The sequence below is a fragment of the Anaeromassilibacillus sp. Marseille-P3371 genome, from assembly GCF_900169665.1.
In the GTDB taxonomy this organism is placed as follows: domain Bacteria; phylum Bacillota; class Clostridia; order Oscillospirales; family Acutalibacteraceae; genus Anaeromassilibacillus.
Window position 1 is genome coordinate 2,141,936 of the sequence record NZ_LT835157.1, and the last position, 57,671, is coordinate 2,199,606.

The following is a 57,671-nucleotide window of genomic DNA, read 5'->3' on the forward strand; positions in this document are numbered from 1 at the left end:
CCGAACAGCTTGATTTGACCTTTCGTACCAATGTCTACAGTTATTTCTACATGATTAAGGCTGCACTGCCCTACTTAAAGCCGGGAAGCTCCATCATCAATACAACGTCCGTCACCGCTTACAGAGGAAATCCGGAACTCTTGGACTACAGTGCTACAAAAGGTGCCATTGTGTCCCTAACCCGTTCTCTTTCCCTCAATCTAGTAGAACGTGGCATTCGAGTCAATGGCGTTGCCCCCGGGCCAATTTGGACCCCGCTGATTCCCGCTTCCTACTCTGCAAGAGAAGTGGAAACTTTTGGGACCTATACCTCACAAGTTCCTATGATGCGAGCTGGTCAACCGTTCGAAGTCGCAACCAGTTATGTCTTCCTTGCAAGCGACGATGCCAGCTATATGTCAGGACAGATCCTTCACCCGGACGGGGGAACCATTGTCAACAGTTAATCCAGCACAATCGAAACTCCTTTATAGGATAACCCTACATAAACACAAAAATAGACTACACTCTCCGGTCCATAAATTTGTAGAATTCTTAGAGATAGAAAAAGGGTTTCATCCATTAGGATGAAACCCTTCATGAGCAAGTAAAAATTACTCGTTGATCTTGATAACAACACCGGAACCAACCGTACGGCCGCCCTCACGGATAGCGAAACGGAGGCCTTCCTCGATTGCGATCGGGGTAATCAATTCAACGTCCATCTCGACGTTATCGCCAGGCATGCACATCTCGGTGCCTTCCGGCAGATTGATAACACCGGTAACGTCGGTCGTTCTGAAATAGAACTGCGGACGATAGTTGTTAAAGAACGGAGTATGACGGCCACCTTCATCCTTTGTCAGGACGTAAACCTGGCCGCGGAACTTCGTGTGCGGATGAATGGTACCCGGCTTTGCGAGAACCTGTCCACGCTCGATTTCCGTTCTCTGAATACCACGAAGCAAAGCGCCAACGTTGTCGCCAGCCTCAGCAAAGTCGAGAACCTTGCGGAACATTTCCAGACCTGTGATAACGGTCTTCTTGCGCTCCTCGGTCAAGCCGATGATCTCAACTTCTTCGCCAACCTTTGCCATACCGCGCTCCACTCTACCAGTCGCAACAGTACCACGGCCGGTGATGGTGAAGACGTCCTCAACAGGCATCAAGAACGGCAGGTCGGACTTACGCTCCGGAGTCGGAATGTAGCTATCAACAGCAGCCATCAGCTCATGGATGCACTTGTACTCCGGTGCACTCGGGTCCTTAGACTCGGACTCCAGAGCCTGGAGAGCAGAACCGCGGACAATCGGGGTGTCATCGCCCGGGAACTCATACTCGTTCAACAGGTCGCGGATTTCCATCTCGACCAGATCGAGCAGCTCCGGATCGTCAACCTGATCCGCTTTGTTCATGAACACAACGATATACGGCACGCCAACCTGACGGGAGAGCAGGATGTGCTCTCTGGTCTGCGGCATCGGGCCGTCAGCAGCGGAAACAACCAGGATAGCGCCGTCCATCTGAGCAGCACCGGTGATCATGTTCTTAACATAGTCAGCATGGCCGGGGCAGTCAACGTGTGCATAGTGACGGGTTGCAGTCTGATATTCCACGTGCGCGGTGTTGATCGTGATACCACGCTCTCTCTCTTCAGGAGCCTTATCGATATTTGCATAATCGACGAACTCTGCGTCGCCCTCCAGGTTGAGGACCTTCGTGATCGCAGCAGTCAGTGTGGTCTTACCATGGTCAACGTGGCCGATGGTGCCAATGTTAATATGCGGTTTGGATCTTTCGAATTTTGCTTTTGCCATTGGGATTCTCCTCCTTTTTATAATACAGATCAGAGATTTTTTAAGTTCAGAACTATGCTTATCATTTTACCAAGGAAATGGCGAAAAATCAAGCATATTTTGTAACTTATTCAGCCTTTTTCCCGCGTTCGCTGATGATGGAATCCGAAACAAACTTCGGAACCTCAGCATAGTGATCCGGTTCCATCGTATACTGGCCTCTGCCCTGTGTCTTCGAACGCATGTCGGTTGCATAACCGAACATCTCGGACAGCGGAACCATCGCGGTGATCTGCTGAGCGCCGGAAACAGCGTCCATGCCCTGGATCATGCCGCGGCGGGCGTTCAGGTCGCCGATAACGTCGCCCATGTAATCCTCGGGCACGGTAACAACAACCTTCATGATTGGCTCCAAAATCACCGGGTCAGCCTTCTTCATTGCCTCCTTGAACGCCATAGAACCAGCGATCTTAAAGGCCATCTCAGAGGAGTCAACCTCGTGATAAGAACCATCATACAGTGTAACCTTTACATCTACAACGTTGTAGCCTGCCAAGACACCGGAGAGCATTGCACCCTGGATACCTTGGTCAACCGCCGGAATATATTCCTTCGGAATCGAGCCACCAACCGTCGCATTGACGAACTCATAACCCTTCTCCGGGTTTGGCTCGATTTTAATCTTAACATGACCGTACTGGCCTTTACCACCGGACTGTCTTGCGTACTTGGTGTCAACATCCGCCAACTTGCGAATGGTCTCCTTGTAAGCAACCTGCGGCTTACCGACATTTGCTTCCACCTTGAATTCACGCAGAAGTCTGTCCACAATGATCTCCAAGTGGAGCTCGCCCATGCCGGCGATGATGGTCTGGCCGGTCTCCTCATCGGTATATGCCTTAAAGGTCGGGTCCTCTTCCGCCAGCTTTGCCAGCGCAATACCCATCTTTTCCTGGCCAGCCTTTGTCTTCGGCTCGATAGCCACGCGAATAACCGGCTCCGGGAATTCCATGGATTCCAGAATGACCGGATGCTTTTCATCGCACAGGGTGTCGCCGGTGGTGGTGTTCTTTACACCGATTGCCGCGGCAATATCACCCGCATAGACAATGTCGATATCCTGGCGGTGATTTGCGTGCATCTGCAAAATACGGCCGATTCTCTCATTGCTGTCCTTTACAGAGTTGTAAACTGTAGCGCCCGCACTCAATGTACCGGAGTACACACGGAAATAGCACAGCTTTCCAACAAATGGGTCAGCCGCAATCTTAAATGCAAGTGCAGAGAAGGGCTCATCGTCGGATGCATGACGATCCTCTTCCTCGCCTGTCTCCGGGTTTACACCACGGATTGCAGGGATGTCGGTCGGAGCCGGCATATAGTCGATGATCGCATCCAGGAGCTTCTGCACGCCCTTGTTCTTATAGGAAGTACCACAAGTCACTGGAACCATCGTATTGGCAATGGTGGACTTACGGATTGTACGAACAATCTCTTCCCTAGTGAGCTCTTCACCGGAGAGATATTTCTCCATGAGCTCGTCGTCCTGCTCAGCAACATGCTCAAGCAGTGCATTGTGATATTCCTCGGCAATGTCAACCATATCCTCCGGAATATCCTCGACGCGCATATCCTTGCCCATGTCGTCATAGTAGACGTCCGCCTTCATATCGATCAGGTCGATGATCCCACGGAAGGTATCTTCGCTGCCGATCGGAAGCTGAATCGGAACGGCATTACACTTCAAGCGCTCCTTCATCATCTTGACGACATTATAGAAGTCAGCGCCCATGATGTCCATCTTATTGACATACGCCATACGCGGAACATGATATTCCTCAGCCTGGCGCCAAACCGTTTCGGACTGGGGCTCAACGCCACCCTTTGCGCAGAAAACGGTTACAGAACCGTCCAGTACGCGCAGGGAACGTTCCACCTCAACGGTGAAGTCCACGTGGCCGGGAGTGTCAATGATGTTGATGCGGTGGCCTTTCCAGAAGCAGGTCGTAGCAGCAGAGGTAATCGTGATACCTCTCTCCTGCTCCTGCGCCATCCAGTCCATCGTTGCAGCACCGTCGTGCGTCTCGCCGATCTTGTGGTTAACACCCGTATAATACAGAATACGTTCTGTCGTCGTTGTTTTACCGGCATCGATGTGCGCCATGATACCGATATTGCGGGTCATTTCGAGTGATACCTGCCTTGGCATAGTTTCCTCCTTAAAGTTCTGAAAATAGTATACAGCCTGCGCCGATTACCATCTGTAATGTGCGAAAGCTCTGTTAGCCTCTGCCATCTTGTGCGTATCGTCACGCTTCTTGGCAGCACCGCCAGCACCATTAACAGCATCAAGGATCTCGCCGGCAAGTCTTTCCTTCATGGTCTTTTCAGATCTGAGTCTGGAATAGTTGGTCATCCAGCGCAGGCCCAAGGTCTGTCTTCTCTCTGGACGAACCTCCATCGGCACCTGGTAGGTAGCGCCGCCGACACGGCGGGCCTTAACTTCGAGCTGCGGCATGACGTTTTCCATCGCCTGCTCAAAGACCTCCAGCGGCTCTTTGCCGGTCTTTTCACGAATAATATCAAATGCACCATAGACAATTTTCTGAGCAACGCCCTTCTTGCCGTCGTACATGATATTGTTGATAAGACGAGTTACAAGCTTCGAATTGTAAAGCGGATCGGGCAAAACATCACGTTTTGCAATATTTCCTCTTCTTGGCACTTTACTTCCCTCCTTCACAGAATGATATCATAGGTACTCGAAAGCGACAAACTCCCGTTGGCCAACACAGAGGCGTCCGCTATAGAAAATCTATATAAAACGCCGCTGCATTGTGTTTTGTGTCAAACATGCAGCCGTTCGGATCTTGTCAAATTTAGAGTGTAGCTTTGGCTCTTACTTTGTAGCCTTACCAGCCTTCGGACGCTTCGCACCATACTTGGAACGAGCCTGCATACGCTTTGCAACGCCCTGGGCATCCAGCGTACCACGGATAATATGGTAACGGACACCAGGAAGGTCCTTAACACGGCCGCCGCGGATCATCACGACGCTGTGTTCCTGCAGGTTGTGGCCCACACCGGGGATATAAGCGCTGACTTCGATTCCATTAGAGAGCCTTACTCTGGCGATCTTACGAAGAGCAGAGTTCGGCTTCTTCGGGGTAGCCGTCTTAACAGACGTGCAAACACCACGCTTTTGCGGGGAATCCTGATCAATCGCAATGCGCTTCTTGGAGTTCCAGCCCTTCAAAAGTGCAGGAGCCTTTGCCTTCTTTTCGCTTACCTCACGGCCAGTATGAACTAACTGGTTAAATGTTGGCATACGACACCTCCTCACATAAAAGAAAATATATGTCAAGCGGAAAACCGCTGAACACCTAGAGAAAAAGGGATTAAACACAATTTTATCCTGTTCCAGAAAAGAAATTCCTGGAACAGGATAAATTTTTATAAGTTTCGTAAGGCACAGGGAATATTCCCCGAATTTCACGGGCTTCTCCCGCGGATTTTATTCATCTTTCCCACATATTGCAGAATTTGGAAGAATTTGATCCGCCCCGCCGTTACAATTGAATATTATAGCGCTAAATGGCTTGATTTGTCAAGTCCTCACCTTCATGTTCGATCTCAACGCCGCTATAGCATTTCATGCCTGTGCCGGCCGGGACCAACTTACCGATGATGACATTTTCCTTCAAACCGAGCAGCGGGTCCACCTTGCCTTTGATAGCAGCATCGGTCAACACGCGGGTCGTCTCCTGGAAAGAGGCAGCCGAGAGGAACGAATCGGTCGCCAAGGAGGCCTTGGTAATACCCAACAGGGTCGGCGAACAGGTTGCCTCGCGCAGATCGGGTTCTCCCGCAGCAATGCGCTCCCGAACGATTTGATTTTCTGCCTCAAACTCGGTCTTTTCAACCAAAGAACTGGGCAGAAGCTTCGTATCGCCCGGATCTTCGACCTTGACCTTCTTCATCATCTGGCGCACAATGACCTCGATATGCTTGTCGTTGATGTCAACGCCCTGCATCCGGTAAACGCGCTGTACTTCTTCAATCAGATAATCCTCCACCGCATGTGTACCGCTGATCGCAAGTACATCGTGCGGATTTACCGAACCTTCTGTAATGCGCGTCCCTTTATCGATTACGTCGCCCTCATTGACGATGATACGGGAACCAAAGGGAATCAAATAGGACTTGCTTTCGCCGCTCTCCTGGTCGGTTACAACCACATGACGATTTTTCTTAATATCTTCAAACGTTACCCGGCCGCCAATCTCACTGATAATGGCCAGATGCTTTGGCTTACGGCCCTCAAACAGCTCTTCGACGCGGGGAAGACCCTGCGTAATATCCTCTGCGCTGGCGACGCCGCCGGTATGGAAGGTTCTCATGGTCAACTGCGTACCAGGCTCACCGATGGACTGCGCCGCGATGATCCCCACCGCCTCGCCGACGGTAACCGGCTGGCCGTTCGCCAGGTTGGCGCCATAACATTTCTGGCACACACCATGGCGCGCACGGCAGTTCAGAATTGAGCGAACCTTGATGCGCTGTACGCCATGCCCAACAATGATATCTGCATCGTTGTCATCCATCATCTTGTCCTTGGAGACAAGCACCGCCCCCGTCTCCGGGTCGACAAAGTCTTCTACCAGATAACGTCCAATCAAACGCTCGTGCAGAGACTCAATGGACTCCTTGCCTTCCTTAATATCAAAGACCTCCAGGCCGTCCGTTGCACCGCAGTCCTCCTCGCGGATGATCACATCCTGCGAAACATCGACCAGGCGGCGGGTCAGATAACCGGAGTCCGCGGTACGCAGAGCCGTATCCGCCAAGCCCTTTCGGGCGCCACGGGAAGAAATGAAGTATTCCAAAATGTTCAAACCTTCACGGTAATTTGCACGAATCGGAATCTCGATCGTCTTACCGGAGGTATTTGCAATCAGACCGCGCATGCCGGCCAACTGACGGATCTGGCTCATGGAACCACGAGCGCCGGAATCTGCCATCATAAAGATCGGGTTGTAGCGGTCCAGCCCCTTCTGCAGAGCGTCCGTTACATCGTTGGTGGCCTTTTCCCAAGTTTTCAAAACGGCGTTGTAACGTTCTCCATCGGAGAGCAAACCGTTTTTGAACTGATCGGTAACCAGATCAATCTTCTTTTCTGCCTCAGAGATGATCTCCTTCTTTTGTGGCGGAATGGTCGCATCACAGACAGCGACCGTGATGGCGCTCTTAGTGGAATACTTATATCCCTGTGCTTTCACAGCGTCCAATACTTCCGAAGTCTTTGGAACACCGTGAACTTTAATACATTTATCGATGATTTTTCCAAGTTGTTTTTTGCCAACCAGGAATTCAATCTCAAACTTGAAGCGGTTTTCTGGGTCCGAACGGTCCACAAAGCCGAGATCCTGCGGAATTGGACGGTTGAAAATCATACGGCCCACGGTGGTATCCACCAAACGGGAAACCTTCTGGCCATCGATCTCCATAGTTCTGCGTACCTTAATCTTCGCATGCAGTCCAACAATATGCGAATCGTACGCCATAATCGCTTCGTCGAAATCACGGAAAACTTTTCCTTCACCCAGCTCTCCGTCTTTTTCCAATGTGAGATAATAGGACCCCAGAACCATGTCCTGCGTTGGAACCGTAACCGGGCGCCCGTCGGAAGGCTTAAGCAGGTTGCCGGCCGCCAGCATCAGGAAGCGGGCTTCCGCCTGCGCTTCGGAGGACAACGGGACGTGTACAGCCATCTGGTCGCCGTCAAAGTCAGCATTGTACGCTGTACATGCCAACGGATGCAACTTCAACGCGCGCCCCTCAACCAACACCGGTTCAAATGCCTGAATGCCCAAACGATGCAACGTAGGCGCACGGTTGAGCAACACCGGATGATTCTTGATAACGATTTCCAAAGCATCCCAGACCTCTGGCTTCGCGCGCTCGACCGCTTTTCTGGCCGCCTTGATGTTTCCGGCGGCGCCGGTCTCTACCAAACGTTTCATTACAAATGGCTTAAACAATTCCAACGCCATTTCTTTTGGCAGGCCGCACTGATACATTTTCAGTTCCGGCCCAACCACAATAACGGAACGGCCGGAATAGTCAACACGCTTGCCCAACAGGTTCTGGCGGAAACGCCCCTGTTTGCCTTTCAACATATCGGAAAGGGACTTCAACGGACGGTTGTTCGGGCCAGTGACCGGACGGCCACGGCGGCCATTGTCAATCAATGCATCAACCGCCTCCTGCAACATGCGCTTTTCGTTGCGGACGATGATGTCTGGCGCGCCGAGCTCCAACAGCCGCTTCAAGCGGTTGTTTCGGTTGATGACACGGCGATAGAGGTCGTTCAGGTCAGAGGTCGCAAAACGTCCGCCATCGAGCTGAACCATCGGGCGAATGTCCGGCGGGATGACCGGCACCACGTCGAGAATCATCCACTCCGGACGGTTACCCGAGAGCCGGAATGCCTCAACAACCTCTAGGCGCTTCAAAATACGGACACGCTTCTGACCGGAGGCCGTCGCCAGCTCATCTTTGAGCTCGACGGACTCCTTTTCCAGATCAATTTCCTCCAACAGGGTCTTGATGGCTTCCGCGCCCATACTGGCCTGGAAATCGTCCTCGTATTTTTCGCGCAGATCACGGTATTCCTTTTCGGTCAAGAGCTGCTTTTTCTGCAGCTCACGCACATTTCCGGGGTCCGTGACAATATACAGGGCAAAATAGAGCACTTTTTCCAGCATGCGGGGGGATATATCCAGAATCAACCCCATCCGGGAAGGGATTCCTTTGAAGTACCAAATATGGGAAACGGGCGCAGCCAACTCAATATGGCCCATGCGCTCGCGGCGAACCTTCGCCCGTGTAACTTCAACGCCGCAGCGGTCGCAGATCTTTCCCTTATAACGGATACGCTTATATTTGCCGCAATGGCATTCCCAGTCCTTCTGCGGTCCAAAGATACGCTCGCAAAAGAGGCCGTCGCGCTCCGGCTTTAGGGTACGGTAGTTGATCGTCTCCGGCTTCTTGACTTCGCCATAGGACCATTCGCGGATCTTGTCCGGCGAAGCCAGCCCGATTTTTATTGATTCAAATTCGTTGAATTCCATTATGTGACCCCCTTCTATTTATTCCTGTTCGCCGTCTCCATCAGAAGAAATGTCAAAGGGTTCCTCCTTCTCAAAAAGATCGTCATCTCCATCGGACGGGAAGTCGTCCCCGTCAAAGAGGTCGTCGTCCTCATGCTCTTCCGTCGAATAGCCATCCAGCTCTCCGTCCTCCACAGTCGGTTCGTCAAACAAATCGTCGGATGGGGTGAAGCCCATATCGTCGTCATCGTCAAAGTTCTGCTTGAGGTCAATTTCTTCGTTGTTCCTATCCAACACCTTGACATCCAAGCCCAAAGACTGCAATTCCTTGATTAGAACCTTGAAGGACTCCGGAACACCCGGTTTCGGAATATTCTGGCCCTTTACAATGGCCTCATAGGTCTTAACACGGCCGACCACATCGTCGGACTTGACGGTCAAAATCTCTTGCAAAGTGTAAGCAGCGCCGTATGCCTCCAGCGCCCAGACCTCCATCTCACCGAAACGCTGGCCGCCAAACTGCGCCTTGCCGCCCAACGGCTGCTGTGTAACCAGCGAATACGGACCGGTTGAGCGAGCATGAATCTTATCGTCGACCAGGTGATGCAGCTTGAGGTAGTACATATAACCAACTGTAACCGGGTTGTCGAAATATTCGCCCGTACGGCCGTCTTTCAAAAGAATCTTACCATCTTCGCGCATACCTGCTTGCTTGAAGCACTCGCGGATGTCGTCTTCATGTGCACCATCGAAAACCGGGGTCATGATCTTCCAACCGAGCGCTTTGGCAGCCATGCCGAGGTGTACTTCCAAAACCTGGCCGATGTTCATACGGGACGGAACGCCCAGGGGGTTCAACACAATGTCCAGTGGAGTGCCATCCGGCAGGAACGGCATATCCTCCACCGGCAGGATACGGGATACAACACCTTTGTTTCCGTGGCGGCCCGCCATCTTGTCGCCGACCGAAATCTTTCTCTTCTGCGCAATATAACAGCGCACAACCTTGTTGACTCCGGGGCTCAACTCATCGTGGCTGTTCTCACGGGTAAAGACTTTGACATCCACCACAATGCCATATTCGCCATGGGGTACGCGAAGGGAGGTGTCGCGTACTTCACGGGCCTTTTCACCAAAGATCGCACGCAGCAAGCGTTCTTCTGCGGTCAACTCGGTTTCACCCTTCGGTGTAACCTTTCCGACCAGAATGTCGCCCGCACGCACCTCTGCGCCGACGCGGATAATGCCGCTTTCATCGAGGTCACGCAGGAGGTCTTCGTTGACGTTCGGAATATCCCGGGTGATCTCCTCCGGCCCAAGCTTTGTATCGCGGGCCTCGGTCTCATATTCTTCAATGTGAATGGACGTATAAACATCATCGCGGACGATCTTTTCACTGATCAAAACCGCGTCCTCGTAGTTGTAACCTTCCCAGGTCATAAAACCGATCAGGGCATTCTTACCCAGGCTGATCTCGCCGTCCTTGGTTGCCGGTCCGTCGGCAATGACATCGCCCACCTGAACACGATCTCCCACGCTCACAACCGGAACTTGGTTGACACATGTTCCCTGGTTCGAGCGCATAAATTTGATGATGTGATAGGTGTCGATCTCGCCGTCGTCGCGGGTCACACGGACTTCATCCGCACTGACACTGCGCACCACGCCCGCACGCTTTGCCAGCACACAGACGCCGGAGTCAACACCCGCCTTATATTCCATGCCGGTTCCGACAATCGGAGACTCTGTCCTGAGCAACGGCACTGCCTGCCGCTGCATGTTGGAACCCATCAGTGCACGGTTGGCGTCGTCGTTTTCCAAAAAAGGAATCATCGCCGTTGCAACGGACACAACCATTCGCGGAGAAACATCCATGAAGTCCGCACGTTCGCGCTCCACTTCCACGAATTCATCCCGGGAACGGGCGTTGACCTTTAGATGCTTAAAGCGACCGTCCTCGTCCAACGGTTCGTTTGCCTGTGCAACGATGTATTCATCCTCCATGTCCGCCGTCATATAGACGACTTCGTCGGTGACAATTCCAGTCTCCTTGTCCACCCGGCGATAGGGCGCTTCAATGAACCCGTACTGGTTGATTCGAGCAAACGTTGCCAAATAGGAAATCAGGCCGATGTTCGGGCCTTCCGGTGTCTCAATTGGGCACATGCGGCCGTAGTGGCTATAGTGTACGTCACGGACCTCAAACCCTGCACGGTCTCTGGAGAGTCCGCCCGGACCCAGAGCCGAAAGGCGGCGCTTATGCGTCAGCTCTGCCAACGGATTGGTCTGATCCATAAACTGGGACAACGGCGAAGAACCAAAGAATTCTTTAATCGCCGCTACAACAGGACGGATATTGATGAGCGAATGGGGAGTCAAAACTTCCAAGTCCTGCGCCTGCAGGGTCATACGCTCGCGAATAACGCGCTCCAAACGGGAAAAACCAATACGGAACTGGTTCTGCAACAATTCGCCCACCGAGCGGATACGGCGATTTCCCAAATGGTCGATATCGTCCACACTGCCCAAACCAACCGCCAGGCAGTTCATATAGTTGATCGAGGAAAAAATATCATCGATGATAATGTGTTTGGGAATCAACTCATCCCGGCGGGAGCGGATCATATCCTTGAGCGCCTCGTCATCGTCGCCGCACTCGCCCAAGATCTCCGCCAGTACACTGAAGCGAACCCGTTCATTGATGTCGCATTCTGTCACAGCATCAAAATTCACGAACTTCTGAATGTCCACCATGCCATTGGAAATCACTTTGACTTCGCGTTCGTTCACTGTGACATAGACCACGCTTACACCCGCGTCGTCGATCTCTTTTGCCAACTCGCGGGAGACAACCTGTCCTTCTTCTGCCATCAACTCGCCGGTGAGCGGGTTGACAATCGGTCTGGCCAGCTGCTGGCCGGTGATGCGGCCTGCCAAATTCAGCTTTTTATTGTACTTGTAGCGGCCTACGCGGGAAAGATCGTAACGGCGCGCATCAAAGAAGAGGCCGTTGATGTGGGACTGGGCGCTCTCAATGGTAGGCGGCTCGCTGGGGCGCAATTTCCGATAAACTTCGAAAAGCGCCTCCTCCATGTTTTTACAAGGGTCTTTCTCAATGGTTGCGTTGATGCGGTCATCATCGCCAAAATACTCGCGGATCTCTTCATCGCTGCCCAGGCCAAGGGCGCGGATAAAGACCGTCACAGGGATTTTGCGGTTCTTGTCGATGCGAACATAAAACACATCGTTGGCGTCATTTTCGTATTCCAACCACGCGCCGCGGTTCGGAATAACTGTGGAGCTGAACAATTCCTTGCCGGTCTTGTCATACTCCATCTTATAATAGACGCCGGGAGAACGAACCAACTGGGATACGATCACACGTTCTGCGCCGTTGATTACAAAGGTGCCGCTTTCAGTCATCAGCGGGAAATCGCCCATAAAGACCTCAGATTCCTTGATCTCTCCGCTCTCCTTGTTCAGAAGACGGGCGGTCACCCGGAGTGCAGCCGCATAGGTGGCGTCGCGCTCCTTGCACTCTTCCACGCTATAGTTCGGCTTGTCGACATCCAGTTTGTAGTCCACAAAATCGAGGACCAGATTGCCCGTATAATCTGTGATCCCTGAGACATCCTTAAAAACTTCCTTCAAGCCTTCATCCAGGAACCACTTGTAGGAATTTTTCTGGACCTCGATCAGATTGGGCATATCCAGCACTTCGTCAATGCGTGAGAAGCTCATGCGGACATTTTTGCCGACCTGTACCGGTTTGACATTCACCATTGGCTCAATCACTCCATTCAAAAATTTACCATCCTGATTGTGGCATCTATCTGGGAAACACAACTCTCTTCACAAGAAGGGCTTGCCTTTTTAGAGGAGTTGTGATATGATAATCAAACATGGACATGCGTATATCTTTCCATGATGATGCAGTTTAATATTTTATAACAATATATAGTGTTTGTCAAGGTAATTTGTGGTTTTACCTTGACTTTTTTGTTTTTTTATGCTGATACACACTTTCCACTCGGTTTTCTGTACAAAAACGCCAAATTCTCCAGAAATTCTTATCCTTTTGTTTCCAAACGAAAGCGCCTGCGAAGCATCCCAAACGATGTTTTGCAGGCGCTTTTTAAGCATCTCTAAAATGGAATAAACTCCTGTGCCGAACAAAAAACAATCCCCAGACCGGCTGAAAACAAGATCAATAAAATGGGATGTGGCTTTTTCCAGAGCATCAGGAGAAACGCCAGAGCAAAAATGACAATCCCAGTCCAATTGACAGAAGAGAACGTTCCTTCCGGGAAGAAATTGGTCGAGCTGATTGAAAACGCTGCCGCTGCAATCAACCCCACCACCGCTGGCCGCAGGCCGTATAGCGCGCCCTGTACAAAGCGATTTTCCTGCATGGACAAAAACCATTTGGCCACCAAAAGGATGATCAGGAAGGACGGCAATACTACACCGGCTGTCGCACAAATTGCCCCCGCAATTCCTTCGGTTTCAGCTCCGATATAAGTTGCAATATTCACGGCAAATGGTCCGGGAGTCGATTCGCTGACAGCGATAAAATCGATCAAATCCGTCGGTTGCAACCAATGGTTCCGCTGTACTTCTTCTTGAATCAACGGAATCATTGCGTACCCACCGCCGATGGTAAAAAGCCCGATCTTAAAGAAGGTAAAAAACAGATGAAGCAATGTCACTGTGCTGCACCGCCCTTTCCATGCAGCCAAAGTTGAACCACTACTCCCGCTATGGCGGCGAACACAATCACCAGTATCACATTGGCACTGAAAAAAGCGACTAGGACAAAGGCCACTGCCGCAACAAGCAGCGTAAAGATGTTTTTGGGACATTGCTTCGATAACTTGAGCACAGCATTCAAAATCAATACTGCTACGCCTGCACGGACTCCTACAAAAGCATAATTGACATATTGCAACTCCTTAAACTGTTGAATCACCCCAGCCAACAACAGGATGATGAAAAACGATGGGAGTATCACCCCTATGGTAGCAAAAAGTGCTCCCCAGAACCCCGCCACACGGTACCCGACGAATGTCGCTGAATTGACAGCGATTACCCCCGGAGTTGATTCTGCAATCGCCAACATATCCAAAAGATCCTGGTCGTCAATCCAATGGTGCCTTTCAATGGTTTCCCTCTGGATCAACGGAATCATCGCATACCCGCCTCCAAAGGTAAACGCACCGATCTTTAAAAAAGTGATAAACAGTTTTACGTATCGCTGTTTGAACGATTCCTGTTTCATTTTGTTTCCTCCCCTTTCCAGTCTTCTTTCTATTGTATCTTGGGAGGAATTTACATACAACGGTATTTGTGTTAAATTGTATCTTTTTGTACTAGGAAATGCTCTAGATTCTGTTCATAGAATGGACGGTTATCGTCCTGGATATCCCCCCAATAACGGTAGATTTCCTCACGCAAATCGGGGTCATCCGTCTGTTGGTAAAGCGCCTTCACATAGGGGAACGAAGCTTCTGGGGTCGTATACAAGGCGCTCAAATCCACGGCATTTAATGTCCCATCCATATAACGATCGATGTTATACCGCGCAATCAAGCCATCTACATTGCTATAACACAAGATCAAAAAGCACGCGGAAAAGGCGATCACCAGGGCCTTTGCCAGATTGATTGTCCGGAATTGTGCAACGATCACAATAGAAAACACGACAAACAGCAACACCATAAACCAACTGGTATACACACGGAGAAGGGTCAACCCATATTGCTGAATATAAAGAACCATCTTACTCAAAGCCGTTGCAATAAGAAGAAGCGTCTCGGCAGAGATCAGCACCGAAAATACGATCATAGGACGCACAGGCCGCCCTTCCATCCTTTTCGTGAATAAGCGTACACCTCCCAAAACAAACAAGTTGATGGTTGCCACCTCACAAAGCTCAAAAAACCCTTGGCGGGCATATTCCGCATAAGTAAGCCCCTCAGGACGCACGCCGGTAAAGGCAGAAAACAGGGTCGCCGCCTGCGCAGCGAAGAAAAGCACATATACACCGCTCAACAACACTAAAATAGTGACCGTCATGGCCGCCGGCAATCTTCTGCGCCTCTCTCTCCCTGTATCCACCTGCTCTTTGCTGCGGGTAGCTACTCCACGCTTTTGCAGATTTCCATACAGCATCCCAAAGAAGTAACACCCGATCAGCCACGCCGGGAGTAGACGCAGCAGAATAATCAAAAGATGTTCGCCAAATTCCGCGGTCATTTTCTGAACCATTCGCGCAAATGTCACATCGGCTTTTGTCAAAAGTGCCCCCACTAGTAGGACCAGTGGAACAGCCACCAAAATCCCCACGCCTACTGCCAGCATATTTTTACTTTTTCGGTTTTTTCCCGCGGTGCTTCGTAGAATTTTGGGAGCACAGGAAATATTAAAAAACGGAATTTGGAGCAATTGATCTACCAAATCTGGCACAACAAAGCGACCGAGGGAAGGTTCCAGACGGGAATTACAGGCCGCTGCCATCCAATAGGCTGTCACCACCACACAAAAAATAAGATTGAAAAACTTCAGAATCCCATTCGAAAACAGTGCGAAGTACAGTGCGGACACCATGGCCAGTATCAACCAAGCATAACTACTCTTTGGCGGCGAAACAGCCCGCTTTCGCATATAAAGCAATGCCGTTGTATCGAAACAGATCGCAAAGATGGTTACTCCTACGCCAAGCGAACTCGGAGATAAAATTGCCAATGGATTTACCAGCCAAACAAAGAGATAACCGCATACGAGCGCCAAAATGGCAAAGTACGCATCCACGCTTGTGAAGGGAATGGGCGAACCCTTTTGCTCACATTTCGAGCCGGACTGAATCGCCGGATTTTGATAGACACGGCTGTCCGGCAAATTGGGCACACCAGTGGTTTTGGGGGTGCAAGTAGCACTCCCATCATTTGTATACGGATTCATTTTGCAATGCTCCTTTCCGCCATTTTTTGTATGTCAGAATTCTCGATATTCTAAGATGTCCGCAGGTTGACAGTCCAACGCACGGCAGATTGCTTCTAGGGTTGAAAACCGGATCGCCTTGGCCTTGTTATTTTTTAAAATAGAGAGATTCGCAGGGGTAATTCCCACTTTTTCCGCCAATTCGCCTGCCGAGATTTTTCTCTTGGCCATCATGACGTCCAGATTGACAACAATCGGCATGTCGTTCTTCCTTTCATCGCTCAAACGTATCAGATCGTATAATCGTTTTCTGTCTTGATTGCAATGGCCTGTTCAAATACATTTTTGACCACCCGGACAATGAGGCCACAGAAAGCTGCTGCGGCTGCCACCAGAAAAAACGATGTATAATACAAACCGGAGACCAAAGTCACCACACCAACAGCAATACACAACCAGGAGATCACTCGCAATAACGTGACATTCTCCTTTTCAAATACACGCTCCCGGCGAATGTTGCGCAATAACCGGTGCAGACACAGCAGGAGAAAAAAGCCGGGAACTGCACAGCAGTAAATGGTTATTCGGAAGGCCAAATGGATCGATTGCGCTGCCGGTGAATTGCCGAAGTACCAAACGACAATCTGTGGTGCAAAGATCACTCCAGCTACCAAAAGTACAAAAAACAGCCTCGTACAAAAAATGGAAAGCATCAGAGATTTCGATTTCGTCCACATCGTGAATCCTCCTTTGATTTTCTGCTTCTATTGTAACACGCTAACAACTGTTTTGCAATATATTTTTATCGTTTATCAATAAATTCATACTGTTATTCATGGATATTCCAAAAGATGGAACGACATCGGATGTTCTTCGAAAATCGTTTGAATGATTCTTTCGTGACAAACGGTACTTTCATAGAATTCAGACAAAACCCAACAAATAAATATCCCCCGGCAAAAGCCGGGGGTATTTTATATGCGGGCGAAACCCTATATTGCTAGCAGCACGTGTCATGCCACGTTGGTACGCTCTGGCAGCTGCAAAAGGTTTGTTACTTGCTACTCGTAAACGAGTTTTTTCAAAGTTTCCCATCGTCAGCTGTTCTCCTGTCTTACCTTCTTTCAACTGCTTTTGGATGTGCTCTTTGAATCCTTTTTGCATCCTTTCCTGCTATATCTACAGAATATTCTCTACACTAGAATTCCCGATTCCGGTCTGGATATTTTCGTGGATTATCAGACTACTGTTTCCTTTCAAATATTCCATGAAGCTTGACATCAACCCTTTGGACGGTATTTCTCCCAACAGATGCACACGATTCGGACATCCTTCTGCTTCCACAATTTTTGTCTTTTTCCATTCGCAAAGAGTCCTCAGAATTTCTCCGATCTCCCGCCTCGTTTCTTTACAAAACATCTTCCTTCTATACCTTGGAGCAAATACGATCGCGATCTAAATCACACACTTTCCCATAAGGTAGGTTCCTATGAAATAGGATTTTTCCGTTTTGATCAACCTCCATAGGTCTGGTTGGTTTAGGTTATCATCGACAATGCGATATGATATTTGCAATTTCATCCTATGTGATAAACGGTTTCTGTCATTCATTGAAATATCCTCCTTTTGTTGTTCTTGGCAGTTGCCAGACCGTAAAAACATTCTTCAACAAAAGGAGGTCTTTTTTCTACATCATCGCCATAAGCCTTCTTTTGTACCACTCGCAAGGCGAGCGGTTTTATTCATACAAAAAGCCCGCGGAAAAATCCGCGGGCAAAACTGTAATCATTTGTAATAAATATACTGTCATTTTAATAAATGGCATCTGTAATAGCCAAAGCATTCCCACTCGATTGTAGGGGAAAGCTTTGGTTTATTCATACAGAACCGCTCTTCAATATGTCAATTCCCCGAAAGCCCTTTTCTTGGCGGCCAATGCTCTTTGCCACTCCTTTAAAGGGAGGAATTCTCAATACCGGTCAAACAGGCCTGTAAAATCAAACGTTGCAAAATAATCCTTCGGCGTTTCTGCACGGCGAATCAATTGCGCTGTTCCATCCTCTTTCAAAAGGATTTCTGCCGAACGCAACTTTCCGTTGTAATTATATCCCATAGAAAAGCCGTGTGCACCAGTATCGTGCAGGACTAAAAGATCTCCCATATCAATCTTCGGAAGCATCCGGTCGATGGCAAATTTGTCATTGTTTTCACAGAGGCCGCCGGTGACATCATATTTGTGGTCACAGGGCTGATCTTCTTTTCCCATCACAGTGATGTGGTGGTATGCACCATACATCGCCGGGCGCATCAGGTTGGCGGCACAGGCATCCACTCCGATATATTCTTTGTACGTGTGCTTTTCATGAATCGCCTTTGTGACCAAGCAGCCGTTCGGTCCCAACATGTAACGGCCCAGCTCCGTAAAGATTGCCACATCGCCCATGCCAGCGGGGACCAAAACCTCCTCATAAGCTTTGCGTACCCCTTCCCCCACTGCCAGAATGTCCACTTCTTGTTGATCGGGACGATACGGGATACCAACGCCACCGGAGAGATTGATGAAGGCGATATGCGCTCCGGTTTTCTCGTTCAATTCCACTGCAAGCTCAAACAAAATGCGCGCCAAAGTTGGATAATACTCGTTCGTTGTGGTATTGCTGGCGAGGAACGCATGGATTCCAAAGTGCTTTGCACCCAGCTTCTGCAATTTTTTATACCCCTCGATCATCTGCTCTTTCGTAAATCCATATTTTGCATCGCCGGGGTTGTCCATAATTGTATTGCTGATTGCAAACGTCCCACCCGGATTATACCGGCAGCTGATCGTCTCCGGAATTCCAACCAAGCTGTTTAAAAAGTCAATGTGGGTGAAATCATCCAGATTGATCGTTGCATGCAATTTGGCCGCATATTCAAAATCTTGAGCGGGTGTGTCGTTGGAAGAAAACATAATCGCCTTTCCCGAAAAACCGCACGTCTCTGCCATCATCAACTCGGTTAAAGAAGAGCAGTCAACTCCACAGCTCTCTTCCTGTAAAATCTTTAAAATAAACGGGTTCGGTGTGGCTTTGACAGCGAAATATTCCTTAAAGCCCTTATTCCATGCGAACGCCTTTTGCAGGTTGCGCGCACGTGTGCGAATTCCTTTTTCATCATAGAGATGGAATGGCGTTGGATATTCTTCGACAATCGCTTGTAACTGTTCTTTGGTGACAAATGGTTTTTTCATCTGGCTCCCACTTTCCTAATTCATTTCTATGCCGCAAGTTAGCACAGATTAACTTTCAAAATTGACGCTTACAGTATAAAAAAGATTTGTTTTTTTGTCAAGTTAAGCTTTTATAAAGTTCACTAAATTCCCTACGTATAGCGGTAATCAAAACCACATTCCTTATCTTGGGGAACTTGGTTTTCCCCCTCCATGTGTAGGGGAAAGCCAGGCAAGATCTTTTGACTTCACTATCATGTTCTTTCAATTTCTCCCCTCCACGCGGAGGGGACTCATAGATCATTTTATGCGTTCTCTCTTAGGCTATTTCACCCCCCTCCTTTGTATGGAGGGGCGCTCCAAGGGATAGCTACCCTTCGGGATGATTCCGTTTTCAATCCACGGCCTTCACATAGAGGACGCCCCAGTCGCCTGTCCGAAGCCGTTTTGTTAAATCGTATTGCAATCCATCCCCTCCATATGGAGGGTGACTGTGGGTGGATGGCCCCGGATTGGCACGGAATAAATTTCAATCCACCCCCTCTTTGTAGAAGGGTGGTCTTCCGGAATAGAAACCATGGGGTAAGGTAAAAAGTATTTCAATCCACCATTTGCAAGAATTCTTCTTCCGTGAGGATCTGGACACCAAGTTTCTGTGCTTTTGTCAGCTTACTTCCCGCTTCGTCCCCTGCAAGGACATAGCTGGTCTTTTTGGAAACGCTTCCGCTTACCTTTCCTCCAAGCTTTTCAATGATGGCCGATGCCTCCGCGCGCGTCATCGTCGGAAGCGTTCCGGTCAGGACAAAGGTCTTTCCTGCAAACCTCGTATCGCTCACCACTGTTTTACTCACCATATTTACGCCTGCATCACGCAGGCGGCCGATCAAGTGCGCAGTACTGGAAAGATCAAAAAACTGGCGGACACTCTCCGCCATAATACCGCCAAACCCATCAATCGCGGAAATTTCCTCTGCACTGGCCTGGAAAATCGCATCTATATTGCCAAAATAGGAGGTCAGTAATTTCGCCGCTTTCAAACCGATGTGCGGAATTCCCAGCGCATACACCAAACGGTACAGATCGTTTCCTTTGCTGTGTGCAATCGCATCCATCAGATTCTGGGAGGACTTTTCCCCCATGCGCTCTAACTCTTGTATCTGCGATTGCTCCAGAACATATAGATCCGCCGGAGAGTTCACCAATCCGCGTTCCACCAACTGCTCAATCACCGCCGGGCCAAGCCCATCAATGTCCATCGCATCACGGCTGCTAAAATGGATCATGTGACGCATCAACTGTGCCGGGCATTCCGGATTCGTACAGCGTATGGCCGCTTCTCCCTCTTCGCGGGTGACCGGTCCGCCGCAGGAAGGACAGATCTCCGGAATATGGTAAGGTTCTGCCTTCGGGGAATGGGCGGTTACTGCAACCACTTCTGGGATGATCTCCCCCGCTTTGCGCAGAATGACCGTATCCCCAACACGGATGTCCTTTTCTGTAATAAAGTCCTGATTGTGCAAAGTCGCGCGGCTGACGGTAGTACCTGCCAGCGTGACCGGCTCAAAGAGACCGGTTGGAGTCAGGACCCCTGTACGGCCCACATTGATCTCAATTTCCAGCAGCTTTGTCTCTTTCTCCTCCGGCGGGTACTTAAAAGCTTCCGCCCATTTGGGAAATTTCGCCGTACTCCCCAACGATACGCGCTGAGAAAAATCGTCCACCTTGATGACCGCCCCATCAATGGAATATCCCAATGAGCCGCGCAATTCCCCAATTCTTTGCACCTCTTCGATCACTTCCTGCATGGTCGTGCATGCCTTATAGAAGGGGGGGACTGGGAACCCGAGTTCCTTCAAAAAGTCCAACGATTGTTTATGGGAATGGAGTTCTTCGCCGTTGACCTGTTGTACATTGAACACAAAGATGTCGAGCGTCCGTGTCGCAGTAATTCTCGGATTCTTTTGCCGTAGAGAGCCAGCAGCGGCATTGCGCGGGTTTTTAAAAGGCTTTTCATCATTGAGTTCTTGACGGGCTGCTAGTTTAAAAAAGCTCTCGTGGGACATATAAACCTCGCCACGCACTTCTAGATAAGGAATCGAACGGGTGAGCTTCAAAGGAACGGTCCGGACCGTACGCAAATTCTCCGTGACATCTTCCCCTACAAGGCCATCCCCGCGCGTAGAGCCCCGTACAAAACGACCATCGCGGTATTCCAACGACACAGATAGGCCATCAAATTTCGGCTCTACAATGTAAACCGGGGAATCGACGGCTTCGCGTACCCGGCGATCAAAGTCCATCAGCTCTTCCTCTGAAAAGGAATCGTGGAGGCTCTCCATGGGGACTTCATGTTCTACCTTTTCAAACGTATTTAAAGGTGCAGCACCCACGCGCTGGGTAGGAGAATCCGGCTGAATCCACTCTGGATGTTCGTTTTCCAACTGTTGCAACTGCCGGTAGAGCATGTCATACTCGTAGTCGTCAATCTCCGGTGCATCTTCCACGTAGTATTTTTGATTATGATAATTGATTTGGCCGATCAATTCCTGCATCTGCTGTTTTACCGATTGTTCATCCATAGCCATTCTCCTTCCCTCGCGCAAACATCCTCTTGCGCCCGCCGTCAAATAGGCCGCCGGCGTCTCTCAACCGGCGGCCTATTTTTTCATTAGTTTGATTATACTCCATCCAACCTATGCGCGTAAAGAGATGCTGGGAAAAATTATGTTTTAAAGTTCGCCATCAATTGCGGAACTTCACCAATAATCACGGTTTCTGCCACAGGTATGTCGGTTTCAATCTCGGTTGTGCCATTGTAAGCAGGCGGCAAAAACGAATAAATACTAGTATGAATATGTAGACAAATTCGATGCTTGGTCTGATTGATTCCTGCGGATTCAAACGTGCTTTCAAAATCTGCTGTTACATTGCCGGAAAGCGTCAACCGCACGGGGATATTCGGTCCACGGCCATGTAATAATTCGCTTCCCAACAAGGTTCCCAATGGCACGCCGGTGTCTAAATGCTCTCCCAATTGTTCCTGAACACGCTGTAGGATCGACGATTTGAGCTGGTTCATCTGTGTCATATCTGTCGTAACGGCCAAAATCTGTCCGGATTCCGCACGTTCAATATTGACCAAATCGGTATAGGAGACAGAATCCGCCGCCAATTCCTCCATAACGGCTTCATTGATCGCCTCAACAGACGCAATCCGCGCCTGATTGGATACCATGGACTCGATGATAGGATGTAATTTCCAGTCTAAGAATAGAAAGATTACGCCGGTCAAAATGAAAACTGCCAAGATTTTTCCCAGCCATCCTCTTTGTCTACGGCGGCGCGGCCGGCTTCTTCTCCATCGTCTCACGGCGTATCCCTCCTTTTGCTTCTTTTCCATCATACGCAAAAGGAAAAAAGCTGTGCATACTTTTCCATTCTTAATCGTTAAATCTATCGGCTAAACCGAGGCATAAAAAGGCCCTATAAATGCCTATTACCGATAAGCTTCTCAAAACGCATGGACCTTTATTCCGATTCCATCGCTTGTGCCCAGACCGTAAACGGGTAATTGCCGTTTTAACAGCAACCTTTTTATCATCGAAAGATCGTTGTCGACCGTTTGTTTCGATCGATGCTTGAAGCAATAGCTTTTTATGGGGCGCGCCACCGTCTTTTCGAAGGGTCCTAATCAAAAAAGGCACAGAGGAACAATTCCTCTGTGCCCAAATTTAGTAAGAGCTTATTATTCTGCATCCGCAGCCGGTGCTTCCTCCTGTGCAGGAGCAGCTGCATCCTCCTCCGCCGCAACCGGCTCAAGCAGTGCACGGATGGAAAGGCTGACACGTTTCTTCTCAAAATCGATGTCCGTAATCTTCGCTTTGACAACGTCACCAATCTTCAAAACATCCTGTGGCTTCTCAATGCGATGATCCGCAATCTGCGAAATGTGAATCAAACCATCGATCCCCGGAATAATTCTGGCAAATGCGCCAAAGGTGGTCATACCTACGACCGTGACGTCTGCCACTGTGCCAACAGGATAATCACGCTTGAGGATTTCCCACGGATTGTCCTCTGCACGCTTGTAACCAAGAGAAATCTTGCCCTTTTCGCGGTCCAAGCCCTTGATATATACTTTCACAGTATCGCCCACATTGACGACTTCGCTCGGATGCTTAATTCTGCTCCAAGAGAGCTCAGAAATGTGAATCATACCGTCAATACCGCCCAAATCGACAAACGCGCCATAAGCGGTCAGAGACTTCACAACACCAGTATACTCTTTGTCCACCTCTGCGGTCTCCCAGAACTTATCGGCCAAAGCCTTGCGCTCGTCCTTCAGGACGGAACGGATGGAACCAACCGCACGACGGCGGTTGCGATTGACCTCAATGATGCGGAAGCGAACTTCCTTCTTCAACAGATCCTCCAACGGATCATTGCGGGAAGCTGTCGCCTGAGAAGCCGGAATGAATACGCGAACTCCATTGGTCACCGCGATGACGCCGCCCTTGATGACCTCTGTTACAACGCCCGTCAAAATCTCCTGGCTTTCTTCTGCTGCAGCAACCGTTTCCCAACCCTTCGCTGCATCCAAACGCTTCTTGGAAAGCATGATCGTTCCTTCCTGATCGTTGGTGCGCATGATCAGGAGGTCCATTTCGTCGCCGATTTTTACCAGATCTTCCGGTTTTGCGTTCGGGTCAGCAGACAGTTCGGCTACCGGAATAAATCCAGCCTGCTTTCTTCCAACATCTACATAGACCTCGTTGGGGGCAATGCCGACAACCACACCGTGTACCTTCTCATCTGTATTTAAACTTTTGAGGGATTCTTCAAGCATCTCCTCAAAGCTCGTATCGGCATTCTCCGTTGAATTCGCACCTGCGTTTTCAATAATTTCTGACATGGTAACTAGTACCTCCTTTATAATGCTTGCCGGTGTAGAGGCACCGGCAGTAATGCCAACGGAAGCGGCTCCCTTCAGAGCCGACAGCGGAAGCTCACCCGCTGTTTCGATGAGATATGTAGTGCAGTTCTGCCTACAAACATCGCGGAGTTTCGCAGTGTTTGAACTTTGCCTGCCGCCGATGACGATCATCGCATCGCAATGCTCGGACAATTCGACCGCTTCAGATTGACGCTTTGCAGTAGCATTACATATTGTATCAAAAATTGTGGCATTTGTATATACCTTTTTTATGATTTCCAAACAATTTTCCCATTCCGCCACGCTAAAAGTCGTCTGTGCGACAAAACATGACGGCCTATTTTTCAATTCTGGGAAATCATTTGTAAGATTTTCCAATTCTTTTGCATCTTTAAAGACATAGCAAGCTTGGCAATGTCCTCGAATTCCCTCCACCTCTGGATGGGTGGCATTTCCGGCAATCAACACCGTTTGTCCTTTAGCAGAGGCGTCGGAAACAATCCTGTGAATTTTTGCCACGAACGGACAAGTCGCATCCACATAAGCGAGCTTCAAACGGCGGATTTCATCCAACACCGCTTCTGACACTCCATGGGAGCGGATGACCAAAGTTGCATCCTTGGGAGCATCTTTTGGCGCCTCTACGATCTGAACGCCGCGTGCAGCCAAAACTTGTAACGTTTGCGGATTGTGGATAATCGGTCCCAGCGTACATACACGTTTTCCCTCATCCAAAAGCTCGAACACCATCTGCACCGCCCGGTTCACGCCAAAACAAAAACCGGCCGATTTCGCTACGGTAATTTTCAAATTTACCGTCCTCCTTGTTTGCCGGCCTTACAAAAAGTTTCCCCGGCCTTGTCCCATTTATGAGCCCTTTTATGAAAAAGCCCTTGCTGATTGGCACAAAAGAACCCTGCCAAAAAACAGCGCATCGATCGTCTACAAAACGCTCATCACACAAAATACAACACAAAAGCTCATTTTCTTTCAAGCAATCCATTTATTTTTTCCGCCAAGAGCCCCGCCGCCTCCCGTACGTTTTGAAGCGAGTCATCCGAAAGAGAAAGAGCCGGAAGGGGAAGAATTTCACCAAAACGCACCACAACGCGCTTCAACGGGCATATTCTCCCTTGGAAAGAGATACAAGCAGGCAAAATAGGCGCCTTTGCCTTGGCGGCCACCAAGACGGCGCCCGCCTTGGGCTTAAATGGCGACCGATCAAACACACAGCGCCCCTGGGGAAAAATTCCAACTGCTCCGCCCTCCCGCAGGATGTGAACCGCCGTCCGCACAGACTCTGCATCCCCTTTGTCCCTACGGACTGGAAATGCGCCAAACGCGTAAAGAAGCCATCGAACAAATTGTCCATGCTCTTCAAACAGCTCCGACTTTGCCATAAAGCGAATCTCTCTGGGCACCGGCAGAGCCAAAAAAAACGGGTCCAGTACGGAACGATGGTTGCTGCAAATGACAACAGGGCCTTCCCGTGGAATATTTTCTGTTCCCTCAAAGCGCAGGCGAAACAGAAGTTTGCCAATCGGCATCAGCGCTCTCCTCCAGAACCGATATGCGGACATGTCCGGCCCTCCTCTGCATGGTATGTAGCCCGGCTAAATGTGGTTTGAGGCATCCTTCTCTTCCAGTTCCCGTAAATCGCGTTCCCGCAGCGCCCGAATCTTGTCCATCACCAAACGGCTGGCATTTCGAAATTCCACACCAGAGCCCTCATGTATTCCCAGCTCTTCAAACGGAATCAGTTCACCAAACGAAACCACCGCACGGTGAAACAGGCGTGGCCTTTTGCTCCCGATCGGCGTGATGCAGACCGGCAAAATTGGAGCATGGTTGTTGTATGCGAGCATCACCGCGCCCGCCTTCGGTTTGCCAAATTCACCGTTTTTGGATCGAGTCCCCTCGATAAATACTCCAACCGCACAGTCGTCACGCAACAATTCTGCCGCCGTGTCAATGGCTTCCACATCCCCCTTGCCGCGCTGTACAGGAAATGCACCCAATTTCTTCAAAATAAAGCCAAAGGGTTTAAACTGAAAAAGTTCCGCCTTTGCCATGTAATAAATCTGTCTGCGCTGGGAACAAGATAAGCGCACGGGGTCCGAATTGGCCATATGGTTACAACAGACGACCACACGGCCCTCCTCAGGGAATAAGTCCCTTCCCTTTACCGTGTAAGGCGCAAATGGATAAGTCACCCATGCCGCCAATGCTCTTGCAAATACATAAAGAGGCGTACTCCTCATTTTTCAACCACCGATCTCCGGGAGTCCCGGCATTGTTTTAACGACCTCTGTCCAATCGACAGACTCGTTTCTAAGAAAGCTTTTCTTGGACGGTCTTTAGCAGGCGTTGAAGCGCTTCTTCGCGTGTCAAGCCAGTGCTATCTACCAAAATAGAATCGTCTGCCGGAACCAACGGCGCTACCGCACGATGCGAGTCGTCATAGTCGCGCTGTTTCAGTTCTGCAAGAACCTGCTCATAGTCAGCCTCCATCCCTTTCTCCAAAAGCTCTTCATAACGCCGTCGCGCCCGCTCTTCCGGAGAGGCTGTCAAAAAAATTTTAACTTGTGCGTGGGGAAGGACCACCGTTCCAATGTCCCTGCCATCCATCACAACATGGTTGGTTTTAGCGAGATCCCGCTGCAGGTCAAACAGAAACGCCCGTACCTGCGGAACCGCAGAGACATTGGAGGCCGCGATCGAAATATCCTGCGTGCGTATCGCATCGGATACATCCTCTTCCCCCAAAAATACCCGCTGCTCCCCATTGCGGAACGCTAAGCGAACCTTCACCCCTATCAGGTTTCCTGCAACCGCGTCAAAATCAGTGGTAGGAATCCCCAACCGGCGCATATACAGCCCGATGGCCCGATATAAAGCCCCCGTGTCCACATATACATATCCCAACTGCTTGGCCAAAGCGCGGGCCATGGTACTTTTCCCGGCCCCTCCCGGTCCATCAATGGCAATTGCATTCATTCTGTTTCCTCCCTACTGCATGGAATTCGCGGCAAGCCGGCCGGTACAAAACGCGATCTGTAGATTGAAGCCGCCGGTATAGGCGTCCACATCGAGCACTTCTCCGGCAAAATATAAGCCCTTGATTCGTTTCGATTCCATAGTCTTTGGATTGACTTCCTTTACGGAAACGCCGCCGGATGTGACAATGGCCTCCTCAATCGGACGAAAACCGGAAATCTCCACCGGATACGCTTTTAAAAGCGTCACAAATGCACGGCGCTGTTCGCGTGTGATCTGATTACATTTTGTCTCCGGCAAAATCCCGGAACGCCGCACCAGCACCGGAATCATTTTTCGCGGAAGCAATGCGGAAAGCGCATTGATAAAATCCCGATTTTTGTTCATTTCAAAATCCCTCTGCAAACGAGCATCCAGCTGTTCTGGGCGTAGCGCTGGTTTCAGATCGATCACAATCCGATACCGTCCCGGCGCCATATCCCGCATATGGGCACTGGCGCTCAAAATCATCGGGCCAGAAACCCCAAAATGAGTAAAAAGCATCTCTCCAAAGTCGCTGTAGACCTCTTTCTTCTTTTGGGTGTCCAAAACACGAATTGCCGTATTCTTTAGCGACAATCCCATCATCTCGGAACAGTCCGTCCCTTTTGCCACCAACGGGACCAATGATGGGCGCAGGGGAACCACGGTATGACCTGCTTGCCGTGCAAGCACATATCCGTCTCCGGTGGAGCCGGTGCCGGGGTACGACGCTCCTCCACACGCAATGAGCACATTGCGTGCAAGGACGCAGGCGCCGTCTTGAAGCTCAATCCCCTGAACATGGCCTTGTTCCAACAGCAACTTGGCTGCTTGCCCTATTAGCATTTCCACGCCACCGCGTTTCATATACCGAACCAACGTATCCACCACATCTACCGCACGGTCGGACGTAGGAAACACCCGGTTTCCCCTCTCCACTTTGAGCGGTAGCCCCTGGTTCTCAAAAAAAGCCATCACGTCCCGCGGTGGAAACGCCGAAGCCGCGCTGAATAAAAACCGCCCGTTGGACGGAACCGACGCAATGAACTCCTGTACATCGCAGTCGTTTGTCAGGTTACAGCGCCCCTTACCGGTAATCATCAGTTTTCGCCCGGGCCGCGCCTGTTTCTCCACCAAGCAAACCTGCATACCGCGGGCCGCTGCCGTACCAGCCGCAAGCATTCCAGCCGCCCCGCCGCCGATCACTACAACATCAAATGGTTGGCTCACTCTTGTGTTCATCCACCTTTTCATAAACTCCATATTCGTCCCAGATGTCCTCCAGATTCTGGAATACCTTTTTGACTTCATTGGATTTTTTCAGGGCTATGGTGACAATCAGGGCATTAATTAAACTGAGCGGTGCACAGAGGGAATCGACAATCGAAGCAATATCACTGCGTGCCAAAAGCAAATAGTCTGCTGGCTCTGCCAACGGTGATAAATTGCTGTCTGTGATAGCCACAACCTTTGCGCCGCGTTTCCGGGCAAAATTCATCGCTTTTACCGCCTTGCGGGAATAACGCGGAAAACTAATGCCGATCACCACGTCGTTCTCGTCAATGCGGATCATCTGCTCAAAGATCTCTCCTTCGCTGGTGGACTGCACCAGAAGTACATTTTCAAACAGCAGATGCATGTAGTAGGACAAAAAAGTCGCCAACGCCAAGGAACTGCGCGCCCCTAAAATATAGATCTTTCGAGCCGAGGCGATTGCATCGGCCGCTTTATAAAAGTTTTCATGGGATGTCTCTTCCATGGTCCGCCGAATGATGTCGATGTCCTGGTTGAACACCGAGTCGAGAATATCATTCTCTCCAATGCGATTGGCGGTGACTTCCATCCGCTGAACCGACGTGAGCTTATTCCGGATCATCTCCTGCATGGCCTGCTGCAACTCCGGATACCCAGTATAACCGATCTCTGTGGCAAAACGCACCACAGTAGATTCGCTCACCCCCACTGTAGCGCCCAGGCGTGCGGCCGTCATAAACGCCACCTTGTCATAGTGCTCCAATATATATTTTGCAATCAGCCTTTGGCCCTTTGAAAAACTGGTCATCTTGTCTTGAATTCTGACGGTCAACAAGTTATTCATTTCAAATCCCATCCCCGCGCGGTAGATTTCATGAGGTTTGCCGCCACGTTCCGCGCGGAAAACGACGGCACTTTTCCAAATTAATGCAAAAAATAGTGGAGCTGTTTTCTCCAAATAAATGGCAAAAACGGTTCCACTCTATATTAAAACCAAAGTTTTGAAAAATCAAGCTTTTATTTCAGGTGAAGCCACCGCTGTACATTCTTATGCATGCGTTGGCAATAGACAACCACTAAACAAGAAAGGCAATAATCATACAGCAAAAACGCAACATTTCCAATCAACAAAAACACCCAAGGAAGGTACACGCCAAAGACCGTGAAACTTTCTTCTGGGACTCCTAATAGATGAATGGAAAGAATAAACTCCACGATCATAGCCACATTGAACAACAGATATTTCGCCAACCAAGTGAGAAATCTCCTCGAAAACTGTTCAAAATAGGCCTTCAGGATGGGATAATACCCAAAGAAGAGAACAAACATCGCTACGGCTTCTTTATCCGCCACTACCAAAAACGACAGCAAAGATGAAGCCACAAACGACGGCCACGCCCATCCCTTCCCCAACTCAATCACAGATAATATCCATAATGCCCCTGCTATAGCCGGCAGTGTATAAGAAGCAACCGGGAACAAATTGGTCAGAAACATCAGCGCTGTGCTCAACGCCACCAGCATTCCACTGAACGCCAGCTTCATCGTATGGTTTTTCAACAGCAACCGCCTCCGCCAAACGGGTTGCAACAGGCATCACAGCAAATCGCAGTCGCGCAAATATCGCAGAAACTACACCCACCCACAGGCTGGGCATTGGGATTGTATCCGCCATAAACGCCATTTCGACGGTTGATCGCTTGGTTCATCGCCGCCCGATATTCCATATTATTGGGGTCCATCTGACAGGCGCTGGAAAAATGGTTATATGCTTCTTCCATCCAACCACGTTTATACAGGACGGTTCCTTTCAAAAAATGCCATTCTGCATCGCGCCCCTCCACAGGAACACCATTCAGAATTTGTTCTGCATCCGCTATGCGACCCGCCATAATCAAATTCCGTACATCGCTAAAGCTGGAACGGGAATTGGCATAGGAATACCCTGTATAACCTCCGCCCGGTTGTTGCGCGCTTCCAGCAGTATGCCCTCTACGCTGGGCCATAATCGTGTCATAGGCTTGGTTGATCTCTTTCATTTTCTCGTCCGCGAGATCTGCGACCGGGCTTCCGGCATAATTGTCTGGATGATATTTTTTCGCCAAGGTGCGATAAGCACTTTTGACTTCATCATCCGTCGCAGTGGGAGAGATTCCCAAAATCTTATACGGGTCCGACATGCTTTTCTTTCTCCTTCTCAAACAGGATTGCTCGCTGCATTTCCGGCAGGCCGAGAAATATCACATTGGTAACAATCGAACCAAACGATTGCAGGTCCATCAAATTAACCACCGCGATCAACTGAGAGAGCGTCGCATTTAGAATCTGATTTGCCTCTGCTTTCACTTCTTCCAGCCGCTCCGGGGAACAATTGGACTGTAATTGTTTTGTCACAATAAAAGGGTTAAAAGCCCCTTCGCGTAAATCTTTTTCCAAGTCGTCCGCTGCATCTATAATATAGACCCAGCGGCCCAAAAAATACCCCGCCTGCCGCACAAGACGGTCTTCGGGGCTCAATTCCGGAGCTTCTGCGCCAAAAGCAAACACCTGCTCCATCATCTTGGCAGAAGGCTCCGCATAAAAGTCAATACTTTTCCCAGGATTCTGTTCTGCGGCTGCCTGTTCCATGGTTGCCAAAGCGACAATTTTATCCAATTCAGGATAGTCTCTTTCCGCCTTCCGGCGCATTCGAGAGACAAAAGGAAGCATAAAATACGACCGTAAACGCTTTAAAAAGCGGTCATCGGCTATGTTGTCCCGCACCTTTTGATAGACCATAATCACCGAAAGTGCGGAGGCCAAACGCAGTTCACGCTCCCCACCTGTACAAAATCCGCACTTTTTCATCGGATTGACCACACAGCGTCCCTCTTGAAAACTTGGACACCTTTTGTGTAAAGCCATCATCCACAACGCATAGAACGTGCAGTCATAACTGAGCGTCATCCTGGCAAAGATACCATAACGGTCGCCCAATTGCCGACATAAAGAACAATAAACCGCTCTATACTGTTCATATTCGCGCACACGCAACTCAAACTTTTGAGGTCTGATATATCCAAACACGAGGTCATCCTCCTTATGGTGCTCTGCGGGCAACGCCCGCCATGCACGTGCAAATTCCAAAGGGAACCTCGCCGCGCCTGCTCAATTTTCATGCGAATTTCTGCAAAATGGACTATTTAGTATTCTACTATATCCGCTACAGATATTTAATTAACAATATGTAAATTTTTCTCCATCTTCCGACGAATCTCCGTTATACCTCCACTGGATATTCCGATTTGCCATCAAACAGGGGTCTTTCCCATATGAAACCTGGGGAAGCTCTCCACTTTCCACCGAATGCCACTTGCTCCCCCGTGACTTTTAGCGATACATATGTTAAAATAAAAATTGCAAATATACGAAAAAGTATGGAGAAATCATCCATAAAGCTTTACAAAAAGGGGAAAATAGCATTATGCAGTTTATCCGGCACACAACCACAGACAGTGAAGGGTTTCAAAAGGCCCTTGCACTCTATCAAACTAGCTTTCCAGTCCGTGAGCAAAGGGGGCTCGACGAACATATCCGAGCTCTGACGAATCCGCAGTTTTACTGTGAAAGCATCTGGGATGGGAAAGAATTTTTGGGTCTGATGTTTTATTGGGAATTCAGCGGATACAGCTACATTGAACATTTCGCTATCCAAACCGATCTTCGCGGAGATGGGATTGGTTCTCAATGTCTCAAAGAATTTTGTAATCAAAGNAGCCGGCAGTGTATAAGAAGCAACCGGGAACAAATTGGTCAGAAACATCAGCGCTGTGCTCAACGCCACCAGCATTCCACTGAACGCCAGCTTCATCGTATGGTTTTTCAACAGCAACCGCCTCCGCCAAACGGGTTGCAACAGGCATCACAGCAAATCGCAGTCGCGCAAATATCGCAGAAACTACACCCACCCACAGGCTGGGCATTGGGATTGTATCCGCCATAAACGCCATTTCGACGGTTGATCGCTTGGTTCATCGCCGCCCGATATTCCATATTATTGGGGTCCATCTGACAGGCGCTGGAAAAATGGTTATATGCTTCTTCCATCCAACCACGTTTATACAGGACGGTTCCTTTCAAAAAATGCCATTCTGCATCGCGCCCCTCCACAGGAACACCATTCAGAATTTGTTCTGCATCCGCTATGCGACCCGCCATAATCAAATTCCGTACATCGCTAAAGCTGGAACGGGAATTGGCATAGGAATACCCTGTATAACCTCCGCCCGGTTGTTGCGCGCTTCCAGCAGTATGCCCTCTACGCTGGGCCATAATCGTGTCATAGGCTTGGTTGATCTCTTTCATTTTCTCGTCCGCGAGATCTGCGACCGGGCTTCCGGCATAATTGTCTGGATGATATTTTTTCGCCAAGGTGCGATAAGCACTTTTGACTTCATCATCCGTCGCAGTGGGAGAGATTCCCAAAATCTTATACGGGTCCGACATGCTTTTCTTTCTCCTTCTCAAACAGGATTGCTCGCTGCATTTCCGGCAGGCCGAGAAATATCACATTGGTAACAATCGAACCAAACGATTGCAGGTCCATCAAATTAACCACCGCGATCAACTGAGAGAGCGTCGCATTTAGAATCTGATTTGCCTCTGCTTTCACTTCTTCCAGCCGCTCCGGGGAACAATTGGACTGTAATTGTTTTGTCACAATAAAAGGGTTAAAAGCCCCTTCGCGTAAATCTTTTTCCAAGTCGTCCGCTGCATCTATAATATAGACCCAGCGGCCCAAAAAATACCCCGCCTGCCGCACAAGACGGTCTTCGGGGCTCAATTCCGGAGCTTCTGCGCCAAAAGCAAACACCTGCTCCATCATCTTGGCAGAAGGCTCCGCATAAAAGTCAATACTTTTCCCAGGATTCTGTTCTGCGGCTGCCTGTTCCATGGTTGCCAAAGCGACAATTTTATCCAATTCAGGATAGTCTCTTTCCGCCTTCCGGCGCATTCGAGAGACAAAAGGAAGCATAAAATACGACCGTAAACGCTTTAAAAAGCGGTCATCGGCTATGTTGTCCCGCACCTTTTGATAGACCATAATCACCGAAAGTGCGGAGGCCAAACGCAGTTCACGCTCCCCACCTGTACAAAATCCGCACTTTTTCATCGGATTGACCACACAGCGTCCCTCTTGAAAACTTGGACACCTTTTGTGTAAAGCCATCATCCACAACGCATAGAACGTGCAGTCATAACTGAGCGTCATCCTGGCAAAGATACCATAACGGTCGCCCAATTGCCGACATAAAGAACAATAAACCGCTCTATACTGTTCATATTCGCGCACACGCAACTCAAACTTTTGAGGTCTGATATATCCAAACACGAGGTCATCCTCCTTATGGTGCTCTGCGGGCAACGCCCGCCATGCACGTGCAAATTCCAAAGGGAACCTCGCCGCGCCTGCTCAATTTTCATGCGAATTTCTGCAAAATGGACTATTTAGTATTCTACTATATCCGCTACAGATATTTAATTAACAATATGTAAATTTTTCTCCATCTTCCGACGAATCTCCGTTATACCTCCACTGGATATTCCGATTTGCCATCAAACAGGGGTCTTTCCCATATGAAACCTGGGGAAGCTCTCCACTTTCCACCGAATGCCACTTGCTCCCCCGTGACTTTTAGCGATACATATGTTAAAATAAAAATTGCAAATATACGAAAAAGTATGGAGAAATCATCCATAAAGCTTTACAAAAAGGGGAAAATAGCATTATGCAGTTTATCCGGCACACAACCACAGACAGTGAAGGGTTTCAAAAGGCCCTTGCACTCTATCAAACTAGCTTTCCAGTCCGTGAGCAAAGGGGGCTCGACGAACATATCCGAGCTCTGACGAATCCGCAGTTTTACTGTGAAAGCATCTGGGATGGGAAAGAATTTTTGGGTCTGATGTTTTATTGGGAATTCAGCGGATACAGCTACATTGAACATTTCGCTATCCAAACCGATCTTCGCGGAGATGGGATTGGTTCTCAATGTCTCAAAGAATTTTGTAATCAAAGAGACCGCGTGATCTTAGAAATCGATCCGCCTGTCGATGACATATCCATTCGTAGAAAGGGATTTTACGAGCGTTTGGGATTTCATTACGATGGATATTTCTACATGCATCCTTCCTATCAAAAGGGATGCACTCCTCATCAGCTTCTGATTATGAGCTGGCCCAAATCCATCACGGAGGAAGAATACCGTGCCTTTTCCGGTGATTTATGGGGAACGGTCATGCAATACAGCCAAAATCCCAATCCTGTCTCATAACAAATCCATTAAGAGGAAGGACAAAATCCCCGTCCGCACGCTTGCAAGTTGTGGGACGGGGATTTTTATGTCCAGACGTTTACGGACGAATCCGCAAACGTTGCCCTGGATAGATCAGATCCGGCACTGCGATGTCATTGAGCCACATCAGGCGTTGTACGGTCGTTCCATATTTCTCTGCGATTCTAGATAGCGTATCGCCGGGACGTACTACATACCATTTTGGTACGCTTGTGTTCGTATTGGTATCCGGTACGAAGATCCTTAGTTTTTGACCTGGGTAAAGCACATCCGTGTCAACAAGGCCATTATATCGGGCAATATCATTGACCGTCGTGCCAAAGTTTTTGGCAATATTCCAAAGAGTATCGCCCTCTCTCACTGTATAAACAACGATGGCTGGCATTGAAGCTCTCTCCTTTACTAAAAGTTAATAAAATACGCCAATCCATCTTATGTACCATACGGACAAGAAGTGCATCCTTCCCTCCTTTTCCTTTTCATTTTCCTACAGCAAATACACAAAAAAGTGGCACGTTTGAACGCTTACGCATATTTTATGCAAATGGATCGAAAGAGCTCTTTTGTGAGCATATCTCTTCATACTACACAATTCCTTTACCAATTTTTTACAGGATTTTAAATATTGCACAAAGAATTAGGCTTGCAATTATGCAACATGTATGATATAATCCTTTATGTAAACTACAAGGAGGGAAACATGAAACTATACGACATTAGCGTGGGTGAATTTGTGAACCTGCTTGAACATGCAAAAGGGAACATTTATTTGGTTACGGAAGAGGGTGTTTCCTTTGGGTTGAACAGCAAGCTGGCACAGCTTTATGGTATTAAGATGCTGCTCGAAGACTCAAATGACAACAAGGTTTCTCCAGAGATTATCGTAGAAGACAAGGAGGACCAGGAGATGTTTCTTCGCTATTGGATGTCCCGGTGCGCCAGAGTAAGCGGCTGGACATCGAAATAATAGCAGAGGAGTCCTAAGGATTCTTGTCTATCATTTACATTGTATTTCAGTAGTTTACATGGTATAATATACCTAAATCCTAAAAAATTAATTGGAGGGAATAATTATGAAATTATATGACATCGATATTCAGAAACTTCTTGATCTTCTTGATAAAGCACAGGGAAATGTCTATCTGGTAACAGAGGATGGCAATACCCTCAATCTTAAGAGTAAGCTGTGCCAGCTATACGGTGTACGCGCTCTTCTGGATGGCGCAAAAAGCTCTAAGGTTTCGGCTGAGTTGAAAGTGGAAAACCCGGAAGACGAATCCATGTTCCTGAACTATATGATTGGCAACTAACAAGCTTTCACCCAAAAATGATTCGTGCCGCTGCAACTTTTAAAGTTGCAGCGGCACTTTTTTGACCCTCTAGAGACAACCAAGGACCGTCCGGGGAAGGACGGTCCCATCGTTGGTTGTATTGGTAAAAAACTCATGTAGGCAAATGATACGGAATTGCTTCCGTCGAAAAGTAAAACCCGCTTTCCGGCCGCCAATTCTTACCGAACAGCGGCCAGAAAGACAAAATCCATCCATCAATTGCGCGGAAATTGTAATTGGATGATTGGGTCCAAACTGTAGCGACAAAAGAACGCGTTATTAAACCGTCTCTGTCTCGCTATAAGTAGTCACCGTCTCAGATCCGTTGAAGACTGCAGTTACCTTCACGCGATAGGTTCCCGAAGAAACCGATTTTTCCTCCGAGATATAGATATAATCGCTGGATTCGGTGTCGGTCCAAGTCTTTACAGTGGACCAGCTGCTGCCGCTCTTCTTCTGAAGAGTAACTGTCAGCTTAATCTTGGACACATTGGATTTTCCCTGTGCTTCTGCATCTACATAGGCGGTTTTGCCGCTGATGGACAAAAATGCCTCTACACGGTCCGCATAAGTATAGCGCGGCTGAATCTCAATCGCACTAACCTGATTTGCCGGAACTTCTGTTGCGGCCATTGCGTTGGCGCCTACGCCAAACATCATACAAAATGCACAAAGGACAGCTGCGAATTTCTTAAACATGGGGAATTCCTCCTTTAATATTGATACATCTATTAACAACGACAGGAAAACCCCAAAGTGGACAATAACTTTCACTTTTTTTCAAATTTTATTGAAATTTTTATAATACAGATGTACTGTTTTCAAAAAGACTATACAGAGTGGCTTGCCGATGCAGCTCTCAGACCGTCAGTTTCTCCATGAAATTCAAAACAAAATATTTCGTATGTCTATAAAACAAAACTGCATCCCTTTTTGTCTACAACAAATATGGGACCGATCTGTTGACAATCTACAACTACAAAAGCTTCAGATTTCCGAAATGTTTCCGAAATTCACTTTGGTCATTGTCAAACAAGGTGTTTCGTAGTATGCTAATCTAGACAACTGAATCGAAAATGTCTTCGGGGCAGGGTGAAATTCCCGATTGGCGGTAAAGTCCGCGAGCGTAAAACGCATGATTTGGTGTGATTCCAAAACCAACAGTATAGTCTGGATGAAAGAAGATTCCATCAGCTGTAGCAACACGTTGTGACGTTTTGCGGTTTGCTGCGCTTATTAGCACCTGAAAGGCATCTCTTTTCGGTGCTAATTTTTTTGCGGAGGGAACAACAGATGGAAAGCAAAACAAAAAGAATTACAACAATTGCAATGCTATGCGCGATTTCCTACGTGGTCATGGCCGTTGGGCGTGTACCAGTCGTATTGTTTCTCAAGTATGATCCTAAAGACGCCATCATCGCACTGGGAGGCTTAATTTGGGGACCATTGACCTCTTGTATCGTTACCATAATTGTTTCTCTTATGGAGATGATTACAGTCAGCGACACAGGCCTCCTGGGGTGTGTCATGAATGTTTTATCTTCATGCGCTTTTGCTTGTACTGCCGCGGCAATCTATAAGAAAAAGCATACGTTGTCCGGTGCGGTCCTTGGGTTAGCAGCGGGATGTGTAACCATGGTTACAGTGATGATGGTTTGGAATTATCTGGTCACTCCTCTTTATATGGGGTACCCTAGGGAAGCCGTCGTCGAATTATTAATTCCGGCGTTTCTCCCTTTCAATTTGTTAAAATCCGGACTCAATGCTGGAATTACATTTTTACTGTATAAGCCGGTCATCACTGCCTTGCGAAAAGGTGGGTATATCTCCATGTCGGAAAAGCAAAGTCAGGGCAAACCTACCGGCCTAATCCTGTTGGCTGTTGTGGTCATCATCACTTGTATTCTGTTTATCCTATCCATGAACGGGGTGATATAAGGATGGAAGAACAACGAAAAAGGGAGCCTAAACCTATTTGTACCATATCAGGCACGGTCATTCACGGACGAGGAATTGGGAAATGGATAGGAGCCCCTACTGCAAATTTAAAACTGGAAAATAGATGTAACTTGCCAGAATCCGGGGTATATATAGCACAAATTCTATGGAACGCCAAACGATACTACGGGATTACTCATATTGGGAAACGCCCCACGGTGGACAACCAAACGGATATTTCCATCGAAACACACATCTTAAATTTCGATGGGGATCTATACGGCCAAAAGATAGATGTGCAATTATACCAGCGTCTTCGCGGCATACAAAAGTTCGATGATTTTTCAAGGTTATCTGAACAAATCAAACAGGATTGTCTTTTCGCACAGAGTTTCTGGGAAATTCAGCAAGATGCTATTTCGTTTACTATGGATGCCAAAACTCATGATGTAATCATCGACAACCAGAGCATTTATTTATCTGTAAAGGAATTCGATGTCTTATATCTCCTGTATTCCCATCCGAAAGCCGCATTTACAAAAGCCCAGATTTATGAATCTGTTTGGCATGAACCGGGCAATTATCGCTGCCATGCTGTAGAAAACACGGTGTTTCAAATTAGGAAACGTCTCGAACCATATGCAAAAGGGCACGACTTTATAAAAACAATTGTCGGATATGGATACCGTTACCACGAATTCTAAAAAGATTATCCCACACCATGTATTTCATATGAGCAAACATGTTCCTTGTCCTTAAACGCGCCAAGCCTTGCGAATTCTAATTTTATAGGTATTAAAATTTGGGGATCGTATTGGCTTAGGTTTTATGCAACGGTGCTGTGCTTTTCTTTTCATTGCACGGCACCGTTTCTTTTCAACATTGGATCTTTTCTTTATGTGTACGATTCGACATTGGTAGTCAAAAATACCGTTCTTTTACTGTCTTTCTTTGCTTCTGACACTTTTAAAGAATCAAAAAACTAGGAATCTTTTCCCTGCTGCAACCGATAGGGCCCGATTCTCATTCAATCGTTTGACGATTCCCAATGCATAAGAGAACAAAATTTCTACCAGATTTCGGTAGGTCTTTCACAGAATAAAACCGAACCACCAAAAACAATTCTGGTAAAATGGTTATTAACTACTTCCTCTTACCCCGTTATACAAATAGAATCCCCTGCAAAGAGAAAATCTCTCCTTGCAGGGGAATGATGTCCTTTTACATTCAAGCAGTATATGGCTTTTGTTCCACAATCTTACCATCCGCGCCAAATGTATAGGAAACGCCATCAATAATTCGAATGGTATTGATAACATACTGACCGTCTTCGTAATAGTACTTGTCCCCGTCATATGTAGCCCAACCAGTCGTCGGATATGTAATCTGGGGCAATTTAAACCATTTCGTCCACTTGATATTCTTTCGTCCAAATACTTCTTCGTACTTCATATCCTCGCCAGAACTCCGATTGTCAATCGCCATGTTGTTGCCAACATAAACGCCCACATGGCCTGGCTGATAGAGAATCAAACCATGAATTCGTGGAAGGGACGATGGGTCGTTATAGTCAATGTTTCCAGAAACTTCTGCACTCTGCAACATAGCACCGGAGCTTCCTGCGACTGACATGGAACCTGGATTCGGATTCTTTCCCTCTCCCTGCCACCAAAGATAGGATTTGATCAAACCGGAACAATCACTTGCTCGTTTATTCCCCACAAACTGTCCGTAGCAGCCACTGCGGTACTTCCAACCATTCTTGTACGCCAGCAGCACATGATCTGCCAACCCTACACCGGTCTTTTCCTCCGCAGCTTTTGCTGCAACGCTATGACCAAAAGACACTGTAATGGTCAAAGCTGCAAACAGCAGGGTAAAGAAAAGCAAAAATTTCCGATTCAATGGAAACCCCTCCAATTTTTTACTGTCTCCCGTGGAAACAGCTTGTCCTTTTTATTCAAATATGTAACAATCTTTACATACAAATTACAATCTGTAACAAATTGGTTACAGTATAGCACACATAGCATTACATAGCAACCCTTTTTACGAAAAAAATTACAAATTGTAACCAGTGAAGCTTATAAAATCAAAATAATCGCACAAAAACCGTGCGCAAACAGAGAAAAACCCCAGCTGTTTGCGCACGGTTTTTTTAAATTATAACAAGTTTGTAATTTTTATGTTCCCTCTCGCAAAAGGACTTAACCGATGTACCCGAGAATTTTTTTGACAATTTCATCCGTATGCATGCCGCGGGACCCCTTTACCAACACAATATCCCCCCTGCGGAGAATGCTCTTTAGCACCTCAGCGGCCTCCTCATTGGCATGACACACATGGCAAGGAATCTCCGGCCTGACGGAACGCGCTCCCTCTGCGATCGCCGCTGCACGCTCTCCAACGGTCACAAGGACATCCAAACCGGTTTTGGCAGCGTATGCTCCCACTTCGAAATGCGCACGGTGTTCCAACTCCCCCAGTTCCAGCATATCCGCCAAAACCGCTAAACAGCGTCCATCCTGCTCTCGAAGGGATTCCAACATATCCAAGCTGCTTTTAATTGCATCCGGGCTGGCATTGTAGGAATCATCGACCACAGTAATCCCATTATGGCGGTGCAATTGTTGCCTCATAGCCAAAGGCTGGTATTCCTGGAGTGCTTTTGCAGCTTTCCCAAGATCAACTCCAAGTGAATGGGAAACCGCGAGGCTGGCTAATGCATTTGTTACATTGTGAAGTCCCAGAACAGGGAGTTCTACCTCCTGTTCAATTCCTTTTGCGCGGAAAACGAAATGAATTCCGTTCGGATGAAATGCGATTTTCTCAGCCCGATAATCGCACCACGGCTGCATACCAAAATATTGTGTCCTCACCCGAAGCTTTCCGCGGAGATTTGCCAACAATGGATCATCGCCATTCAAAAATAGGATGGAGTCCTCCCGAAAACGATCGATGATATGCAGCTTTTCTCCCAAAATATTCTGTTGTGTTTTCAGCTGTTGAATATGAGAGATTCCGATGTTGGTGATAACCGCATAATCAGGTGCGGCAATTTCCGCCAAACGGCTCATCTCGCCAAAGTCGCTCATTCCCATTTCCACCACGGCTGCTTCGTGTTCGGGTCCAAGTCGGAAAATCGTCAATGGCAATCCTACTTGACTGTTGTGATTCCCCTCGGTCCGCATGACATTCTTCTCCGCGGAAAGTGCCAACGCGATCATTTCCTTGGTTGTCGTCTTACCGACGCTTCCTGTCACCCCCACCACGGGAATCGAAAATCGCGCGCGATGTGCTGTAGCAATCAACTGCAAAGCGGAAAGGGTGCTCGGCACACGAATCCACGCATTGGAATCCTTCATCTCCGTATGTTCTTCTGTCAACGTTGCCACTGCGCCTGCAGCAAAGGTAGCAGTGATGTACGCATGCGCATCTGTCCGTTCCCCCTTGATGGGAACGAATAGTGCACCCGGCTCGATTTTCCGGCTGTCTGTACTCACAGAAGTGACCACTGCCTCTGGGTCTCCGCACAGGAGCTTTCCTCCACAGGCCCTTCGAATCTCCCCTACTGTCATCTTCATATTTCTCTGCCTCCTTTTCTGTTCCATATTTGAGAGACTGTTGGCTTTTAAGCTAACCCCTCTTCTTTTAAAATATCCGCGACAACCTCGCGTTCGTCTAGATGGTACTTCACGCCCTTGATCTCCTGGTAATCCTCATGCCCTTTGCCAGCCAGGACAATGATATCTCCTTCCTGCGCATGATCCATACAATATTGAATGGCCTGCTTCCGATCTGGGATGACAATATATTTACCGTTTGTTCGATGCAATCCCACCTCGATGTCTGCGATAATATCCATCACATCTTCAAAGCGGGAATTGTCGGCCGTCACAACGGAAAGATCCGCCAACCTTCCACTGACTTCCCCCATCTCATAACGCCGGGAACGCGCCCGGTTACCACCAGCGCCAAACAGGCAAATTAAACGGTTCGGGTGGTATTCTCGCAGCGTCTCCAAAATATTCTCCATGCTGACTGCATTGTGCGCATAGTCGATCAACAGCGTATAGTTCCCCGGCACTTTTACCGGCTCCACACGTCCCTTGACCCTCACTGCATTCAAACCGCGCCGGATATTTTCCTCGGTCACGCCAAAGTGGCGGCAAACCGCAATGGCCGCCAAGGCATTGTAGACACTAAAATGTCCGGGAATATCAACGTCTACGCCAAACGAATAAGGCCCCTCCAATTCAAAATGCACGCCCAGATACCCCGGTCGGGAGAGCAAACGTTCCTCTTTTGCGCGCAATTGTGCTTCTTCATGGAACCCATAGGTCTCTAACTGGCAGGTATGTCCCTCCGTGATTGCCTGCCAATTTTCATCGTCCATGTTTACAATTCCCAATTCGCACTGCCGAAACAGGAGAGCCTTGCATGCACGATACTCTTCCAACGATTTGTGCTCATTTCCTCCGATATGATCCGGAGAAAAATTGGTAAACAATCCAATCGCAAATGTAAAACCTGAAACACGATGGTCGCGCAACCCAATGGAGGAAGCCTCGATCACCGCCGCCTGGCAGCCCTCGTCTGCCATTTCCCGCAGTGATCGCTGTACCTCATACGATTCCGGAGTTGTATTTTCTGTTTTGATGATCTTCTCACCAATTACCGTGCCGATTGTACCGATCAAGCCCGTTTTAATCCCTGCATCCTCTAAAATAGAGCGAATCATGTAAGAAGTCGTGGTTTTCCCTTTGGTGCCTGTAAGGCCTACCACACGTAAGTCCTTGGCGGGATGTCCAAAATACGCTGCTGAGAGGACAGCAAGTGCATAACGGGTATCCGCTACCAACACGACGGTCACTCCCTCAACCTCGACCGCATACTGGGCGATGACCGCCACTGCGCCCGCTTCTACAGCCTGTTTGGCATAAAGGTGTCCATCTACGTTGGCTCCACACAAACAGACAAACGCACAGCCGGGCTTGACCTTGCGTGAATCATAGACCAAATCCGCGATTTCCTTTTCAGTACTCCCGGTAGCTTGATACTCCAGTCCTTCCAGCAAATCTTTTAACAGCATATCGTTTCTCCGATGCGCCAACCAGGCGCTCCTTTCTGCACAAAATTGCTTCGATTCAAAACAGTTATGTTTATTCTATACTCAATAAGGAATATACCTTTTCTATTTCATTTTCATTCGTGAAGTCCTCCGCTGCAAGGGCATTGTGGAATTCTTTTCGCAACGCGGAATCCGTTAAGAGCTTTTCAAGCCCCTCTGCAATCCCTTCCGGCGTCATAGGGACAATCAATCCATTCTTTCCGGAGGTCACTTGATCCGCTGCTGTGGAGAAGTCTGTTAATAAAATGGGTTTACAAAGCACCATGGCTTCATCCACTGCGATCGATTTTCCTTCAAAGCGCGACGGCTGTAAGTATACCTCACACGCGCGCAAAAAGGGATATGGATTGGCCTGTTCTCCCAAAAAACAAACATCCTGTTCGATTCCCAGTGAACGCGCCTGCTCTTTCAAAGATTCCTCCTCTGGACCGACACCAATGATATACCAGCGGAACTTCAATCCTTTTTCTCGAAGAGCCGCTATCGCAGGCAGGGCCAGGTCCAACCCTTTCTGCGTAGAAAGCCGCGCAATCGTCAACACCCGGCTTCCTTGGAAGCCGTCCTTGAAATTCGCTGGCTCCTCCGCCATTTTCCGCAAAAAACGCGCCGAAATAATATTATAGATCACATGAAACTTTTCCTGAAATTCTGGAAAATTATCCCCTAAAGCGGCCTTACATCCCTCTGACACCGTGCAAAGAGCGTCCAGTTGCTTTACATAGGGACGGTCAAAATCCTGATTTAAGCCCATCGCATTGTAATCCCCATGAATAAACCCGATCTTCCTCTTTGCCTTTACTTTTGTAACGGCATAATAGATCGGCTGCCCCTCCATAAAGGCAACAACTGCATCGTATTCCTTCTGAGCGGAATGTACAAAGTGCTTCTCAATCTTCCACATGCGCACCAGACGGTCTCCCATTCCTCCGGGAGTTTTCCCCGCGAAGGTCACCAACAACCGGCAGATTGCTACAAGCGGATGACCCTTTCTCAAAAGGGCGGTTAGCGCTTGGCGGATATTCAACTTATATTCCGCAGGGAACAAGGGCGGCAATAAATGCACCTGAGAAGGCACACGCTCCAGAAAAAGGCCCTCGTTGGCGAAAAGCTGCAAATCAACCTCGTACTTTGCAAAATCGAACAGGGAGAGCAAAGTCACCAAGCTTTTTTCAATCCCGCCGCTGTGCAGACTGTAGTTGATAAAAAGCACCTGCTTTTTCCGGGACATGTCGTTCCCTCCTTCGGTTATTTTTTTTGCGTATCACGGAACAGCATATGGGTATAAAACCGATAAAAGGCATAGACAACGGCTGGATTCCCCGTACGAATCACCCGCAGGATCAACCGGTCTGACCGGTTCCCCTCCGCGAGATAATTGGAAGCCGCCGCCTCCTTGAGCAGCGGTGTATTCAATATCTCTTGGACCTCTGCCTTACGCTGCTTGGAATCCGCAGGGTTATGCGGACTAAAACAATTTACCAGTGCCGAGTGTGCTGCATTCCGAAGCAGCCAAGCCAAGTGGCGCTCTCGATATTGCTCATACAACTTTTGCTTTTTCAGGAACTTCTGTACCAGCTGAAAACACTTGGTCAACATTTCCATCTTATGAGGGCGATAGCGGGTGCTGAGCGATACCGGATTATAGCGATAATGATAATAGGCGCCCTTCGCAAACACAATCTTCTCAGCCAACGCATGCGCCATAATCGATACGGGCAAGTCCTCCAACATGACCTCCTGCTCATTGGGATACAACAGATGGTTCTCGACAAACCACTCCCGCCGGTACAATCGACGCCAAGCACATCCTAACATCTCTGTTGTGCGCCAAGGGCTCCCACTCACCGAAGGACCGATCAATTCTTCCAGCAGCGCTCGATTGCGCTCTTCGTCCGATCCAGAAGCCTGTAGCGGAACACTGCAAGCACGGCTCTCCCCGTCAATTAAGTTCTCACGCATGTAATTAAAGACTACCAAGTCCGCCGAATGCTCCTTTGCTGCCGCATAGACGGTTTCCAGCATTTCCGGGTCCACCCAATCGTCCGAATCTACAAAAGCAAGGTATTCTCCCGTCGCACGGGCTACCCCGTAGTTGCGGGTATCTCCCAACCCGCCGTGAGGTTTATCCAGCACCCGTACCCGTGCATCATTCTCATAGGAACGGGCGATTTCCAACGATCCATCCGTAGATGCATCGTTTATCAACAATACTTCTATATCCTCCAATGTTTGGGACAAAATACTCTTTACGCACTGGTCCAAGTATGCTTCTACATTATAAACCGGTACAATCACACTGACTTTCGGCAAATAAAAGCCCTCCTTTCCGCCTTCTTAAACACCAAGAAATACAAGGATGCGCTGCATCATTGCCTTCCAATCGTATTGTTCTTCTGCAAACGTACGCTCTTGTACGCTACAATTCGGCTGTCTACGGCAGCGCTCAACAAATGCGATCAACCGTTCCATATCTACAGGAGTATCGTCATTGGGCACTCGAAGAGCGAAAGGTTCCTTTCCAGTAAGACTGTCATCGTCGTATGCATAGAGAAACGGCAGGCCTGCAGCCGCATATTCACGCGCTTTCAAGGAGGAACAACGTGTCAGACCTCGCCGAAAACATCCCAGCGTAGAAATTCCCACATCCGCTGTGCGGTACGTGCAGTTGAGCGCATCACCTGTTTGAAAACCCGGACAAAGCACCTCTTTCTCCAAGCCCAGGGACTTTACCTGCGCCAAAAAATCCGGCATTTCCGTGCGGTCTCCCCCCACCAGAACAAAGTGCAATGGATGCCGCCCGCCTGCCTGCCGGTACGCCTGCATTCCCCGTAAAATACGATCATACCCTTGCCACCACAGGGTGCCTGCCACCCCCAACATGGTGATAGGTTCCCCTTCCTGCTTTGGGGGAACAACCGGTATCGTATCCGTATCAATACCATTGTCCGCATTGATCGCTTTTACACCGAAAAAGTGGTCCGCATGATTTCCATAGAGCACAACGCCATTGACCAATCCCTTCAAAGATCCCCCTGATAGGCGGTCCCCCGCTATGTTGGCAGCAATCTTTGCTGCAGTTACTGCTCGGGCCTTTAGCCCCTCTGCGTATTGGAGGTTTCGCGCGTAATCCTTTAAATAAGGGTAATTGGGTATTTCTATTCCAATATGTCGCGTTCCCGCTCGTTTGGCTGCTCGGCATAAACGAATCGCATCAAAACTGATTCGGTCCAAACGAATATATAGCACATCAAAGCGATGCGAAGCCACATAGTCGGTTGCAATCTGGAAAAACTGTTTCATCACACGGCCTTGCCCAATCTGTACCTCGCAGCTGTCTGCGCCATAAAAACAAAACGTTCTTCCATTCCACAATGTGTAGGTCACATGATAACCTAACTTTTGAAATGCAGACGCCTGCCCGCGAATTTTTCGGGTAACGCCCAGATAAAGCGGTGCATCTTCCTGAAATGTGAGATACAGTAAGTTCATCGATGGCAAAGCCTCCTTTCTAGGGGACAGTCCCCTCTCTATTTTCCTTTTTAATTGTACAAATTATACCATCCTCCCCCAGAGAGGGCAAGTAGAATCTAACCGCACTGGCGGTTGAAATGCATGGGGCGGTATGTTATCCTAAACTTGCACACATCTTGATTGGAGGCATTTTCATGAAGACCTGTCTGGTTCTCCTCACAAAAACGTATCCTTTTGACAAGGGAGAAGAGTTCATCGAAGATGAGGTTCCTGTGCTGGCTAAGGCATTTGACCGGCTGTTTATTGTTGCCACCAGCACCTCCGATACCCCAGAACAAACCCGTTCGGTCCCAGCAAATGCAACGGTTTTTCATATTCCCGCAAGCCATGTCAAACGGGCCCTGTTGAGAACCGCGTTCTCCTATCTTCCCTTCACTCAGTGCAATGGATATGCTGGCCCGGAAGAACGTGCAGCTGTCCGAGGTTCTTTGAAGCGCCGGGGATTCCTAACCTACTTTCTGGCAAAGGCCGATGCTGTTTACCGTGCGGTCTCTAAAAAGTTAGAGGGGTGTGATTTGGAGCATTGGGATGGAGTCACCTTTTATAGCTATTGGTTTTACGATACTGCGCTTGTAGCCGTCCGTTTGCGGGATTGTTGTAAAGCAAAAGCAACACGTGCAGTTAGCCGCGCGCATCGCTACGACCTCTATGCAGACCGCAATGCGACCGGTTATCTGCCTCTTCGCCCTTATCTTTTGAAGCACATCGACCGCGTTTACCCCTGTTCAGCCAATGGAAGCCAGCTGCTGCAAAAAAGTTATCCAGCCTACCGCGACAAGGTAGAGACTGCTTATCTGGGCACCCGTGACTTTGGCCTCTCTCCAAAACCGCAGGAAAACCAATTACAAATCGTCAGTTGTTGCCATATCTCTCCAGTCAAACGTGTAGAGCTTCTAGCACAGGCACTCTCTCTTTTGGAGAAAAGTGGCCTGAAGCTTCGATGGACTCATTTTGGCGGAGGGGATGGGCTGGAAGCATTGCAAGCCTATGCAAAGGAACATCTTTCGTTTATGGATTGTCAGCTTGCAGGGCCCATTCGGAATGAAGATTTGATGGCCTATTACCGGCAACATCCAGTGGATATCTTTATCAACACCAGCAGTTCTGAAGGTCTTCCAGTCAGTATCATGGAGGCCTGTTCCTTTGGAATTCCCGCTATTGCTACGGACGTAGGTGGTACCTCTGAAATCGTCTGTGAGGGAAAAACCGGCTATTTGCTCCCCATGGAATTCGAGCCCTCTGTTCTTGCTCATCATATCACTGCCTTTGCGCAACTTTCCCCTGCGGAACGCCAGGCACTGCGGGCCAATTGCCGCCGTATCTGGGAAGAACACTTCTTTGGAGAACACAATTTCACCCGCTTTGCCGCTGCAATCCAACCCTGATAGAAAAGACAGCCTCGGACCTCCGAGGCTGTCTTTTCTTTATGCTTGAACTTCAATATATGCCTTAAAAATAAAACCATCCTGTCCTTCGTAGGTAATCTTAACCCAATCGCCAGAACTACCGTCTGTATCCACTAAAAAAGTATCCCCCAAGTAGGCTCTACCGATTGCCTGGCTGGTCTGGTCAGGCGCACTACGAACATTCGCATAACTTCCTTCGATGATATTGACAATTCTCCCAATGGTCAGATGCACATCTGGTAAGGCGGGCAATGCCGCTGGGATGAGAGAAGGCTCCTCTTCTGCTGGGGAGGAGGACGCCGGAGCGGAATTCTCTGAAGACGTCTCTCCCTCCTCACTATTTCCAAAACAGCCGGTAAGCAGGAACAGACTTACTACCAACAATAGACAGAAAAACCGTTTCATAGAACGCCTCCCCACATATTTCAATGACATTTAAACAAATTATACCACCAATTGGCAGAATTGTGCAACCGCTCCAATACAAAAATTCCAAAAAATACTGCCTATCGATTATATTTCCGAAAATTGCGCCTTGTATTCCAATAACGCATCTTTTGTTTTGCCCAACGGAAGAAGTCTCCGCCAAAAAAGAGCAAGACATTCAATAGGGACATCAGAATTGCCGCCCTAGAAGCCCAGGTACCAAAGAGGAACGCACCAACATAGTAAATTAGATTAAATTAACGCCAAATATTTCACCTTGATTGGCAAAATAAAGAATAGCAACAATTCAAAATCGGGATAAAGTGCAGCAAAGGCTAAAAAAAGGGACAAATTCAAAAAATGATTGACTCCATAGCCGGTGACCCATGCGGCCAAAATTGACCCTAGTACGCCGCAAAGATAATAAACATTGAACCGAAAGGCTCCCCATTCGCTTTCCAAAGCGTTGCCCAGTAGACAATAAAAATAGAGATTGAATAAAATCCAAAACGGAGAACTGGAGGGGGGCAAAAAGATAAATGTGATCAAACGCCAAATTTGTCCCTGTGCGACTAACCCCATATCAAGTGCCAGTAGCGATTGAACTGGCGCCCCTGGAAGAAACAGATCGATTAAAAAAATCGCCAGCATTATACCAGAGAGATAATACATCAAATGAGGAATCGCATAGCGGCCAAATTTGTAGTCAAGATGATTCAGCCATTTCATGGATAACACCTTCCTTATCTTTCAAGTCTCGGTCAAAATGATTGGATTCATACAACCAACCCCTCTATCCCCTCAGATTCGGGCTAAAATCGGGTATACTAACAACAAATTATTTGAAGGAGGTATCGCTATGCAATTTGATTCGTCCGATCTGGAAAACATCTGTGAAGCTCTACACCAAATGGAGTTTCGTTGTATCAGAAACATTCATCTGATTGAAGATGCACAGCTCATTTCAACAGATGCAAATTCTCAAGTGGAACTGAGCTTGTTGCGGAATCAGCTGCAACGATGCCACACAACTATGGAAAAAATAAAACTTTTCGGAAATTCCGACCAGCATTGATCGTTCCTCAATCTTCGTCTAACACGACCTCATCCGCAAGGTCTGCAATTGCAGCAAATAATGCCTGTGGGTCCTTATGAGTATCGCGCAATAGATCTGTATCCTCTTTATCATTCCCCCATACCGAGAAACGCCCATCGTCCTGACGGACAACTTCTAATTCCGTATACTTCTCATATCGATGTGGATCGAACTCTTTTTGTCCGCCGAATAGTCGATTGATTGCATCCCACTTGTGAGTCCTAAAAAAGTATCGTTTCATCCGCTTTTGCTTCCTTTCTATCCTTTGATTCTTTTCGGACACCAATCCTCTTCTATCGAATAAAATATTGGTGGAGGTGTGAATCATGGTTGTAAAAATGAACGTCTACCACTGTATGAACCCCAAAGAGAACCCTGAACCTCAGTGGATGAGGCGCCCCAAAAATGCGGGCGATCCCCAAGAGGATCTAGTCAAACGGTTTAAAGAGTCGCCGGACTCCTTTTTCCCTTCTTTTTATCCACCCACAAAGCCCGATTCCGAAACATAAGCGCCAGCTCTGAAAGCCTTCTTTCCGAAAAAGGGAAAGAAGGCTTTCAGAGGACTCATCCGTTTTGGACGCTTATGGCCGCACAAAATGTCCTTTTGTTCGAACTTTTGAGATTTAAAACTCTGGCATGATAAAGAAAAAAGAGAGCCAAAACAGCTCTCTACAGGATGGGGTCAAGTCCCCGAGGAATAGAAAAAGGTCGTACCATCCACAACCTTACACCAATCGGATCGCTCCAAAATATCCAGAACCTCGCTGCGCTTTACTTTTCCGCCCAGGGCTTTCGTCACCTCAGGCATACGAATCAGGCGGTCTGGATTCTGTTTAAAAAATGCTTCCAACTGTCCTTCCAAATTGGAGGAACCCTGTGCCTTCTGCGGCGTTGTCGCTGGTCTAGAAACACGCCGGTCGATTAAGAAAGCCTCTGTATGCTGTTTGACATACATAAGAAACATGGTCTTGATTCGACTTACCAAGCGCGGTTGAAGACCCTCTGATGCTGCAAGTTGATCAAATCTGCACCGAGCCAAATCCGTCATCGTTTTGTAATGGTGCCGCTCACAATAAAGAAGAAACGGCCGATAGATCTCCCCGGAATAAATTTGCTCGATTTCGTCCACAATAACATTCCTTTCCTAACTTAAAGTCGTGCGAGAAATCATTATACAGGAATCAATCGAAATCTGCAAGCATTTTCCAAAAAAACAGGAAACAATGGATCGTTTAAACAGAAACGTCCTCTACAACCGATGGTTCTATAGCCACTGAAATGCTCATTTGACGAAAGATTCATTTCCCCGCAGATGTTGCCGAATCTTCTCCAACACATTCAAATATCCTCGCTCATAACTTCCTGCCGGCACCTGTTGAAAAACCACCTCAACATTTAAACTTTCAAGCAAAGAGTGCAGCTGTAAAAAGCTTTCCCTTTCTTCTCCCACATGGTAAAATACAATGCGATTCTTTATAAAGGAAGCCATCCCGCGGTAATTCGCATTCATCAGGAAAGCCCGATACGTCAGCAGCCACCAGACGTCCACCTCCACCCGATCCAACCCATAGCCAACGAAAAAAAGGTCGTGCGTAAAAAACAGGTCTGCAAAACTTCCGGTGCTCTTCCGTTCTCCTCTTAGCAGATTAAATAGTACCACATCACGTACGCCCGGTTCGTGGGCGAGCAGCATCCCTCTCAGTTTTGCCAAAGCCCCTGCATAATGTTCAAAACCTAAGCAAACCGAGGAAGGGGCCTTCGCCTCTCCATGAATATGCCGGACTATCTTCCCTCCTACGATCTGCTTGCGGTATAAGCTATAACGAATTTCATCGCTCCCCGCCCTTATCCCACGCTGAAAAAAACCTGGGTCCCATGCATACTCCAACATATAATCATAATTGGTCGTCAAAATTTCTTTCACCGGCAGTTCCATCAAACACCTATGGAGCACTTGCGGCTGACTTTTTGGATTCAACATGGACGAAACAACACAGGTTTTGATCCGCCGGAATGCCTGATCCCCAGAAAAGCGCCCTTTTTTCAAAGCAATATTGGCAATGCGTTCAAACTCCATGGTAAAGGAAGCATTTTTGTTTCCTGACACACCTAGTCTTTCCGCCAAACTTTCTAACATACCGCCCCAGGAATGTAGAGTCGGATAACAGCGGTTCAAGCCATTGCCAACAAAAAGTGCATTCGGCATTTATTCATCCTCTTTCTAAGTCTTTTGGCCCCCTCTTTCAAAAAGCGGATTTGGTGAGTATGTGAATAAAAATGCGGATCTCCCCCAGTTACAGCTCGACATTGAAAGAAACACGGGATAATTGTATCGTTAACATTCGGAGCAAATAAAAATGAAATGGGTTCAACAAGCTATTTCGAAGTGAAAACAGCTGAACCAACGGAAAACAAAGGAGGTAAAAATGGACCAAATATGGATGGATCTATATAACGCTGCAAAAGCAGTTCAAAATGACCGGGTCCTTTCAGAACAAATCCGTGCAGGATGTGTAGCTGCGGCCGTTGAGTCAAACTCCGGGAAAATCTATGTTGGCGTCTGTGTAGATACAGCGTGTTCCCTTGGTATCTGTGCAGAAAGAAACGCCATATTCAACATGATAACCAATGGGGAAAATGAGCTGAGGCGCGTCGTAGCGTTAATGCCAAACGGAAAAACGGGAGCCCCCTGTGGCGCATGTCGTGAATTTATGGCTCAACTCATGCCGGGCAAATGCAATCAAGTACAAATCATGATGGATTATGATACCAATCAGATCTTGACTCTCAGTGAACTGACGCCAGAATGGTGGATATAGATTTAAGCGATTCCATGGAGTAGAGTGAAGTTAGGCACGATAAGGACATCCTATCTCTTTAGCCATGAACAAGCATGAAGCATTATCCATTTTTTGAAATCTCATTTTTCATTTTCCCTCAGTACATATCCCAAAGTATAACAGATCCGTTTTTTGTAACCATGCCTAAATAGCGACAATCAAAAAAATACAGATAACAAAAAGTCCAGGACCCCAAATGGTTCCTGGACTTTTTGTGGAGCTGCTAACCAGAATCGAACTGGTGACCTCATCCTTACCAAGGATGTGCTCTACCGACTGAGCCATAGCAGCAAAATGGCGACTCGGAACGGGATCGAACCGTCGACCTCTAGCGTGACAGGCTAGCGTTCTAACCAGCTGAACTACCGAGCCATATGGCAGGGGCAGAAGGACTTGAACCCTCGGCACGCGGTTTTGGAGACCGCTGCTCTACCAACTGAGCTATACCCCTATTTCTTTGCGGTACCCTCAAGCGCGAGATTAATTTTAGCATTTTCTACACAATCTGTCAATAGCTTTTCCCAAACTTTTTTTAAAAATTATTTCCAAAGAAAAGGAAGAAAAAACGGGCGAATTCGAACCACGTTTTCGCCCGTTTTTAACCAATTCTATGTAGATTCCCCTCCAAATCAGATGGAAATCTTCAATGCAATATCATAGAGTTCTTTGTTGAAAGGACGCTTCATCGCCAACGCCTCGGTAATGTCCAAATCGACAACCTTACCTTCGCGAACCACAATGACACGATTGCTGCGGCCGCTCTCAAGCAGCTTTACCGCTTTATAACCCATCTCACTGGCTACTACACGATCGCGCAACGTCGGCGAACCACCGCGCTGTACATGGCCCAGAACGGTTGCACGCGTCTCAATTCCCGTGCTCTCTTCAATCTTCTTTGCCAACTCTGTCACACCGCCGACGCCTTCAGCCACCACAATAATGAAGTGTTTCTTGCCAGTTTTCTGGGTAAACCGCATGCGGTCGATAATGTCCTTCTGGAAGTCAAACGGAACTTCCGGAACCAGAATCACGGTTGCGCCCACTGCAATTCCTACCTGCAACGCCAAGTCGCCACAGCGGCGGCCCATTACCTCTACAACGCTGCAACGATCGTGGGACTCTGTCGTATCACGCAAACGGTCCACCATTTCCACCGCTGTATTCATGGCCGTATCAAAACCGACCGTGTACTCGCTGCTAGATACATCGTTGTCGATGGTACCAGGAATACAGACACAGGGGATGCCTGCTCCAGTCAGGTCGCGCGCACCGCGGAAAGAACCATCGCCACCGATCACCACAACGCCTTCGATGCCCAACTGGTGGCACATATCAGCCGCCTTCTGAACTCCTTCCGGCGTATTATATTCCTTACTGCGCGCTGTATACAGCATTGTACCGCCATGATGGATGATATCCGATACACTGCGGAGATCCATCGCAAACACGTCGCCGTTCAACAAGCCGTGATACCCTCTGTGAATACCAAGAACTTCCATTCCAGAAGTCAACGCTGTACGCGCCACTGCACGCACCGCTGCATTCATACCCGGTGCATCACCGCCGCTTGTCAGCACGCCAATTTTTTTCATACTCATAACCGTATCCTCCTAAAACAAAATCTATTTGATTTTATAAAGCCGCGCCCGTATGGCGCTGATACTGGATTCTTTGTCTAATTATCCCTATTATAGCGTATTTTGTAAGAACTAATCAAGACATAAATATGGATAAATGAACCCGCTATATGGAAAATTCACTCATTCTTTCACAAAAGCAACATTTGCATTCCCCAAAACCTTACGAAGTTCGCGCAATAACACATCATTTACATCCACACGCATAGCGGTAGGAGCAAGCATCAACTTTTTCGTATCTTCAAAATAAACATATAAGGGAGTTGGTCCATCAAAGATCAACAGGTATTTCTTGGCCTTCTCATATAAAGGGCTCTCTTTTCCTGGAACTTTTAGATATAAACCGGGCCGCTTTGTTTTTCTTTTGGGCGCCCTCTCCACGGGATGTCCTTTTTCTGGAGCAGGAAGTACCTGTTCACAAACCAGTTTGGTCTCCTCATCCTCGCGCATACTGACACGTCCGCGCATCTGTACAATATTTCCCTCTGCAATGAGGGGCGCATACTGCGTCAAAGTATTTGGGAATACCAGGGCTTCAATGGAGCCAAACATATCTTCCACGGTGACAAAAGCCATTGTGCTATTGTTTTTTGTCACCTTCAAACGAACCTTGGTAAGAATTCCCAACAGTGTTACGTTGTCGCCGTCATGGTAACGGTCCAGCTCTTCATCCAATAAATCTCCCGTCTTTGCTGCATGCAATCGGTCATATTCTTCTAAATACTCTGCCATTGGGTGTCCGGAAAGATACATTCCCGTCACTTCTTTTTCCATGGCCAACTTATCCGCAATGCTCAAGTCCTGCATAGGTCCGACCGTAAATTCTTCCTCCGCCGCCTTTGGAGTTAAGCTGTCAAAGAAACCCAGCTGTCCCTCAACATTGCGTCGTTTGTCCGCATCCAACGACTCTAGGACAGAAGCAACGCTCTCCAACATTTGCCTACGGTTATAACCTAACTGGTCCAACGCACCACATTTTACCAAACTTTCCAATGCACGGCGGTTTAAATCTTTTCCATACATCCGCTTACAGAAATTATAAAACGAGGTATACGAACCATTTTCATCGCGTTCCTGTAGGAGACTGCTGATGAATCCCTTTCCCAGATTCCGGATTGCCAAAAGCCCAAAACGAATGTCTTGGCCGTCAACGGTAAAGCCGTTGCGGCTGAGGTTGACATGGGGAGGCAATACGCGGATTCCCAAACGAACACACTCTGCAATGTAGCGCGCCAACTTGTTTGTATTGTCCAAAACACTGGTGAGCAGCGCCGCCAGGTACTCTCGCGGGTAATAACATTTCAGCCAAGCCGTCTGATAGGACAGGGTTGCATAAGCAGTTGCATGCGATTTGTTGAATGCATAGGAGGCAAAACTCTCCATCTCGCCGAAGATCGCTTTGGCGGTTTCTTCATCCACTCCACGGCGGATACATCCCTCGACTTCCACCATGCCGTCCTCATTGACCAAACCATAAATAAAAATCTGCCGTTCCTTTTCCATTACAGCCGCTTTTTTCTTGCTCATGGCGCGGCGAACAATATCAGCACGCCCGAGGGAATACCCCGCCAAGCTTCGAAAAATCTGCATAACCTGTTCCTGATAGACAATACACCCATAGGTGACGTCCAGAATGTCCCGCAACAGCGGATGGCGGAACCGCACTTTCTCTGGATGATGGCGGCACTCAATGTAGCGTGGGATGGAATCCATCGGCCCGGGACGGTACAGAGAAATCACCGCAATCAGATCTTCCAGGTGCTCCGGCTTCAGCTGCATAATGACACTGCGCATTCCACCGGATTCAAATTGAAAGACCCCATCCGTCGAGCCGGCGGAAAGCATGTCAAAGACTTTTTGATCGTCCAACGGAATCTTCTCAATCTGAAAATCCGGGTCCTTTTCCCGAATCATCCCCTGCGCATCGTGTATGACCGATAGGTTCCGCAAGCCCAGAAAGTCCATTTTCAGCAGACCCAGTTCTTCCAATGTCGTCATGGTATATTGTGTGACGATCGAATCATTATTCTTTGCCAACGGGACATATTCGCTTACCGGGCGGTCTGTAATTACGACTCCGGCCGCATGTGTAGAAGCGTTCCTGGGCATTCCTTCCAGCTGGCGGGCCATATCGATCAGCTCATGAACCTGCGGGTCCGTATCATATCGCTGCCGCAACTCTTGGGAAGCCTTCAGCGCCTTTTCCAGTGTAATATTCAGCTCCATTGGAACCAGCTTTGCAATGCTATCCACAGTCGCGTAGGGAATCGCCATAGCGCGTCCCACATCACGAATCGATCCGCGTGCCGCCATCGTGCCAAAAGTGACAATCTGCGCCACATGATCGCTGCCGTATTTACGCACCACATAATCGATCATCTCTTGCCGGCGCTCATCGCTAAAATCAATGTCAAAATCGGGCATACTGATCCGTTCCGGATTCAAAAAACGTTCAAACAGCAGATGATACCGCAATGGGTCCACACCTGTAATGCCGATGCAGTATGCAGCTAAGCTGCCCGCCCCGGAACCACGCCCAGGTCCCACCGGAATCCCGACACTTTTCGCATACCGGACAAAATCGTATACAATCAGGTAGTAATTGACATACCCCATCTTTTCAATGGTGGAAAGTTCGTACTCCAATCGCTCAACAATGGCAGAATCCGGATGCTCTCCGTAGTATTTGTACAACCCTTCATAACATTTCTCGCGAAAATACGCTGTGTTTTCCTGCCCGTTCGGCGTATCAAAATGTGGTAACTTCGTCTTTCCAAATTCAAACTCTACACGACAGCGCTCTGCAATTTTCCAAGTGTTGTCAGCAGCCTCCGGATGATCTGGAAACAACGCGCGCATCTCTTCCTCCGTCTTATAGTAAAATTCATCCGAGGCGAATTCCATGCCGTCCTTATCTTCGACGGTATGGTTCGTTTGAATGCACAAAAGAATATGGTGCATCTTGCTGTCTGCACGTTGAATATAGTGGCAATCGTTCGTAACCACCAATGGAATTCCGGTATCCTTAGACAGACGAATCAACGACGGATTGATCAATTTTTGTTCCCGAATTCCGTGATCCTGTAGTTCCAAGAAGAAATTCCCGTCTCCAAAAATATCCCGATAGTGCAAGGCCGCTTCCTTTGCCCGCTCGTAATCATTTGCTGTAAGTGCCCGTGGAATCTCTCCTGCCAGGCAAGCAGACAGCGCAATGAGCCCTTCATGGTATTGCTCCAGAAGCTCATAGTCCACCCGCGGCTTACTGTAAAACCCTTCGATCCAACTTTTTGATACCATAGCGGCTAAATTTTGGTAACCAGTGTTATTTTCACAAAGCAGAACCAAATGGCGATGCTCAGAATCAAGTTCACGGGTCTTATCAAACCGGGAACGCTGTGCCACGTACACCTCGCAGCCAATGATCGGGTTAATGCCGCGCGCCCTTGCCGCCTTATAAAACTCCACCGCGCCATACATCACGCCGTGGTCTGTGATCGCCACCGCTTTATCCCCACGTTCCGCCGCAGTATCCAAAAGACGGTTGATGCGGCATGCGCCGTCTAAAAGGCTGTATTCCGTATGCAAATGCAGGTGCGCAAACATGTCGCTTCCCCCTTTTCCATAAATGTAACAGGTTCTTATCGCTCGGATCGACTTTCTGCCAATTCCACAAGGCGTTGTAAACGATGATTGACTCCGGATCGGCTCAACGGAGGCGAAAGCGTCTCCCCCAATTCCCGCAGGGACATATCCGGATTTTG

51 protein-coding genes, 3 tRNA genes, 2 pseudogenes and 1 riboswitch (2 of these 57 running past the window's edge) are annotated in these 57,671 nt (G+C 48.3%); of the genes and pseudogenes, 11 read left to right on the forward strand and 45 right to left on the reverse strand.

Translation table 11 applies throughout. The annotated features are described in order from the left end of the window. Positions 1-446: the 3' portion of an SDR family oxidoreductase gene (locus B9Y59_RS08845; RefSeq protein ID WP_085534586.1), read on the forward strand. The gene continues 463 nt to the left of window position 1, outside the view; the window shows 446 of its 909 coding nt (coding positions 464-909); its start codon lies beyond the left edge, outside the window; its stop codon occupies positions 444-446. 147 nt (positions 447-593) lie between these two features. Here the strand turns inward: B9Y59_RS08845 and tuf are convergent, their stop codons facing one another. The 24 genes and pseudogenes from tuf to B9Y59_RS08975 all read right to left on the reverse strand — a co-directional run bounded on the left by tuf (position 594) and on the right by B9Y59_RS08975 (position 31,305). Then, positions 594-1,796, reverse strand: coding sequence for an elongation factor Tu (tuf, locus tag B9Y59_RS08850; RefSeq protein ID WP_054324209.1), 1,203 nt, complete (start codon positions 1,794-1,796; stop codon positions 594-596). A 106-nt stretch (positions 1,797-1,902) separates the two neighbouring features. Continuing rightward, positions 1,903-3,984 (reverse strand): elongation factor G, encoded by a 2,082-nt coding sequence (gene fusA, locus B9Y59_RS08855; protein ID WP_085533004.1) that lies wholly within the window; start codon positions 3,982-3,984, stop codon positions 1,903-1,905. A gap of 45 nt (positions 3,985-4,029) precedes the next feature. Next, positions 4,030-4,500, reverse strand: a complete 471-nt coding sequence (gene rpsG / locus B9Y59_RS08860; RefSeq protein WP_054324207.1) for a 30S ribosomal protein S7 — start codon at positions 4,498-4,500, stop codon at positions 4,030-4,032. Positions 4,501-4,674: 174 nt separating this feature from the next. Then, complete coding sequence (gene rpsL / locus B9Y59_RS08865) at positions 4,675-5,103, reverse strand: 30S ribosomal protein S12 (protein WP_054324206.1); 429 nt, start codon at positions 5,101-5,103, stop codon at positions 4,675-4,677. A gap of 262 nt (positions 5,104-5,365) precedes the next feature. Next, positions 5,366-8,908, reverse strand: coding sequence for a DNA-directed RNA polymerase subunit beta' (gene rpoC, locus B9Y59_RS08870; protein ID WP_054324205.1), 3,543 nt, complete (start codon positions 8,906-8,908; stop codon positions 5,366-5,368). Between the two features lie 18 nt (positions 8,909-8,926). Further along, entirely contained in the window at positions 8,927-12,670 is a 3,744-nt protein-coding gene (gene rpoB, locus B9Y59_RS08875) for a DNA-directed RNA polymerase subunit beta (RefSeq protein WP_085534588.1), read from the reverse strand. A gap of 362 nt (positions 12,671-13,032) precedes the next feature. Then, positions 13,033-13,596 carry a chromate transporter gene (locus tag B9Y59_RS08885; RefSeq protein ID WP_085533006.1) on the reverse strand — a complete coding sequence of 188 codons (564 nt, stop codon included), beginning with the start codon at positions 13,594-13,596 and terminating at the stop codon, positions 13,033-13,035. Then, on the reverse strand, positions 13,593-14,165 hold the full coding sequence (locus tag B9Y59_RS08890) for a chromate transporter (RefSeq protein ID WP_085533009.1): 573 nt from the start codon (positions 14,163-14,165) through the stop codon (positions 13,593-13,595). The genes B9Y59_RS08885 and B9Y59_RS08890 overlap by 4 nt, the downstream gene beginning before the upstream one ends. 71 nt (positions 14,166-14,236) lie before the next feature. Further along, positions 14,237-15,847, reverse strand: coding sequence for a DUF4153 domain-containing protein (locus B9Y59_RS08895; RefSeq protein ID WP_085533011.1), 1,611 nt, complete (start codon positions 15,845-15,847; stop codon positions 14,237-14,239). Positions 15,848-15,880: 33 nt separating this feature from the next. After that, positions 15,881-16,087: a helix-turn-helix domain-containing protein gene (locus B9Y59_RS08900; RefSeq protein WP_054324199.1), complete on the reverse strand. Its 207-nt coding sequence runs from the start codon at positions 16,085-16,087 to the stop codon at positions 15,881-15,883. Between the two features lie 29 nt (positions 16,088-16,116). Next, positions 16,117-16,563 (reverse strand): DUF2975 domain-containing protein, encoded by a 447-nt coding sequence (locus tag B9Y59_RS08905; RefSeq protein ID WP_082402214.1) that lies wholly within the window; start codon positions 16,561-16,563, stop codon positions 16,117-16,119. Positions 16,564-16,918: 355 nt separating this feature from the next. Further along, positions 16,919-17,281 (reverse strand): annotated as a pseudogene (gene tnpA, locus B9Y59_RS08910) (IS200/IS605 family transposase); the annotation flags it as partial. A 514-nt stretch (positions 17,282-17,795) separates the two neighbouring features. Further along, positions 17,796-19,055 (reverse strand): diaminopimelate decarboxylase, encoded by a 1,260-nt coding sequence (locus tag B9Y59_RS08915; RefSeq protein ID WP_085533013.1) that lies wholly within the window; start codon positions 19,053-19,055, stop codon positions 17,796-17,798. Positions 19,056-19,633: 578 nt separating this feature from the next. Continuing rightward, positions 19,634-21,613: an NAD-dependent DNA ligase LigA gene (gene ligA / locus B9Y59_RS08925; protein WP_085533017.1), complete on the reverse strand. Its 1,980-nt coding sequence runs from the start codon at positions 21,611-21,613 to the stop codon at positions 19,634-19,636. A gap of 143 nt (positions 21,614-21,756) precedes the next feature. Continuing rightward, positions 21,757-22,404: a sporulation protein YunB gene (gene yunB / locus B9Y59_RS08930; RefSeq protein WP_158088987.1), complete on the reverse strand. Its 648-nt coding sequence runs from the start codon at positions 22,402-22,404 to the stop codon at positions 21,757-21,759. A 375-nt stretch (positions 22,405-22,779) separates the two neighbouring features. Next, positions 22,780-24,777: a bifunctional 4-hydroxy-3-methylbut-2-enyl diphosphate reductase/30S ribosomal protein S1 gene (locus B9Y59_RS08935; RefSeq protein WP_085533021.1), complete on the reverse strand. Its 1,998-nt coding sequence runs from the start codon at positions 24,775-24,777 to the stop codon at positions 22,780-22,782. Positions 24,778-24,947: 170 nt separating this feature from the next. Beyond that, positions 24,948-25,514: a lysophospholipid acyltransferase family protein gene (locus B9Y59_RS08940; protein ID WP_158088988.1), complete on the reverse strand. Its 567-nt coding sequence runs from the start codon at positions 25,512-25,514 to the stop codon at positions 24,948-24,950. A 66-nt stretch (positions 25,515-25,580) separates the two neighbouring features. Continuing rightward, positions 25,581-26,228, reverse strand: coding sequence for a lysophospholipid acyltransferase family protein (locus B9Y59_RS08945; RefSeq protein ID WP_085533025.1), 648 nt, complete (start codon positions 26,226-26,228; stop codon positions 25,581-25,583). Between the two features lie 70 nt (positions 26,229-26,298). Next, positions 26,299-26,964 (reverse strand): (d)CMP kinase, encoded by a 666-nt coding sequence (gene cmk / locus B9Y59_RS08950; protein ID WP_085533027.1) that lies wholly within the window; start codon positions 26,962-26,964, stop codon positions 26,299-26,301. Between the two features lie 12 nt (positions 26,965-26,976). Then, complete coding sequence (locus B9Y59_RS08955; protein WP_085534590.1) at positions 26,977-28,239, reverse strand: BaiN/RdsA family NAD(P)/FAD-dependent oxidoreductase; 1,263 nt, start codon at positions 28,237-28,239, stop codon at positions 26,977-26,979. Then, positions 28,199-29,083, reverse strand: a complete 885-nt coding sequence (locus B9Y59_RS08960) for a MurR/RpiR family transcriptional regulator (protein WP_054324191.1) — start codon at positions 29,081-29,083, stop codon at positions 28,199-28,201. Before B9Y59_RS08960 ends, B9Y59_RS08955 begins: the two co-directional genes overlap by 41 nt. 173 nt (positions 29,084-29,256) lie before the next feature. Continuing rightward, positions 29,257-29,799, reverse strand: coding sequence for a hypothetical protein (locus tag B9Y59_RS08965; protein ID WP_242967280.1), 543 nt, complete (start codon positions 29,797-29,799; stop codon positions 29,257-29,259). Beyond that, positions 29,796-30,419 carry a J domain-containing protein gene (locus tag B9Y59_RS08970; protein WP_085533029.1) on the reverse strand — a complete coding sequence of 208 codons (624 nt, stop codon included), beginning with the start codon at positions 30,417-30,419 and terminating at the stop codon, positions 29,796-29,798. The genes B9Y59_RS08965 and B9Y59_RS08970 overlap by 4 nt, the downstream gene beginning before the upstream one ends. Then, complete coding sequence (locus tag B9Y59_RS08975) at positions 30,403-31,305, reverse strand: DUF5685 family protein (protein WP_085533031.1); 903 nt, start codon at positions 31,303-31,305, stop codon at positions 30,403-30,405. The genes B9Y59_RS08970 and B9Y59_RS08975 overlap by 17 nt, the downstream gene beginning before the upstream one ends. 397 nt (positions 31,306-31,702) lie before the next feature. Between B9Y59_RS08975 and B9Y59_RS16770 the strand changes: the two are divergent. Then, a pseudogene (locus tag B9Y59_RS16770) lies at positions 31,703-31,927 on the forward strand (N-acetyltransferase); the annotation flags it as partial. Positions 31,928-32,100: 173 nt separating this feature from the next. On the opposite strand, the gene B9Y59_RS08985 reads toward B9Y59_RS16770, so the two are convergent. Together B9Y59_RS08985 and B9Y59_RS08990 are read right to left on the reverse strand one after the other, a co-directional pair. After that, a complete protein-coding gene (locus tag B9Y59_RS08985; protein WP_085533029.1) occupies positions 32,101-32,724 on the reverse strand; it encodes a J domain-containing protein in 624 nt (207 codons plus the stop codon). Further along, complete coding sequence (locus B9Y59_RS08990; protein WP_085533031.1) at positions 32,708-33,610, reverse strand: DUF5685 family protein; 903 nt, start codon at positions 33,608-33,610, stop codon at positions 32,708-32,710. The genes B9Y59_RS08985 and B9Y59_RS08990 overlap by 17 nt, the downstream gene beginning before the upstream one ends. A 397-nt stretch (positions 33,611-34,007) precedes the next feature. Here B9Y59_RS08990 and B9Y59_RS08995 point away from each other — a divergent pair, with 397 nt between their 5' ends. Next, a complete protein-coding gene (locus B9Y59_RS08995; protein WP_054324249.1) occupies positions 34,008-34,553 on the forward strand; it encodes a GNAT family N-acetyltransferase in 546 nt (181 codons plus the stop codon). Positions 34,554-34,632: 79 nt separating this feature from the next. Here B9Y59_RS08995 and B9Y59_RS09000 read toward each other — a convergent pair whose 3' ends face one another. Continuing rightward, the gene (locus B9Y59_RS09000) at positions 34,633-34,959 is read right to left on the reverse strand and encodes a LysM peptidoglycan-binding domain-containing protein (protein WP_054324187.1); all 327 of its coding nucleotides are present in this window, start codon (positions 34,957-34,959) and stop codon (positions 34,633-34,635) included. A gap of 315 nt (positions 34,960-35,274) precedes the next feature. Between B9Y59_RS09000 and B9Y59_RS09005 the strand changes: the two genes are divergently transcribed. Together B9Y59_RS09005 and B9Y59_RS09010 are read left to right on the forward strand one after the other, a co-directional pair. Beyond that, positions 35,275-35,541 carry a hypothetical protein gene (locus tag B9Y59_RS09005; protein WP_054324186.1) on the forward strand — a complete coding sequence of 89 codons (267 nt, stop codon included), beginning with the start codon at positions 35,275-35,277 and terminating at the stop codon, positions 35,539-35,541. A gap of 106 nt (positions 35,542-35,647) precedes the next feature. Next, positions 35,648-35,884, forward strand: coding sequence for a hypothetical protein (locus B9Y59_RS09010; RefSeq protein WP_054324185.1), 237 nt, complete (start codon positions 35,648-35,650; stop codon positions 35,882-35,884). Between the two features lie 300 nt (positions 35,885-36,184). Here B9Y59_RS09010 and B9Y59_RS09015 read toward each other — a convergent pair whose 3' ends face one another. After that, a complete protein-coding gene (locus tag B9Y59_RS09015; protein WP_054324184.1) occupies positions 36,185-36,604 on the reverse strand; it encodes a hypothetical protein in 420 nt (139 codons plus the stop codon). A gap of 375 nt (positions 36,605-36,979) precedes the next feature. Next, positions 36,980-37,095, forward strand: a riboswitch (FMN riboswitch). Between the two features lie 103 nt (positions 37,096-37,198). On the opposite strand from B9Y59_RS09015, the gene B9Y59_RS09020 reads away from it, so the two are divergent. Then, positions 37,199-37,843, forward strand: coding sequence for an ECF transporter S component (locus B9Y59_RS09020; RefSeq protein WP_085533035.1), 645 nt, complete (start codon positions 37,199-37,201; stop codon positions 37,841-37,843). Positions 37,844-37,845: 2 nt separating this feature from the next. Continuing rightward, the gene (locus B9Y59_RS09025) at positions 37,846-38,547 is read left to right on the forward strand and encodes a riboflavin kinase (RefSeq protein ID WP_085533037.1); all 702 of its coding nucleotides are present in this window, start codon (positions 37,846-37,848) and stop codon (positions 38,545-38,547) included. Positions 38,548-39,070: 523 nt separating this feature from the next. Here B9Y59_RS09025 and B9Y59_RS09030 read toward each other — a convergent pair. The 6 genes from B9Y59_RS09030 to B9Y59_RS09055 form a co-directional block, all read right to left on the reverse strand. Then, on the reverse strand, positions 39,071-39,748 hold the full coding sequence (locus tag B9Y59_RS09030; protein WP_085533039.1) for a C40 family peptidase: 678 nt from the start codon (positions 39,746-39,748) through the stop codon (positions 39,071-39,073). Positions 39,749-40,050: 302 nt separating this feature from the next. Further along, positions 40,051-41,427, reverse strand: coding sequence for a UDP-N-acetylmuramoyl-tripeptide--D-alanyl-D-alanine ligase (locus B9Y59_RS09035; protein WP_085533041.1), 1,377 nt, complete (start codon positions 41,425-41,427; stop codon positions 40,051-40,053). A gap of 47 nt (positions 41,428-41,474) precedes the next feature. Further along, positions 41,475-42,935 (reverse strand): UDP-N-acetylmuramoyl-L-alanyl-D-glutamate--2,6-diaminopimelate ligase, encoded by a 1,461-nt coding sequence (locus B9Y59_RS09040; protein ID WP_085533044.1) that lies wholly within the window; start codon positions 42,933-42,935, stop codon positions 41,475-41,477. 70 nt (positions 42,936-43,005) lie between these two features. After that, on the reverse strand, positions 43,006-44,202 hold the full coding sequence (locus B9Y59_RS09045; RefSeq protein ID WP_085533046.1) for a glycosyltransferase: 1,197 nt from the start codon (positions 44,200-44,202) through the stop codon (positions 43,006-43,008). Positions 44,203-44,219: 17 nt separating this feature from the next. Continuing rightward, positions 44,220-45,284 carry a glycosyltransferase family 2 protein gene (locus B9Y59_RS09050; RefSeq protein ID WP_085533048.1) on the reverse strand — a complete coding sequence of 355 codons (1,065 nt, stop codon included), beginning with the start codon at positions 45,282-45,284 and terminating at the stop codon, positions 44,220-44,222. 24 nt (positions 45,285-45,308) lie between these two features. Next, the gene (locus B9Y59_RS09055; RefSeq protein WP_085533051.1) at positions 45,309-46,463 is read right to left on the reverse strand and encodes a glycosyltransferase family protein; all 1,155 of its coding nucleotides are present in this window, start codon (positions 46,461-46,463) and stop codon (positions 45,309-45,311) included. 176 nt (positions 46,464-46,639) lie between these two features. Here B9Y59_RS09055 and B9Y59_RS09060 point away from each other — a divergent pair, with 176 nt between their 5' ends. Further along, positions 46,640-47,890: a glycosyltransferase gene (locus tag B9Y59_RS09060; RefSeq protein WP_054324175.1), complete on the forward strand. Its 1,251-nt coding sequence runs from the start codon at positions 46,640-46,642 to the stop codon at positions 47,888-47,890. A 39-nt stretch (positions 47,891-47,929) separates the two neighbouring features. Here B9Y59_RS09060 and B9Y59_RS09065 read toward each other — a convergent pair whose 3' ends face one another. Beyond that, a complete protein-coding gene (locus B9Y59_RS09065) occupies positions 47,930-48,316 on the reverse strand; it encodes an SH3 domain-containing protein (RefSeq protein ID WP_054324174.1) in 387 nt (128 codons plus the stop codon). Between the two features lie 273 nt (positions 48,317-48,589). Continuing rightward, positions 48,590-49,066: a rhomboid family intramembrane serine protease gene (locus B9Y59_RS09070; RefSeq protein WP_085533053.1), complete on the reverse strand. Its 477-nt coding sequence runs from the start codon at positions 49,064-49,066 to the stop codon at positions 48,590-48,592. Between the two features lie 130 nt (positions 49,067-49,196). On the opposite strand from B9Y59_RS09070, the gene B9Y59_RS09075 reads away from it, so the two are divergent. After that, positions 49,197-49,412 carry a hypothetical protein gene (locus tag B9Y59_RS09075; RefSeq protein WP_054324172.1) on the forward strand — a complete coding sequence of 72 codons (216 nt, stop codon included), beginning with the start codon at positions 49,197-49,199 and terminating at the stop codon, positions 49,410-49,412. Between the two features lie 7 nt (positions 49,413-49,419). Here the strand turns inward: B9Y59_RS09075 and B9Y59_RS09080 are convergent, their stop codons facing one another. Beyond that, a complete protein-coding gene (locus tag B9Y59_RS09080) occupies positions 49,420-49,674 on the reverse strand; it encodes a hypothetical protein (RefSeq protein ID WP_054324171.1) in 255 nt (84 codons plus the stop codon). Between the two features lie 85 nt (positions 49,675-49,759). Here B9Y59_RS09080 and B9Y59_RS09085 point away from each other — a divergent pair, with 85 nt between their 5' ends. Then, positions 49,760-49,942 (forward strand): hypothetical protein, encoded by a 183-nt coding sequence (locus B9Y59_RS09085; protein ID WP_054324170.1) that lies wholly within the window; start codon positions 49,760-49,762, stop codon positions 49,940-49,942. Positions 49,943-50,115: 173 nt separating this feature from the next. Here B9Y59_RS09085 and B9Y59_RS15760 read toward each other — a convergent pair whose 3' ends face one another. Both B9Y59_RS15760 and B9Y59_RS09095 read right to left on the reverse strand, forming a co-directional pair. After that, entirely contained in the window at positions 50,116-50,388 is a 273-nt protein-coding gene (locus B9Y59_RS15760; RefSeq protein ID WP_158088989.1) for a hypothetical protein, read from the reverse strand. 327 nt (positions 50,389-50,715) lie between these two features. Next, positions 50,716-51,639 (reverse strand): SIR2 family protein, encoded by a 924-nt coding sequence (locus B9Y59_RS09095; RefSeq protein WP_085533056.1) that lies wholly within the window; start codon positions 51,637-51,639, stop codon positions 50,716-50,718. A 220-nt stretch (positions 51,640-51,859) separates the two neighbouring features. Between B9Y59_RS09095 and B9Y59_RS09100 the strand changes: the two genes are divergently transcribed. Then, positions 51,860-52,252, forward strand: a complete 393-nt coding sequence (locus B9Y59_RS09100; protein ID WP_054324166.1) for a cytidine deaminase family protein — start codon at positions 51,860-51,862, stop codon at positions 52,250-52,252. 236 nt (positions 52,253-52,488) lie between these two features. Here B9Y59_RS09100 and B9Y59_RS09105 read toward each other — a convergent pair. From B9Y59_RS09105 to whiA, 6 genes are all read right to left on the reverse strand, one after another. Then, positions 52,489-52,564 (reverse strand) — tRNA-Thr (locus B9Y59_RS09105). 4 nt (positions 52,565-52,568) lie between these two features. Next, a tRNA-Asp gene (locus B9Y59_RS09110) sits at positions 52,569-52,645 on the reverse strand. A 3-nt stretch (positions 52,646-52,648) separates the two neighbouring features. After that, positions 52,649-52,724: transfer RNA gene (locus B9Y59_RS09115), tRNA-Trp, on the reverse strand. A 178-nt stretch (positions 52,725-52,902) separates the two neighbouring features. Further along, positions 52,903-53,871: a 6-phosphofructokinase gene (pfkA, locus tag B9Y59_RS09120; RefSeq protein ID WP_085533058.1), complete on the reverse strand. Its 969-nt coding sequence runs from the start codon at positions 53,869-53,871 to the stop codon at positions 52,903-52,905. Between the two features lie 162 nt (positions 53,872-54,033). Next, positions 54,034-57,513 (reverse strand): DNA polymerase III subunit alpha, encoded by a 3,480-nt coding sequence (locus B9Y59_RS09125; RefSeq protein WP_085533060.1) that lies wholly within the window; start codon positions 57,511-57,513, stop codon positions 54,034-54,036. A 35-nt stretch (positions 57,514-57,548) separates the two neighbouring features. Continuing rightward, a protein-coding gene (gene whiA, locus B9Y59_RS09130; RefSeq protein WP_242967362.1) for a DNA-binding protein WhiA crosses the window boundary here: on the reverse strand, positions 57,549-57,671 show its final stretch. Its footprint extends 774 nt past the window's final position; only the last 123 of its 897 coding nucleotides appear in the window; the start codon falls outside the window, past its right edge; it ends in the stop codon at positions 57,549-57,551.

What these genes read in the sequence shown, in the direction of transcription:
- tuf (WP_054324209.1), bottom strand. Translation starts at nt 1,796, where the DNA reads ATGGCAAAAGCAAAATTCGAAAGATCCAAACCGCATATTAACATTGGC.
- fusA (WP_085533004.1), bottom strand. Translation starts at nt 3,984, where the DNA reads ATGCCAAGGCAGGTATCACTCGAAATGACCCGCAATATCGGTATCATG.
- rpsL (WP_054324206.1), bottom strand. Translation starts at nt 5,103, where the DNA reads ATGCCAACATTTAACCAGTTAGTTCATACTGGCCGTGAGGTAAGCGAA.
- rpoC (WP_054324205.1), bottom strand. Translation starts at nt 8,908, where the DNA reads ATGGAATTCAACGAATTTGAATCAATAAAAATCGGGCTGGCTTCGCCG.
- rpoB (WP_085534588.1), bottom strand. Translation starts at nt 12,670, where the DNA reads ATGGTGAATGTCAAACCGGTACAGGTCGGCAAAAATGTCCGCATGAGC.
- B9Y59_RS08890 (WP_085533009.1), bottom strand. Translation starts at nt 14,165, where the DNA reads ATGAAACAGGAATCGTTCAAACAGCGATACGTAAAACTGTTTATCACT.
- B9Y59_RS08895 (WP_085533011.1), bottom strand. Translation starts at nt 15,847, where the DNA reads ATGAATCCGTATACAAATGATGGGAGTGCTACTTGCACCCCCAAAACC.
- B9Y59_RS08900 (WP_054324199.1), bottom strand. Translation starts at nt 16,087, where the DNA reads ATGCCGATTGTTGTCAATCTGGACGTCATGATGGCCAAGAGAAAAATC.
- B9Y59_RS08905 (WP_082402214.1), bottom strand. Translation starts at nt 16,563, where the DNA reads ATGTGGACGAAATCGAAATCTCTGATGCTTTCCATTTTTTGTACGAGG.
- B9Y59_RS08915 (WP_085533013.1), bottom strand. Translation starts at nt 19,055, where the DNA reads ATGAAAAAACCATTTGTCACCAAAGAACAGTTACAAGCGATTGTCGAA.
- ligA (WP_085533017.1), bottom strand. Translation starts at nt 21,613, where the DNA reads ATGGATGAACAATCGGTAAAACAGCAGATGCAGGAATTGATCGGCCAA.
- B9Y59_RS08940 (WP_158088988.1), bottom strand. Translation starts at nt 25,514, where the DNA reads ATGCCGATTGGCAAACTTCTGTTTCGCCTGCGCTTTGAGGGAACAGAA.
- B9Y59_RS08945 (WP_085533025.1), bottom strand. Translation starts at nt 26,228, where the DNA reads ATGAGGAGTACGCCTCTTTATGTATTTGCAAGAGCATTGGCGGCATGG.
- cmk (WP_085533027.1), bottom strand. Translation starts at nt 26,964, where the DNA reads ATGAATGCAATTGCCATTGATGGACCGGGAGGGGCCGGGAAAAGTACC.
- B9Y59_RS08955 (WP_085534590.1), bottom strand. Translation starts at nt 28,239, where the DNA reads ATGAAAAGGTGGATGAACACAAGAGTGAGCCAACCATTTGATGTTGTA.
- B9Y59_RS08960 (WP_054324191.1), bottom strand. Translation starts at nt 29,083, where the DNA reads ATGAATAACTTGTTGACCGTCAGAATTCAAGACAAGATGACCAGTTTT.
- B9Y59_RS08970 (WP_085533029.1), bottom strand. Translation starts at nt 30,419, where the DNA reads ATGTCGGACCCGTATAAGATTTTGGGAATCTCTCCCACTGCGACGGAT.
- B9Y59_RS08985 (WP_085533029.1), bottom strand. Translation starts at nt 32,724, where the DNA reads ATGTCGGACCCGTATAAGATTTTGGGAATCTCTCCCACTGCGACGGAT.
- B9Y59_RS08995 (WP_054324249.1), top strand. Translation starts at nt 34,008, where the DNA reads ATGCAGTTTATCCGGCACACAACCACAGACAGTGAAGGGTTTCAAAAG.
- B9Y59_RS09000 (WP_054324187.1), bottom strand. Translation starts at nt 34,959, where the DNA reads ATGCCAGCCATCGTTGTTTATACAGTGAGAGAGGGCGATACTCTTTGG.
- B9Y59_RS09005 (WP_054324186.1), top strand. Translation starts at nt 35,275, where the DNA reads ATGAAACTATACGACATTAGCGTGGGTGAATTTGTGAACCTGCTTGAA.
- B9Y59_RS09010 (WP_054324185.1), top strand. Translation starts at nt 35,648, where the DNA reads ATGAAATTATATGACATCGATATTCAGAAACTTCTTGATCTTCTTGAT.
- B9Y59_RS09015 (WP_054324184.1), bottom strand. Translation starts at nt 36,604, where the DNA reads ATGTTTAAGAAATTCGCAGCTGTCCTTTGTGCATTTTGTATGATGTTT.
- B9Y59_RS09020 (WP_085533035.1), top strand. Translation starts at nt 37,199, where the DNA reads ATGGAAAGCAAAACAAAAAGAATTACAACAATTGCAATGCTATGCGCG.
- B9Y59_RS09025 (WP_085533037.1), top strand. Translation starts at nt 37,846, where the DNA reads ATGGAAGAACAACGAAAAAGGGAGCCTAAACCTATTTGTACCATATCA.
- B9Y59_RS09035 (WP_085533041.1), bottom strand. Translation starts at nt 41,427, where the DNA reads ATGAAGATGACAGTAGGGGAGATTCGAAGGGCCTGTGGAGGAAAGCTC.
- B9Y59_RS09040 (WP_085533044.1), bottom strand. Translation starts at nt 42,935, where the DNA reads ATGCTGTTAAAAGATTTGCTGGAAGGACTGGAGTATCAAGCTACCGGG.
- B9Y59_RS09045 (WP_085533046.1), bottom strand. Translation starts at nt 44,202, where the DNA reads ATGTCCCGGAAAAAGCAGGTGCTTTTTATCAACTACAGTCTGCACAGC.
- B9Y59_RS09055 (WP_085533051.1), bottom strand. Translation starts at nt 46,463, where the DNA reads ATGAACTTACTGTATCTCACATTTCAGGAAGATGCACCGCTTTATCTG.
- B9Y59_RS09060 (WP_054324175.1), top strand. Translation starts at nt 46,640, where the DNA reads ATGAAGACCTGTCTGGTTCTCCTCACAAAAACGTATCCTTTTGACAAG.
- B9Y59_RS09065 (WP_054324174.1), bottom strand. Translation starts at nt 48,316, where the DNA reads ATGAAACGGTTTTTCTGTCTATTGTTGGTAGTAAGTCTGTTCCTGCTT.
- B9Y59_RS09070 (WP_085533053.1), bottom strand. Translation starts at nt 49,066, where the DNA reads ATGAAATGGCTGAATCATCTTGACTACAAATTTGGCCGCTATGCGATT.
- B9Y59_RS09075 (WP_054324172.1), top strand. Translation starts at nt 49,197, where the DNA reads ATGCAATTTGATTCGTCCGATCTGGAAAACATCTGTGAAGCTCTACAC.
- B9Y59_RS09080 (WP_054324171.1), bottom strand. Translation starts at nt 49,674, where the DNA reads ATGAAACGATACTTTTTTAGGACTCACAAGTGGGATGCAATCAATCGA.
- B9Y59_RS09085 (WP_054324170.1), top strand. Translation starts at nt 49,760, where the DNA reads ATGGTTGTAAAAATGAACGTCTACCACTGTATGAACCCCAAAGAGAAC.
- B9Y59_RS15760 (WP_158088989.1), bottom strand. Translation starts at nt 50,388, where the DNA reads ATGTATGTCAAACAGCATACAGAGGCTTTCTTAATCGACCGGCGTGTT.
- B9Y59_RS09095 (WP_085533056.1), bottom strand. Translation starts at nt 51,639, where the DNA reads ATGCCGAATGCACTTTTTGTTGGCAATGGCTTGAACCGCTGTTATCCG.
- B9Y59_RS09100 (WP_054324166.1), top strand. Translation starts at nt 51,860, where the DNA reads ATGGACCAAATATGGATGGATCTATATAACGCTGCAAAAGCAGTTCAA.
- pfkA (WP_085533058.1), bottom strand. Translation starts at nt 53,871, where the DNA reads ATGAGTATGAAAAAAATTGGCGTGCTGACAAGCGGCGGTGATGCACCG.
- B9Y59_RS09125 (WP_085533060.1), bottom strand. Translation starts at nt 57,513, where the DNA reads ATGTTTGCGCACCTGCATTTGCATACGGAATACAGCCTTTTAGACGGC.